We start from the raw sequence: 48,300 nt of genomic DNA, 5'->3' as shown, positions 1-48,300 counted from the left end.
CACCCCCACCACGCCGTCATCGGTGAGCGCGGCCACGGCTCGGCCCGCCAGCTCCGCGTCGCCCAGCAGGCAGGCCGCCCAGCTCGCCACGGCCTCGTCGACCCAGCTGCGCCAGGCGTGCTCGTCCTGCGCACCGGCCACCGCGTCGTCCGCGCCCGAGATCCAGTCCAGCCGGGCGGAGCCACCGGGCCCCGCCACACCGACCAGCGCGGCGTCCATCGGCGTCGGGTGGCGCAGCCGGGCCGCGACCGTCACGGCCTGGCGGGCCTGCGCCTCGCAGAGCGCGGCGGAGAACGCGCCGCCGTACGCCGGATAGGAGCGCGTCAGCCATTGGGTGGTGGCCGCGATGACCGGGGAGAGTTCTGCTTGCACTGCCGAGCCGTCCGAACGGGTCTTCGATGGGTGGGCGGCGACCACCGTAGCCCGCGACGTCCGGCCCGTTCCGTGGCCCGGATCTCCCCGGCGCCGTGGCGTCGGCCACATCCGTGCCGCGACCTCGGGGGGCGCGGTGTCCGCCGAGGTCGCGGGTGCGATCCTTGGCGGTCGACCGCCGACCGCAGACCGCAGACCGCAGACCGCCGTCACCCGGTCCACTGACCACGAAGCCCGAGGAGAACCGCTGAGTACCGCCGTCCTCTCCGAGGCCGTCCCGGTCGCCCTGCTGCTGGGCGTGCTGGTCTTCGCCGTCGTGCGACCCCGGGGTCTGCCGGAGGCCACGGCCGCCGTACCCGCCGCCGCCCTGGCCGTGGCGCTCGGCGCGGTCACGCCGGACGCGGCCTGGACTCAGGTCCGCGGTCTGCTGCCGGTCGTCGGCTTCCTCGCGCTGATCCTGGTGCTGGCGCACCTGTGCGCCCGGGACGGTCTGTTCGAGGCGGCCGGCACGCTGGTGGCCCGCCGGTACGGCAGCAGCCCGCGACGGCTGCTGGCCGGGGTGTTCATGCTGGCCTGCGCGGTCACCGCCGTACTCAGTCTGGACGCCACGGTCGTGCTGCTCACCCCCGTGGTCCTGGCCACCGCCGCCCGGGCCGGCGCCCCGGCGCGTCCGCATCTGTACGCCGTCGCGCACCTGGCCAACTCCGCGTCGCTGCTGCTGCCGGTCTCCAACCTGACGAACCTGCTGGCGTTCACCGCGAGCGGGCTGAGCTTCTCCCGGTTCGCCGTGCTGATGGCGCTGCCGTGGCTGGTCTCGGTCGCCGTCGAGTACGCGGTCTTCCGCCGTTTCTTCCGCGCCGACCTCGCCGTGCCCGCCCCACCGGAAACCGCCTCACACAAGGCGGAGGAGGCGGAGGAGGCGGAGGGGCCCGCCGTCCCCCGTTTCACGCTCGTCGTGCTCGCCCTGACCCTGGCCGGGTTCGCCGTCACCTCACCGTTCGGGGTGGAACCGGCGTGGGCGGCGCTGGGCGGTGTCGTGCTGCTCGGCGGCCGGGCGCTGCTGCGGCGCCGGGCCACCGTCCGGGAGCTGGCCGGTGCCGCGTCCCCGCTGTTCTGCCTGTTCGTGCTGGCGCTCGGCGTCGTGGTGCAGGCCGTGGTGGCGGGCGGCCTTGCCGACGAGCTGGACCGGATGCTGCCCTCGGGGCACTCCCTGCCGGCGCTGCTCGGGGTGGCGGCGGTGGCCGCCGTACTGGCCAACCTGGTCAACAACCTGCCGGCCGTGCTGGCCCTGCTGCCGCTGGCCGCGCCGGCCGGCCCCGGCCCCGTCCTCGCGGTCCTGATCGGCGTGAACCTGGGCCCCAACCTGACCTACGTCGGCTCGCTGGCCACCCTGCTGTGGCGGCGCGTCCTGCACGGGCACGGCATCGCCGCGGACATCGGCCTCTTCACCCGGCTAGGTCTGATCGCCGTACCGGCCACGCTGGTGGCGGCCACGGTGGCGCTGTGGGTGTCACTGCGCGTCGTCGGCGCCTGAGCCACCCCTCCTACGGGGTCACCACGGCGTGGTCGGGAGGGTGGGGCGGCGGACGGCCTCGGCGGCGTCCCGCAGATGGAGGGCGACGGTGATCAGGGCGCGCAGGGCGGAGGGGCGCAGGTTCTGGGCGCTCTCGGCGGCCAGCACCAGCAGACAGCCCGCCGCCTGCTCCACCACGGAGACGGGGATCTCGAAGTCCTCGTCGTCGGCGCCGCGGAAGGCACGCCACGGGGCGGCGGCACCGTCGATGGCCCGCCGCACCGCGTGTTCGAGGTGCTGCGCGGCCTGCTCGCACACGGGCCGCGGCAGGATGATCGTGCGGGGGAACGCTGAACTGGTCATGATCCCACTGGTCCCCCGCTCCCGGGCCGTTCGATCGGCGTGCGCGGCGGTATTCACCGGGTCGGCGGCTACCCGGATCAGGGTGGCCGCCATGGACGCGACGGACGGCGAGGGGCCCGGGGCCGCGGCGGCGCGGCTCGCCGGGCGGGCGGTGGCGGGCGAGCGCCGGCGGTCCGCCGGGCCGGCCGAGGTCGCCCTCGACGACGGGCGGACGGTGGTCAAGCGGGGCGACGACGAGGCCGCGGTCCGGGCGGAGGCCGCCGGGCTGCGCCGGCTGGCGGAGGCCGGGGCGGTCCGGGTCCCCGCGGTGCGCGGCGCGGACCGGCGCCGGCTGGTCACCGGCCTGGTGGCCGAGGGCCCGCCGGACGTCCGGGCCGCCGAGCGGTTCGGGCGGGAGCCGCGCTGCACGCCGCCGGAGCTGCCGCGTTCGGCGCCGCGCCGCCCGGCGGGCCGGAGGGGGGTACGTCGGACGGGCGCCCCTGCGCAACGCCCCCGGCACGGACTGGACCGGCTGGTACGCCGAGCACCGGGTGCTGCCGTATCCGCGCCGCGCGGTCGACGACGGCACCGTGCGTGCCGCGGAGGCCGCTGACGTCGAGCGGGTCTGTGCGCGGCTGCCCGAGCCGGCCGGGCCGCCGGAGCCGCCGGCCCGGCTGCACGGTGATCTGTGGAACGGCAACGTGCTGTGGGGCGCCGACGGCGCGGTCCGGCTCATCGGCCCGGCGGCGCACGGCGGGCACCGGGAGACCGATCTGGCGATGCCGCGCCTCTTCGGCGGCCCGCACCTGGCGGCCGTCCTCGACGCCTACCACGGGGCGGCGCCGCTCGCCGCGGGCCGGCGGGAACGGGCCGGCGTGCACCAGCTGTTCCCGCTGCTGGTGCACGCCGTGCTGTTCGGCCGGGGCTACGCCGAGCAGGCCGTCGCGGTGGCCCGGGCGGCGCCGCGGCGCTGACTCACCGGGTCACGACGTGCCGCTCGTTGGGCACGCAGTGGGTCATGGTGAGGCCCTCGACGTCGCGCGGCGGGTTCTTGCCGAGGTTGGACAGCCGCTTGCGGTCCTCGTCGGTGAGGTCCTGGCTGGCCAGCGGCTCCAGGCCCGCCACGTCCTCGGGCGAGATGCCGAGTCCCTCGCCGACCCGGAGTCCGAGGTCGTTCTCGACCAGCAGGAAGTGCCACACCATGCGCTCCTGCACCGGCCGGTCGCACTGGGAGAGCAGGTTGACGAAGTTCTTCACCAGGTCGTCCCGCTCCCACTGTTCCATCAGGCAGTAGCGCTGGCCGGCCTGGAGGTAGTCGTTGGTGCGCGGGATGCGCTTGCGGGTGACCCGGCCGCGGATCTCCGGCCCCTGCTCGTCGTGGGTGGGGTACTCGGCCTCGCGCAGGCTGCCGTCGGTGATCGACGGTTCGTAGTTGACCGACGGGTTCTCGCCGCCGTCGATGTGGTACGCCATGAAGCCGTCGCGCTGGTTGGTGCGCACGGTGGCGTTCTTGGCCTGGTTGACCGGGAGCTGGAGGTAGTTGGGCCCGACCCGGTAGCGCTGGGTGTCGCTGTACGAGAAGGTCCGGCCGACCAGCATCTTGTCGTCGGAGAAGTCCAGCCCGTCGACGAGGACGCCGGTGCCGAAGGAGATCTGCTCGTTCTCCGCGAAGAAGTTCTCCGGCATCCGGTTCAGCACGATCCGGCCCACCGGTTTGGGCGGGAACTCCTGCTCGGGCCAGGTCTTGGTGTCGTCCAGCGGGTCGAAGTCCAGCTCCGGGTGGTCGTGGTCGTCCATCATCTGGACGAGCAGCTCCCACTCGGGGTAGTCGCCGCGCGCCACCGCCTCGTAGAGGTCCTTGGTGGCGTGGCCGGTGGAGTCCGCCTGTACGTTGGCGGCGTCCTCCTCGGTCATGCTGCGCACGCCCTGCTTGGGCATCCAGTGGTACTTGACGAGCTTGGTCTCGCCGGCCTGGTTGACCCACTTGTAGGTGTTGACGCCGAAGCCCTGCTGGTGGCGGTAGTCGGCCGGGATGCCGCGCGGGCTGAACAGGTTGACCAGCATGTGCATGCACTCCGGGGTCTGCGACATGAAGTCGAAGATGCGCCGGGGCTGCTGCTCGAAGGTGACCGGGTCGGGCTTGAGGGCGTGGATGACGTCCGGGAACTTGATGGCGTCCCGGATGAAGAAGACGCCCAGGTTGTTGCCGACGAGGTCCCAGTTGCCGTCCTCCGTGTAGAACTTCACCGCGAAGCCGCGCGGGTCGCGGGCGGCCTCGGAGGAGTCGCGTCCGCCGATGACGGTGGAGAACCGCAGGGCGATGTCGGTGCGCTTGCCGCGCTCCTGGAACAGCTTGGCCCGGGTGTACCGGTCGATCGGCTCGTCGCCCCAGGCGCCGTACGCCTCGAAGAAGCCGTACGCGGTCACCCCGCGGGCGTGGACGACGCGCTCGGGGATGCGCTCCCGGTCGAAGTGGCTGATCTTCTCCAGGAAGTGGTAGTTCTCCAGCGTGGCGGGCCCGCGGGCGCCGACCGTGCGCTGGTTCTGGTTGTCGTAGACCGGGTGTCCCTGCCGGTTGGTGAGCACCTTCCGGTCGTCGCCGGGAGCGGGACCCTGGCTCGATACGTCGGTCATTTTCCTTCGGCTCCTTCGACTCGTGGCCGCCGCGGGCCGTGCGCGTGACGAAGCGGCGGCCGTCGGCCGGTCGCGTGGACGTCCCGGGTACCCGGCCGCGCGGGGTCGCTCACCTGTGACCTTGACACGGCCCGAAGACCCCCGCGACCGGCCGGACAGGGCCGAACGGCGCATCGTGGACCGGGTCGTACGACCACCTCCGGTCCCCGGCCCACCGCCCGGGGCGGCGACGAGACACTCCGATGGCCGCCTCCGTACGGACCCCGACGGGCCCGGCCACCGCGTCTGTCACGGCGGCCGGACCCGGGGGCGTGCCGTCGTCAGCCCTGGGCGAGCCGGGCGCGCAGCAGTTCCTTGCCCAGTTCGGCGCCCTTGCGGCTGTCCGCCTGGGCCTTGCGGAACAACTCGGCGACCTCGGTGTCCTTGTCCCGCTCGGCGTCCTGGATGTACGTCTCCAGGCGCAGCGCGTTGTTCAGGCACGACTCGACGTACCAGATGAGGTTGTAGTCCTTGTCCTGCGTACCGGTCACGCCGCCGGTCTCCGCTCCGCTGGTCATACGGGCCTCCACTTCACGCGTCGGTTCGGCCAGAGCCTTCTCAGGACCCTCTTCGGTGCGGCCGGGTACCCCTGCCCCGCGGCGGCACACGGCCGACCGCCGGCACCCCCTTACGAAATGTCTCAGCAGGACACATGTCCCACTGGGACATTTTCGGGTGTACCGTGAGACGTATGACGGCAGCGAAGCCCACGGACACCCCCGGCGCGACCGGTGCCCCCGACGACCGGCGCCGGCGCAAGGCGCGGCAGACCAGGGACGCGCTGTCGGCCGCCGCCCGCGACCTGATCCTCGGCCAGGGGACGGCGGCCACGACCGTGGAGGCCATCGCCGAGCGCGCGGACGTCACCCGGCGCACCTTCAGCCGGCACTTCGCGGGCAAGGAGGACGCCGCCCTGGACTTCGTCCGCCGCGACGGCGACCGGATCAACGCACTGCTGCGGTGCCGCCCGGCCGACGAGCCTCCGCTGCTGGCCTACCGCAGGGCGGTGCACGCCTGGCTGACCGACCCGGACGACCCGCCGCGGCAACTGCGCCCGCGGATGCGGCGGCTGCTGGCCCTGGTCGACAGCGAGCCCGCCCTCTTCGGCGCCTACCAGCGCATCCGGGTCGACGCCCAGGAGGAGTCGATCCGCATCGTCGCCGACCGGCTCGGCACGGACCCCGCCCGTGACGTGCGCCCGGCCGCCGTCGTCGACGCCGCCGCCGGAGTCCTGGTCGCCGCACTGCGCGTCTGGGCCCGGACCGGCGACCAGAACTCGGGAGCCGCAGACCTAGCCGCCCTCGTGGAGCGGGCCTACGACGCCCTGACCTCGGAGATCGCGGCCGCGGTCCCCGACAGCACCACGGAAGAGTGAGAACACCATGAACACTGCGGGCACCACCCCCGTCACCGACTACGCGTCCGAGTTCGCCGGCCGCACCGCCCTGGTCACCGGCGCCGCCTCCGGCATCGGCCTGGCCACCGCCCGCCGCCTCGGCGCCGGCGGCGCCAGGGTCGTCGTCGCCGACTACAACGCCGAGGGCGCCGAGAAGGCCGCCGCCGACCTGAAGGCGGAGGGCGTCGAGGCCGCCGCCGTCACCCTCGACGTGACCAGCCCCGAGTCCGTCGAGGCGGCCGTCCGGTTCGCCGTCGACACCTTCGGCTCCCTGGACCTGGCCGTGAACAACGCCGGCATCGGCGGCCCCAGCGCCCCCGTCGGCGAGTACGACATCGATGCCTACAGCCGCGTCGTGCGCACCAACCTGGACGGCGTCTTCTACTCGATGCGCTACGAGCTGCCGGTCATCGAGGCCGCGGGCAAGGGCGGCGCCATCGTCAACGTCGCCTCCATCCTCGGCAAGGTCGGCTTCGCCGGCTCCTCGGCGTACGTCGCCGCCAAGCACGGCGTGGTCGGACTGACCGAGACGGCCGCCGCCGAGTACTCCGCCAAGGGCATCCGGATCAACGCGGTCGGCCCCGGCTTCATCGAGACGCCGCTGCTGAAGACCATGGACCAGGACGCCTACGACGGTCTGGTCGCCCTGCACCCGGCCGGCCGGCTGGGCACCTCCGAAGAGGTCGCCGAGCTGATCGCCTTCCTGCTGTCCGACCGCGCGTCCTTCATCGCGGGCAGCTACCACCTGGTCGACGGCGCCTACACCGCCGTCTGAGTCCCGCCCACGGGGGAGACAACAGAGCGAAGGAGTTCCGACCATGAAGGCTCTGCAGTACCGCACCATCGGGGCACCCCCCGAGGTGGTCACGGTCCCCGACCCGGAACCCGGGCCCGGCCAGGTGCTGTTGAAGGTCACCGCCGCCGGGGTGTGCCACTCCGACATCGCGGTGATGGGCTGGCCCGCCGAAGGCTTCCCGTACGGGCTGCCGCTCACCCTCGGCCACGAGGGCGTCGGCACCGTCGCCGCGCTCGGCGCCGGGGTCACCGGCCTGAGCGAGGGCGACGCGGTCGCCGTCTACGGCCCCTGGGGCTGCGGCGCGTGCGCCAAGTGCGCGGAGGGCAAGGAGAACTACTGCCTGCGCGCCGACGAGCTGGGCATCCACCCGCCGGGGCTCGGCCGCCCCGGGTCGATGGCGGAGTACCTGCTCGTCGACGACCCCCGGCACCTGGTCCCGCTGGACGGCCTCGACCCGGTCGCGGCGGTGCCGCTGACCGACGCCGGGCTGACGCCGTACCACGCCGTCAAGAAGTCCCTGCCGAAGCTCGGACCGGGCTCCACCGCCGTGGTCATCGGCGCCGGCGGTCTCGGGCACGTCGCCATCCAGCTGCTGCGCGCGCTGACCTCCGCCCGGGTCATAGCCCTCGACGTCAGCGAGGACAAGCTGCGCCTGGCCCGTGAGGTCGGCGCCCACGAGACGGTGCGCTCCGACGACAAGGCCGTCGACGCGGTCCGGAAGATCACCGGTCCGGTCGGCGCCCAGGCGGTGTTCGACTTCGTCGGCGTCGCGCCGACCGTCCGGACCGCGGCGGGTGTCGCGGGCGTCGAGGCCGACGTCGCGCTGGTCGGCATCGGCGGGGCGCCGTTCCCGGTCGGGTTCGGCCTGACGCCGTTCGAGGTGTCGGTGTCGGCGCCCTACTGGGGCAGCCGCGGCGAGCTGATGGAGGTGCTGGCACTGGCCCGCGCGGGAGCGGTGTCGGTGCACACCGAGACGTACTCCCTCGACGACGCCCCGCTCGCCTACGAGCGGCTGCACGAGGGCAAGGTCAACGGCCGCGCGGTGATCCTGCCGAACGGCTGACCACCGGGAACACGGAGGCGCGACCGGTCCCCCGTTCCGGTCGTGCCCCCGCGTCGTCCCCCGTGGTGTCCCCCGCGGTGTCCGAACCTAGGGGGCGGCCCGGCCGCTGTGAAGCGTGCCGGTGCCCGCTGTCCGGCCCCGGGGACTCACCCGTGCACAGGTGAGTCCGGATGGTCCGCTTTCGTGCCGCACAGCGCCGGACGTTCGAGGTCGCCCACGGCCAGATGGGCCAGGACGACCTCGTACAGGTCACCGCCGCCGGCCAGCAGCTGCCGCTCCAGGACCGGTTCGGCGCCGCGGACGTGGTCGCGCACGGTCTGCGGGTGCAGGCCCAGCGTCCGCGCGGTCCGCTCCGCGTTGCCGCCGGCCGCGATCCAGGTGCGCAGGGTGCGCCGCAGGTTGCGGGGGTCGGGCTCCAGCCGGCCGAGGAGGTCACCGGCCCAGGCGCGCGGCGCGGGCTCGGTCAGCAGCTCGGTGAGGCAGGTGCGGCCGGGCCGCCCGGCGTCCCGGTCGGCGGGGTGCGGGTCGAAGCCGGCCTCGGCGTTCAGCGCGAGGTGGGCGGTGGCCCGGACGGTCAGGTCGGTGAAGTCCGTGCCGAGCAGCGCGGCGACCCGGTCCATGCGGGCCCGGACGGTGTTGCGGCTGATGCCGAGTATCTTGGCCGCGTTGACGGCGGTGAACTCCAGGCCGAGCCGGGTGGTGGCGAGCAGTTCGGCCCGGGTGTGGTGCGGCAGCCCGTCCAGGGGGCGCAGTGTCCGAGCCGTCCAGCCGCGCAGCGCCGTCGGCTCGATCAGCCGCTCGGGAGAGGTCCGCTCGGCGTACACGGCCGCCCGCTCCGGGCGGATCCGGGCGACGGCCAGGGCGCTGACGGCCTGGCCGTAGGCGGTGGCCGTGCGCACCAGGCTCTGCCGGACACTGCCGCCCAGCAGGACCCCGGGGTGCCGCTGGACCAGGGCCCGCAGTTCGTCGCCGGTGCTCTCACGGGGCGCCACCACGATCACATGGCCGTCCATGGCGGGGCAGCGCACGACGAGGGCGCCTTCCCGGGTGGCGTCCCGGCACTCCCGGGCGAGCCGGTCGCGCCGGTCGGGGTCGGTCTCGACGACGTAGACCCTGGCCGTGTCGGTGTCGAGCAGTCCCGGCCAGAACCCCGCGGCGACCCGGCGCGCGGAGACGATCTCCTCCACCATCAGCAGCTGCAGGATCGCCAGGCGCAGGTCGGAGGTGGCCCGCTCCAGCCGGTACCCCGCCTCGGCCGAGGCGCGGGCGGCCAGCAGCAGGGCGAGCGCCCGCCCGGTGTGCGCGACGATGCTGGAGGCCGTCCGGTCGAAGGGCGCCTCGCGCGCCACCGCGAGCACGGCCGCCGGCTCCGTGCCGCCATGGTCCACGCGGACCAGACGCAGGTGGCGCCCGGCGTCCTCGAAGGCCGCGGAGGCGATCCGGCCGGCGGTGAGGTCCCGCACCAGGTCCTCGTCCGGCTCCACCGGGGCGCCGGCCAGCAGCCGCCCGGTGCCGTCGCGCAGTGACACGGCCGCGTGCAGGGCGCCGGCCAGCCAGTCCACGACACCGCCCACGTCGTCACCGGCCGGTTTCAGACGGCCGAGCAGCTCCTCCGCCCACCGCACGTGCCCGCTGTCCTCGTCCCGGCCCGCCACGTCGTCCCTCTCTTCTCGTCTTCTCGGGTGTTCGGTCTCCCGCCCCATCATCCCGGCCGGACGGCCGGGGCGGGCCGGGCGGGGCGGGGCCGGGGGCTTAAGCTCGGCGGATGGCGAAGTACTTCGACGTGCACCCCGACAACCCCCAGCCGCGCAGCATCGCGCAGGTCGCCGACAGCGTCCGCTCGGGCTCGCTGATCGCCTATCCGACGGACTCCTGCTACGCGCTGGGCTGCCGGCTGGGCAGCCGGGACGGCATCGACCGCATCCGGTCCATCCGCAAGCTGGACGACCGGCACCACTTCACCCTGGTATGCCAGGAATTCGCGCAGCTCGGCCAGTTCGTACGGATCGACAACGATGTGTTCCGGGCGCTGAAGGCGTCCACGCCCGGCAGCTACACCTTCATCCTGCCCGCGACGCGCGAGGTGCCGCGGGTGCTCCAGCACCCCAAGAAGAAGACCGTCGGTGTGCGCATCCCCGACCACGTCGTCACCCAGGCCCTGCTCGCCGAGCTGGGCGAGCCGCTGCTGTCCAGCACGCTGCTGCTGCCCGACGAGGACGAGCCGCTGACCCAGGGCTGGGAGATCAAGGACCGGCTCGACCACGTGGTCGACGCGGTCGTCGACTCGGGGGAGTGCGGCACCGAGCCGACGACGGTCGTCGACTTCTCGGGCGGCGAGCCGGAGATCGTGCGCCGCGGGGCGGGCGACCCGACGCGCTTCGAATGAGCGGGTAAAAGACGGTTCAAGCGCAGGTCACGGGGGCTTGCCGGGCGCGGGGGGCACGTCCGCCCCGGGGACCGGACGTGTCACGATGATCTCCGGTCCGCCCGTGCCGCGGGCGGCCGTGTGCCGACGTCACCGCAGAGAGGCAGCCCAGCCATGACCGCCGTACAGGGAACCGCTGTCGACATCCCCACCGAGGACGGCACCGCCGACGCGTATCTGACGCGTCCCGACGACGGGCGGGCGCATCCCGCGGTCCTGCTCTACATGGACGCCTTCGGGCCGCGCCCGCAGCTGCGGTCCATGGCCGACCGGCTCGCCGGGGCCGGTTACACCGTCCTGGTGCCCAACGTCTTCTACCGGCACGGCCGGGCGCCGGTGGTGGAGCTGCCGGAGTTCATCGACCCGCAGGCGCGGCCGGAGATCTTCCAGCGGCTCGGCCCGATCATGCAGTCGCTCACCCCGGACCTCGCGATGCGGGACGCGCGGGCGTACCTCGACTGGCTGGCCGCGTGCCCGGAGGCGGCCGACGGGCCGGTCGCGCTGACCGGCTACTGCATGGGCGCCCGGCTCGCGCTGTACACGGCGGGCACCTACCCCGACCGGGTGGCCGCCGCGGCCGGCTTCCACGGCGCCGGACTGGCCACCGACGACCCGGACAGCCCGCACCTGCTGGCCGACCGGATCACCGCCGAGGTGTACTTCGCCCACGCCGACCAGGACCACGCCATGCCGCCCGAGCAGCAGGAGCGCCTGGCGGCGGCGCTGACCGGGGCCGGCGTCCGGCACCGCTGCGAGGTCTACGCCGGCGCGGCGCACGGGTACACCCAGGCCGACACCGCCGCGTACGACGAGGCGGCGACCGAACGGCACTGGACGGCCCTGCTGGACCTGCTGAAGCGGACGTTCTGAGGGAGTCGTTCCGGAAGAGGACGTTTCACCTCGCCTCCGGAAACCCTTGCAATTGCACGACCGGGCCCCGTAGAAACCTTCCTGCACCGCATGCCATGACTTCGGGGGGGGTGGCTCATGGAAGGCACGGTCGACGGGTTCCGGTACGGGCTCGTGACGCCGGTGGCGGCCTATCTGATGGCCTGCCTGGGCGGGGCGCTGGGGCTGCGCTGCACGGTGCGGACGCTGCTCAGCCCCCAGTCCTTCAAGGCGGGCTGGCTGGGGCTGGGCGCGGCCTCGATCGGCTGCGGGATCTGGACGATGCACTTCATCGCCATGCTGGGTTTCCGCGTCGAGGAGACCCGGGTCCGCTACGACGTCCCGCTCACCGTGCTCAGCCTCCTGGTGGCGGTCGTCGTGGTCGGCGTCGGCGTGTTCATGGTGGGCTACCGCGGTACCGGGCCCGGCACGCCGGCCCTGGCGGGCCTGGTCACCGGGCTGGGGGTGGCCGCCATGCACTACCTGGGCATGGCCGCGCTGCGGCTCGACGGGGACCTGAGCTACGACGTCCTGACGGTCGGGCTCTCCCTGGTGATCGCCGTGGTGGCGGCGAGCGCGGCGCTGTGGGCGGCGGTCAGCGTCCGGGGCTTCCTGGCGAGTCTGGGGGCCAGCATGGTCATGGGCGTCGCGGTCTCCGGGATGCACTACACGGGGATGGCCGCGGTCGGCGTCCATGTGCACGGCACCTCGGGCGGCACCTGGGACGGCGACTCGCCGGCCTCGCTGCTGCTGCCGATGCTGCTCGGCCCGGCCGTCTTCCTGCTGCTGGCCGGGGTGGTGGTCATGTTCGACCCGCTGCTGGTCCTGGGCGAGGGTGACCGGAACCGCGCTCCGGTGCCGTCCGGACGGGCGGCACCGCACGGCGGGGTGCCGTACGCGTCGGCCGGCTCGCGCCCGGACTCCTCGCCGTCCCGGCGGATTTGACGGCAGGTTTCCCGGCAGAGTCGTCACCGTGCGCGCGAACTCGGCCGTGTCCGGCCGCCGTTGACCGATCATCCCGCCTCCTGCCCGGCCGGCGGGCGTTGTTACGGTGCCGGGATGGCTGATTCCTCACGTGACACCGCGGAAGGCGCCGGCTGGGGTGCCGCGGAGCGCGGCGCGTACCGGCGGCTCATGCCGGAGCGGGTCGAGAAGATCTCCTGGCTGGACCCGCGGATGCTGTGGGCCGCCCGCAACGGCGTACTGGCCTCCTGGTTCGGTGATCCCACGGGCCGTACCCGGGGACGCTGGGTGGCGCAGCGGGCGGCGGCCGGGGCCCCTGCCGACAAGGTGATCCGCCGGGACGACCCCGACCGGTTCTCCTTCCTGGTCATCGGCGACACGGGAGAGGGCGACGATCCGCAGTACGCCGTCGTGCCGGGGCTGCTGCGGGCGGGCGGGGACACCCGGTTCGCCGTGCTCGCCAGTGACGTGATCTATCCGGTGGGCAGCGCCGACGACTACGGCCCCAAGTTCTTCCGCCCCTACCGGGACTACCGGGCACCGATCTACGCGATACCCGGCAACCACGACTGGTACGAGGACCTCGGCGGCTTCATGCGGGTCTTCTGCGGCGACGCCCCGCCGCTGCCGCCGGAGCCGGAACCCCGGCCGCTGACCCGCGCCTGGCTGCGCTCCCTGCTGTGGCACCGGCCGCGCCCGGACGACGGCCGGCACCTGGCGGAGGCGCGGCGGCTGCGGTCGGCGCCCGAGCAGCGGGCCGTCCAGCCGGGACCGTACTGGGCGATCGACGCGGGCCCGGTACGCGTCGTCGGCATCGACACCGGGCTGCTGGGGACCGTCGACGCCGAACAGGGGGCGTGGCTGCGCGAGGTGTCCCGGGGACCGCGGCCGAAGATCCTGGTCACCGGCTCCCCGCTGTACGTCGACGGGGAGCACCACCCGTGCCCCGTCGAGGGCAGCGGCACCGTCGACGACATCGTCCGGGACCCGGCCCATCACTACGTCGCGGCGATCGGCGGTGACATCCACAACTACCAGCGCTATCCGGTCGACGTGGACGGCCGCACGATCCAGTACGTGGTCGCGGGCGGCGGCGGTGCCTTCATGCACGCCACCCACACCATCCCCCGGGTCTCGGTCGGCGGCGTCACCGAGCGGGACTTCCGCTGCTACCCGCTGCGCGGCGACTCCCTCGCCTTCTACAGCGCGCTCTACGGACGCCGCCTGCGGCTGCGCCGCTTCCTCACCCTCACCGAGGCCGAGGCGACCGCCGTGATCGCCGAGCGGCTCGGCATCGGGCCGACCCGCGCCCAGGGGGCCGGGGCGGCGCGGGTCACCCGGCGGGTCCGGCTGGTCGCCGGGCTGCTGGGCACCGGGCGGCGGCCCGAGAAGAGGAAACGATTCCGGCTGCCGGTGCGCAAGATCTACACGCAGCTCTTCTCACCGGGTTCGGCGACGTACAGCCCGCCGTTCTTCAAGTGCTTCCTGCGGCTGGACGTCACCCCGGAGGCGGTGCGGCTGCGCTGCTTCGCCGCCACCGGCAACCGGGCGCAGGAGACCGACCCGCCGGTCGAGGACGAGGTGACGATCCCGCTGGTGTGACGGTCACCAGCGGCCCGGCGCGCTCCCGGTGAGCGGTTCGGAGGGGCGGCCGTCGACGCCCACGGGGATCTCGCCGTGCAGCATCACCCGGTGCATGACCCGGGGGTGGTCCAGGTGGGCGTTGTCGCTGGGCGCCAGGTGGATGGTGGCCCGGTTGTCCCAGAAGGCGACGCTGCCCGGCTCCCAGCGGAACCGGACGGTGTACTCGGGCCGGGTCGCCTGCTCCAGCAGCAGTTGGAGGACCGCCGCGCTCTCCGGGCGGGACAGGCCGGTGATCTGCTCGACGTAGTAGCCGTTGACGTACAGCACCCGCTCCCCCGTCTCCGGGTGGACGCGGACCAGCGGGTGGACGGTGGCGATCTGGTGGTCCAGCAGGCGGCGGAGGTAGGCGTCGTCGCCCGGGCGGGGCTGGTAGCCGACGCCCAGGCGGTGCTCGGCGCGCAGTCCGTCGGCGAACGCGCGCAACGGGGCGGAGAGCCCGGCGTAGGCGGCGGCCAGGTTGGACCAGGTGGTGTCGCCGCCGTACGGCGGTACGGTCTCGGCGCGCAGGATGGTCGCCGCGGGCGGGTCGACGCGGGCGCCGTGGTCGCAGTGCCAGCCGCGCAGCAGGGTGTGCCGGCGCCGGGCGAGCCACTCGTCGTGCTCCATGCCGAACCGGCCGCCCAGCTCCAGCCGGTCGGCGGTCGTCTCGACCTCCGGGACGTCCGGCGGCGACGCCTTGCCGCGCCGGGGCAGGACGACCGGTTCGCCGAACCGGCGGGCCAGGGCGACGTGCGCGGCGTGGTCCAGCCGCTGGTCGCGGAAGAACACCACCTTGTGACGCAGGACGGCGGCCCGCACGGCGGCGACCTGCGCGTCGGTGAGGTCGCCGGCCAGGTCCACGCCGGTGATGTCGGCGCCGATGTGCCCCGCGGCGGGCCGCACCTCGACCCCCGTGTCCCGCTGTGCCGTCCGCTCCGCGCCGCCCCTGTCCGTCGTCATGCCAAAGATCGTGACAGCCCGCGCCGGGTATGGCGAGAGCGCCTCGGGAACTTCCCGGACCGCGACGCCGGGTTGATCACCGCGGCGCCGTCCCGGAGGCTGGAAGCGCCATCCGTTCCGTACGCAGTCGAGAGAAGGTCTCCCGTGAGCAGCATCCCGGCACACACCCTCAACGACGGCACCGCGCTCCCCGCGCTGGGGCTGGGCACCTGGCCGATGGACGACGCCGAGGCGCGGCGGGCGGTCGCCGAGGCACTCGGCCTGGGCTACCGCCTGATCGACACCGCGGCCAACTACCGCAACGAGACCGGAGTCGGCCTCGGCGTGACCGACGCCGGCGTGCCCCGCGAGGAGATCGTCGTCACCACCAAGCTGCCCGGCCGCCACCACGGCTACGAGGAGACCCTCGCCTCCTTCGAGCAGTCCCGCGCCCGGCTCGGCCTGGACTACGTCGACCTGTACCTGATCCACTGGCCGCTGCCCCGCGTCGACCGGTACGTCGACTCCTGGAAGGCCATGATCAAGCTGCGCGAGGAGGGCCTGGTCCGGTCGATCGGCGTCTCCAACTTCACCGCCGGGCACATCGAGCGGTTGGAGAAGGAGACCGGCGTGCTGCCCTCCGTCAACCAGATCGAGCTGCACCCGCTCCTCCCCCAGGACGAACTGCGCGCCTTCCACGAGGGCAAGGGCATCCGCACCGAGAGCTGGAGCCCGCTGGGCCGGGGCAGCGACCTGCTCGACGACCCGGCCGTCGCCGCCGTGGCCGGCGCCCACGGGGTGACCCCCGGTCAGGCGGTGCTGCGCTGGCACCTCCAGCTCGGCGCGGTGCCGGTCCCGAAGTCGGCGGACCCCGGGCGGCAGCGGCAGAACCTCGACGTCTTCGGCTTCGAGCTGGACGCGGACCAGATGCGGGCGATCGCCGACCGTACCCGGCGGCGGATCGGCGGTGACCCGGAGACGCACGAGGAGTTCTGACGCGGTGGAGAGCCGCGCGGTCAGCCCTGGGGGAGCGACTGCTCGGCCCAGATGGTCTTGCCGCCGCCGGTCGGCCGGCTGCCCCAGCGCTGGGTGAGCTGGGCGACCAGCAGCAGCCCCCGGCCGCCCTCGTCGTAGGCGTGCGCCCGGCGCAGGTGCGGTGAGGTGGAACTGGCGTCGGAGACCTCGCAGATGAGGCTGTGGTCGCGGATGAGCCGCAGCTGGATGGGGGGTTCGCCGTAGCGGATGGCGTTGGTGACCAGCTCGCTGACCACGAGTTCGGTGACGAACGCGGTCTCCGCCAGGCCCCAGGCGGCCAGCCGTTCCATGACGGAGGTCCGGGTGGCGGCGACCTGCGCCGGGTCGGGGGTGATGTTCCAGGTGGCGACCTGCTCGGCCCCCAGCGCCCGGGTGCGGGCCAGCAGCAGGGCGATGTCGTCGCGGGGGTCCTCGGGCATCACGGCCTTGAGCACGCTGTCGCACAGCTCGTCCAGCGAGGGCACGGACGCGGTCAGGGCGTGGCAGAGCTCGGCGGTGGCCTGGTCGAGGTCGCGGACGCGGTCCTCGATGAGGCCGTCGGTGTACAGGGCGACGACGGAGCCCTCGGGCAGCTCCAGTTCCGTGGCCTCGAAGGGCAGGCCGCCGACGCCGAGCGGCGGCCCGGCGGTCATGTCGACCAGCCGCGCGCTGCCGTCGGGCAGCAGGACGGCGGGGGCGGGATGCCCCGCGGCGGCCACGGTGAGGCGGCGGCACACGGGGTCGTAGACGGCGTAGAGGCAGGTGGCGCCCAGCTCGGCGGCCTCGTCGCCCTCGCCGCCGGCGGCGAGGTGGCTGACCAGGTCGTCCAGGTGGGTGAGGAGTTCGTCGGGCGGCAGGTCGACGTCGGCGAGGGTGCGGACGGCCGTGCACAGCCGGCCCATGGTCGCCGAGGACGGGATGCCGTGGCCGACGACGTCGCCGACGACCAGGGCGACCCGGCAGCCGGAGAGCGGGATCACGTCGAACCAGTCGCCGCCGATGCCGGCCGCCGACCCGGAGGGCAGGTAGCGGTGGGCCACCTCCACCGCCGCCTGTCCCGGCAGGCCGGTGGGGAGCAGGCTGTGCTGGAGGGCCAGCGCGGTGCCGCGTTCCCGGGCGAAACGGCGGGCGTTGTCCACACAGACGGCCGCCCGGCTGGCGAGTTCCTCGGCCAGGGCCACGTCGTCGCCTACGTACGGCTCCCCGGGCGCGCCGCGGGCGAGCAGCACGACCCCGAGGGTGGTGCCGCGGGCCCGCAGGGGTACCGCCAGGGCCGAGCGCAGGCTCCGGCGCCAGGCGCGGTTGTGCGGGGCCTGCTCGTTGCGCAGCCGGATCCAGCGGTCGAAGTCCGGGTCGCCCGGCCCCCTGAGCACCGCCCGGCCCTCCCGCAGCGCCTGGGCGGCCATCGAGTACGTCGGGTGGACGATCCGTTCGCCCAGATGGGGGGTGGGCCGGGGATAGTTCTCGGTGGCGGAGCGGTGGGCCACCCGGCGCAGCGAGACGTCCGTGGCCGACTCCACGACCGGCTCCTCCGTGCCCAGCACCCAGTCGAGCAGGTCCACGCCGGCGAAGTCGGCCATGTGCGGTACCAGCAGCTCGATCAGTTCCTCGGCGGTGCGGACCACGTCCAGGGTGGTGCCGATGCCCGCCGCGGCCTCGTTCAGCAGGGCCAGCCGCTGCCGCGCCCGGTGCTGCTCGGTGGTCTCCAGCCCGGCCATGGCGACGGCGGCCACCGCGCCGGACGCGTCGCGCACCGGCCACATCTCCACCCGCCAGGCGTGCTCGCCGAGCGGGGAGGAAGCGGGCGTGAGGGTCTCGTAGCGCGCGGGGCGGCCGGTCTCGGCGACCTGCCGCAGGTACTGGTGGAAGCCCGGGCCGTCGGCGTCGATGCCCTCCATGATGTCGGAGAGCCGGCGCCCGAGCAGCTGCTGCTCCGTGGTCCCCAGCAGCCGCAGCGCCGTGTCGTTGGCGCGCAGGTACCGCTGCGCGACATCGTGCACGGACATCGACAGGGACGACTGCTGGAAGGTCTCCCCGGTCAGGGCGAAGGTGCCCTCGCCCGGCCGCTCGGCGGTGACCACGTACCCGCCCGGTGAGCCGTCCGCCGTGAGCAGCGGCAGGGCGCGCAGCGTCAGCGCCACCGCTGAGCCGTCCCGGTGGCGCACCAGGACCGTGCCCGACTGGGCGGACCCGGCACCGGGCTCCGCGTCCTGGGCGAGCAGGTCGCGCGCGTACCGGCCCACGGCCTCCTCGGCCGGGTACCCGGTCAGCCGCCGGGCACCCTCGCTCCACCCCGTCACCAGGCCGTCGGTGTCCACGATCGCCGCAGCGGAGGCGTGCTCCATGCCGTCCAGGATTAACCCTTTACGTCCCGCTATCAACCGCTGCGGATCCGAGAGCGCCGTCCGGGGCGGTCACGGGCGCCGCCGGCCGGTTCCTCAGGAGCGGTGAGCGCGCAGGGCCGCCAGGGCCCGGTCGGCGTGCGCGGCCATGCGCAGTTCGCTGCGGACGACGTCCAGCACCGTACGGTCCTCGGCGATGACGAAGGTGACCCGCCTGGTCGGGGCGAGGGTGAAGCCCCGCCGTACGCCGAACCGCTCGCGGACCGTGCCGTCGGCGTCGGACAGCAGGGGCATGCCGAGCGCGTGCCGGCCGGCGAACTCCCGCTGGCGGTCCACGGGGTCGCCGCTGATGCCGACGGGCCGGGCGCCCACGGCGGCGAACTCGGCGGCGAGGTCGCGGAAGTGGCAGGCCTCGGCGGTGCAGCCGGGGGTGAGCGCGGCCGGGTAGAAGAAGAGCACCACCGGGCCGTCGGCGAGCAGACCGGTCAGGCTGCGCTCGGTGCCGGTCTCGTCCGGCAGCGTGAAGTCGGGGGCGGTGTCGCCGGGCCCCGGGCGCCCGCTCATGCCGCGTCCCGCGCGTTCCGGGCGACACCGCGGGCCCACAGCACCAGCGGCAGTTGCAGGGGCAGCCGTCCGTACGCGGTGGCCTTCTGGGGCGTGGGGCGGTGCCGCCAGTCGACGGCCATCTTGACGTTGGCGGGGAAGACGCCGACGAAGAAGGCCGCGGCGGCCCGGGCGGCGGCGGGCCGGGTGCGCGGCAGGGCGATCCCGGCGGCCAGCGCCAGTTCGACGGCACCGCTGACGTACGTCCAGGCCCGGGGCGTGCCCGGCAGGCCGCGCGGGACGATCTCGTCGAAGCGGCGGGGGTCGGCGAAGTGGGCGGCGCCCGCGGCGGCCAGCAGGCCGGCGAGCAGCAGGGGCGAGCGTTCGGACCGGGACACGGTTCCTCCTCCGGGGGGCCTGGCGCGCGATATTACTCGACGGTAAGCACGGTGGGGGCGGCGGGTCGGGCGGGGTGTCGGCGGTGCCGGTGGCGGGCGGCGGGCGGAGTGCCGACGACGCCAGTCACAAACAGCGAGCCCCGAACGGAGTGCCGACGACGCCAGTCACAGACAGCGAGCCTGACCGTCGTCGCGGTCACCGGGGTGGTCCTCGTACCGGGCTGGGCGGTGTACCTGTTCGTGGCGTTGACCTCGGCGGGGCTGTACGTGCCGTTCTCCCTGCACATCACGCTCGGCGAGGACTTCCCGCCCCGGCGGACGGGCACCGCCAGCGGGGTGACCCTGGGCCTGGCGGTGAGCGCCGGCGGCCTCGCCGCGCCGGCCCTGGGCGCCCTGGCGGACGAGGCGTCCTTGCGGACGGCGCTGCTGCCGCTGATCGCCCTCCCGGCGGTGGGACGGCTCCTGCTCCGCGGGCTGCGGGAGCCGACCGCGGTACGGAGAAAAGGCGAGGTGCGGGGTGCGTGAGGTTTCCCGTGCCGTCGGGGGGCGCACCCCGCACAGACCCTCGCACCCCAGCCCCGCTCAGAGGCGGGCCCCGCGCCGCTCCCCCCGCAGCAGCCACGCCAGGTACGCGCCGCCGGCCACTCCGGTCAGGACGCCGACCGGCAGCAGGGCCGAGCCGGTCGCCCGCTGGGTGGTGAGGTCGGCCGCGGTGAGCAGGAGGGCGCCCATCCAGGCGGCGGGCAGGACGTTGGGGCCCGCGGCGCGCGTCACCCGGCGTGCCAGCTGCGGCGCGGCCATGGCCACGAACGGGATCGGCCCGGCCGCCGCGACCGCCAGCGCCGTCAGCCCCGTGCCGGCGCTCAGCAGCACCAGGCGGCTGCGCTCCGGCGGCACCCCGAGCGCGGCGGCGGTGTCGTCGCCCATCTCCAGCATGGTCAGGCGCCGTGCGTACACCAGGACGACCGGGCCGAGGGCCACGACGCCGAGCGCCGCGATCCATACGTCGCTCCAGTCCCGGGCGTTGAGCGAGCCGATCGTCCAGCTCGCCGCCTGGGCCGCCTTGCCGATGTCGGCGCGCAGGTACAGGAAGCTGGTCACCGCGCCCAGCACCGCGGAGGCGCCGATGCCGACGAGGACCAGCCGGTAGCCGTGCACCCCGCGCTTCCAGGCCAGCAGATAGACGGCGGCGGCGGTGGCGAGGCCGCCGCACACCGCGCCGACGGCGGTCTGCGCCGTGCCCGCGTCCAGGATGATGATGGCGACGAGCGCGCCGGCCGAGGCCCCGTTGCCGAACCCGATGACGTCGGGGCTGCCGAGCGGGTTGCGGGTGAGCGACTGGAACACCGCGCCCGCCATGCCCATCCCGAACCCGACCAGCGCGGCCACCAGCGCGCGCGGCAGTCTGAGGTCGAGCACCACGAACTCGGCGCCCGGCGGGCCGTCGCCGAAGAGGGTGCGCACCACCTCGGCCGGGGACAGCGCGTAGGTCCCGGTGCCGATGGCGAGCACCATCGCGAGCGCCGCCAGCGCGGCCAGCACCGCGCAGACCAGTACCGCCCGGGGGTCGTACCGCACCGACCAGCGCCCCGCGCGCAGCAGTCCGCGCCGCGGGTGGGCCCGGGACACCGTCGCCTCGCCGTCCCGCTTCTTCTCGTGCCGCTGCCCGGCCCGCACGACGCTCACAGCTGGGCCACCTTCCGCTGCCGTACCAGATGGATGAAGAGGAGCCCGCCGAGGAACGCGGTGACGGTGCCGACCTCGATCTCCGACGGCGGCACCACGATCCGGCCGACGACGTCGGAGACGAGCAGCAGCACCGGCGCGAACACCGCGCAGTACGGCATGAGCCAGCGCGGGTCGGGTCCGCAGAAGGCGCGGGCGGCGTGCGGGATCATCAGGCCGATGAAGCCGATCGGCCCGCACACGGCGGTCGCGCCGCCGCACAGCAGGGTGATGGCGACGACGGAGAGCACCCGCACGCGGCGCACCCGGGTGCCGAGGGCCAGCGCGTGGTCCTCGCCGAGCGCGATCGCGCCGAGCGGCCGGGCCAGCGCGAAGGCGAGCAGCGCGCCGGCCGCGAGCAGCGGCGCCACGGTGAGCAGCAGGGACACGTCGCGCTTGGCGAGCGTGCCGACCGACCAGTACCGCATCTCGTCCAGGGTGCTCAGATGCCACAGCGAGAGGCCGTTGACGTAGCCGAACAGGGCCGCGTTGACGGCGGTTCCGGCGAGCGCGAGGCGGACCGGGGTGGCCCAGCGGCCGCCGCCGAGGGCGTTGACGGCGGTGGCGGCGACGGCCGCGCCGGCCAGGGCGAACCACAGGTACCCGGTGAACGAGGTGATGCCCAGGACGCCGATCGCGGTGACCACGGCGGCGGACGCGCCCGCGTTGACGCCGAGCAGGCCGGGGTCGGCGAGCGGGTTGCGGGTCAGGGTCTGCATGACCGCGCCGCCGAGGCCGAGGGCCGCGCCGACCGCGACGCCGATGAGGGTGCGGGGCAGTCTCAAGTCCCGCACGATCGCGTCGTTCTCGGTGCCCGAGGGGCTGAACAGACCGGACCAGACCTGGTCCAGGGGTATCCCCTTGGCGCCGACGGCCAGCGACAGGGCGGCCGCCGCGACCAGCAGCACCAGGCCGAGCAGCAGACCGGCCGGGCGCACCGCGGCCCGGCCGCGCGGGGTGCGGGCGCCGGGCGCCGTGTCCGGCGGGGCGGGGGCCGTCGCGGCGCTCACGGGGCGGCCGCCGTACGGGCGCGGCGGCACCGGGAGTCGGGCACCGTTTTCGGCCGGTGCAGTGCACACATTCCAATGAACATGTGGTTAGCTTAGGCTACCCTTACCGGGGCTGTTGACGATCACGTCGACGGAAACCGACCGTCCCCTGTATACCCCTGACCGCGGTCCACGGAGAACACCGATGACCAGCCTGCCCAGTTCCGCCCCGAGTGATGCCTCCCCGGACATCCGTCCGGTCCGCGTCACCGGTCCGCGCGTGGCACGCCTCCTGGCGGAGGCGGAAGGTGCCGACGCCGCGCGACGCGCCGCGCTGGCCGCCGAGTTCTGGGCAGAGGCGGAACGTTTCGGCACTCCGCTGGTCGAGGAGCTGGACGGCCGGCCCGGCCACCGCGCGGTCACCTTCCTGTGGCGCGGTCACCGCGCCACCCGGCAGGTGCTGTTCCACGGCAACCGCCTCACCGACCGCGACCACCTCGCCGGTTCGCTCCTGGAGCGGGTGCCGGGGACGGACGTGTGGCACCTGGGCCTGCGGCTGCGCGCCGACCACCGCGGCTCCTACCGGCTGGCCGCCGACATCTCGCTGCGGGAGCCCCCGGCCGACCCGGCCGGCCTCCAGCAGCGGCTGCGGTCGCTGTCCGCCCACGCCGCCGCCGACCCGCTCAACGCCCGCCGGATCGCCACCCGTTGGCAGCCGGCCGACGGCTCGGTCTTCGCCCTGCCCGACGCCCCGGCCCAGCCGTGGACCGGACGCCGGGGCACGGTCCCAGCCGGCCGGGTCGAACGCCACCGGGTGACGGCCGCGGAGCCGGTCGACGACCGGGACACCTGGGTGTACCTGCCGCCGGGGCTCGACCGCCACGCCGGGACGCCGCTGCCGGTGGCCGTGGTGTGCGACGGCGACATGTGGTTCGGCCGGCTGGGCTTCGGCGACACCCTCGACGCGATGATCGCCGACGGGGCGCTGCCGCCGCTGGTCGTGGTCGCGCCGGACGCCGTGGACCGCCGGACCCGCTGGCGCGACCTCGGTGCCCGGGAGCCGTTCGTCGCCTTCCTGGCCGACGAGTTGCTGCCCTGGGCGGCCGGCCGCTGGCCGCTCACCACGGACCCGCGGCGGACCGTGGTCGCCGGGCAGAGCCTGGGCGGCATGACCGCCCTGTACGCCGGGTTCCTGCGGCCCGACCGGTTCGGCAACGTCCTCGCCCAGTCCGCCTCCCTGTGGTGGCGGCCCGGACTGCCGTCGCCGGCCGGTCCCAAACCCCTCGTGTCCGGCGACCCCTGGCTCGTCGCCCGGTACCGGTCCGCGCCGCCGCGCCCCGTGACGGTCCATCTGGACGTCGGACTGCACGAGGGCCCCATGGTCGACCACAGCCGCGCCCTGTACGACGCCCTGAGCGCCGCCGGCTGTCCGGTCACCCTCAGCACGTACAACGGCGGCCACGACTACGCCTGCTGGCACGGCGCGCTGGCCGACGGCCTGGTCCGGCTGCTGGGCGCCCGCTGACCCCCAAGACCTCTTTTCCGCCAACTCACCCACGACCGAGGAGTCCTTCTTCCATGTCCCGTGCACGTTCCACCCGCAGAACCGTTCTGACGTCCGCCGCCGCGGTCCTGGCCGGAGCGGTCCTCCTGACCGGCTGCGGGGACGACGACGGCGGCAGCGACACCGCGAGCGGCAAGGAGTCGAGCACCCGTCAGGTCACCGACGCCACGGGCCGCGAGGTCGACGTGCCCGCCGACCCGAAGAAGGTCGTCACGCTGAGCGAGCCCACCCTGGACGCCGCCCTGGCACTCGGCGTGGAGCCGGTCGGCGCCACCGCGGGCCGCGGGCAGAAGGGCGTCTCCACCTACCTGGCCGACAAGGCGGGCAAGGCCCAGGTCGTCGCCACGGTCGCCGAGGCCGACATGGAGAAGGTCGCCGCGCTCCAGCCCGACCTGATCCTGCTCGACGAGACGACCGCCGTGAAGACCCAGGTCTCCAAGCTGGAGTCGATCGCCCCGACGGTGGTCACCGCCAAGCTCAACGAGGACTGGAAGAAGGCCTTCACGGCCACCGCCGACGCCCTCAACAAGGCGTCGGAGGCCGAGAAGATCATCAGCGACTTCGATGCGGACCTGGCCGCCACCAAGAAGAAGCTGGGTGACAACGCGGGCGCGGTGGTCAGCGTGATCCGCTGGCAGAACAGTGCCCCGTCGGCGGTCGGCCGCGGTGTCGGCCACGTCGGCTCGACCATCACCGACCTGGGCCTGGAGCGGCCCGAGGACCAGCAGGGCGTGGGCAGCGGCCACAGCGAGCCGGTCAGCCTGGAGAAGCTCTCCACCATCGACGGCGACTGGCTGGTCTTCGGCACCCTCGGCGACCAGGCCGACGGCGAGAAGGCGTACGCCGAGGCCAGGAAGGTCCCCAACTTCTCCAAGCTGAAGGCCGAGAAGGCGGGTCACGTCGTCGTGGTCCAGGGCTCCGCCTGGAACAGCGCCGGCGGCCCGCTCGCCGCGCAGATCGTCCTGGCCGACCTGACGAAGGCGCTGGCCTCGTGAGCGGCGCGCTGGACGGCCGGCTCGCCCTCGTGACGGGGGCGGGCCGGGGCATCGGCGCGGCGGTGGTCGAGGCGCTGGTCGAGGAGGGCGCCCGGGTCGTCGCCACCGACCTCGCACTCGGCGACGTGGAGACGCTCGCCGGCAAGCTCGGCGAGCGGGTCACCCCCCGGCGGCTCGACGTCACCGACGCCGCCGCCGTGGACACGCTGGTGGACGCGGCCGAGTCCGGGCTCGGGCCGCTGGACATCGCCGTGAACGTGGCCGGCGTCCTGCGCGACGCGCCCGTCACCGAACTCACCGACGAGGACTGGGCGGCGCACTTCGCGGTCAACACCACCGGCGTGTTCCACGTCTCGCGCGCCGTCGCCCGCCGCATGACCGGACGCGGCCGGGGCAGCATCGTCACCGTCGCCTCCAACGCGGGCGGCATCCCCCGCGCCAACTTCGCCGCGTACGCGGCTTCCAAGGCCGCCGCGGTGATGTTCACCAAGTGCCTGGGCCTGGAGGTCGCCCGGCAGGGGGTGCGCTGCAACACGGTCTCGCCCGGCTCGACCATGACCGACATGCAGCGCGCGCTGTGGACCGAGGGCGAGGAAGAGGCCTCGGCGCGGCGCGTCATCGAGGGGGACCTGGCGTCCTACCGCACGGGCATCCCGCTCGGCCGGATCGCCGACCCCTCCGACATCGCCGACGCCGTCGTCTTCCTCGCCTCCGACCGGGCCCGCCACATCACGATGCACGACCTGTACGTCGACGGCGGCGCGACCCTGCGGGCCTGAGCCCCACCCCGGCCCGGCCCGTCCCCAACGGAGTCCCCCACCGGAGTCCTCACGGAGTCCCGGAGTCCCCCACAGGAGACTGTCATGTCCGTTTCCCTGCACGAACCCACCGCCGCCACGCCCGTCTCCCCGGGCACAGCGACCTCCCTGCTCGACGCGTACCGCCCGGCCACCGACCGCTTCCTGGCCACCCCGCACCGGACACTGCTGGGCCGCGGCACCGCCGCCGTGATACCCGACGACGCCCGGCCGCCGGCCGTGCGGGTGCGCGAGGTGCTCGACGGACTGCGCCGCCCGGGAGCCGCGGCGCCGGTCGTCGTCGGCACCCTGCCCTTCGCCCCCGACGGCCCGGCCGCGCTGGCGGTGCCGGACATGGTGCACTGGGCGCCGCCGCTGCGCGAGGACCCGCTGGTCGCGCTGGCCGTCCCGCAGGACGAGGACCGGCCGGACTGGCGGGTCGAGGAGGTCCCCTCCCCCGAGCGGTACGGCCAGGCGGTCGCCGCGGCGGTGGCGCGGATGCGGGCCGGCGAGTTCGACAAGGTCGTCCTCGCCCGCAGCCTGGAGCTGACCTCCGGCCGCGAGCCCGACCTGCCGGCCATGCTGCGCCGGCTGGCCCGCCGCGACCCGGCCGGCTACACCTTCGCGGTGCCCAGCGGTCCCGGCCGCACCCTGATCGGCGCCAGCCCCGAACTGCTGGTCTCCCGGCAGGGCGGCTCGCTCACCGCCAACCCCCTCGCCGGGTCGGCGCCGCGCAGCGAGGACCTCGCCGAGGACGTGCGGCGCGCGGTCGCGCTGCTGGAGTCCGAGAAGGACCTGCACGAGCACGCCGTCGTGGTGGCCGCCGTACGGGAGGCGCTGGCGCCGTTCTGCACCACCCTCGAGGTGCCCGAGCGGCCCACGCTGGTGCGGACCGCCGCCATGTGGCACCTGTCGACCACCGTCACCGGCGAACTGGCCGACCCCGGGGCCACCACCGCCCTGGACCTGGCGTCCGCGCTGCATCCCACCCCGGCGGTGTGCGGCACGCCCACCGAGCTGGCCCGGCAGGTCATCGCCGAGTCGGAGCCCTTCGACCGGGGGGCCTACACCGGCATGGTCGGCTGGCAGGACGCCGACGGCGACGGCGAGTGGGTCGTGACGATCCGCTGCGCCGAGGCCGAGGGCAGGACCCTCAGGCTGTTCGCCGGCGCCGGTGTCGTGGCGGCGTCCACCCCGGAGGCCGAGACGGCGGAGACCGCCGCCAAGTTCCGTACGTTCCTGCACGCCGTTGGAGCTTCGCTGTGACCCTCACCCCCGGTGTGGACTCCCCCACCTGGCCCGCCGAGTTCGCCGAGCGCTACCGCGCCGCCGGCTACTGGCGCGGCGAGACCTTCGGCGGCGTGCTGCGCGAGCGTGCCGCCGCGCACCCCGACCGGACCGCCCTGGTCGACCCGGCCCCCGAGCGCCGCACCTGGACCTACCGGGAGCTGGACGAGCGGGCCGACCGGATGGCCGCCGGGTTCCTGGCGCGCGGCATCCGCAAGGGCGACCGGGTGGTCGTCCAGCTGCCGAACATCGGCGAGTTCGTCGAGGTGGTCTTCGGGCTCTTCCGGATCGGCGCGCTGCCCGTCTACGCGCTGCCCGCGCACCGCGAGACGGAGATCGCCCACTTCTGCTCCTTCACCGAGGCGGTCGCCTACGTCGTCCCGGACCGGCACGCCGGCTTCGACCACCGGGAGCTGGCCTCGGCGATGCTGGAGCAGGTGCCGAGCCTGAAGCACGTGTTCGTGGCCGGCGAGCCCGGTGAGCACACCGCGCTGAGCGAGGTGCCGTGCGAGCCGTCCGGCCCGTTCGACGGGCCCGAGCCGCACGAGCTGGCGTTCCTCCAGCTCTCCGGCGGCACGACGGGTCTGAACAAACTGATCCCGCGCACCCACGACGACTACATGTACTCGCTGTGGGGCTCCAACGAGATCTGCGGGGTGGACGACGCCACCCGGTTCCTGGTGGTGCTGCCCGCCGCGCACAACTTCCCGATGAGCTCGCCGGGCTGGCTCGGCGTGCTGTACGCGGGCGGCACGGTGGTGCTGTCCCCGAAACCCGACCCGGCCACCGCGTTCCCGCTGATCGCGGCCGAGCGGATCACCATGACGGCGCTGGTGCCGCCGCTGGCGCTGGTGTGGACCGACGCCGCTCCGGCTGCCGAGCACGACCTGTCCAGCCTGGAGCTGGCCCTGGTCGGCGGCGCCAAGTACAGCGAGCAGGCCGCCCGCCGCCTGGAGCCCGCGCTCGGCTGCCGGCTGATGCAGGTGTTCGGCATGGCGGAGGGACTGGTCAACTACACCCGGCTGGACGACGACACCGAGACCGTCGTCACCACCCAGGGCCGGCCCATCTCTCCCGACGACGAGATCCGCGTCGTCGACGACGAGGACAACGACGTCCCCGAGGGCGAGCCCGGACACCTGCTGACCCGCGGCCCGTACACCATCCGCGGCTACTGGCGCGCCCCCGACCACAACCGCCGCTCCTTCACCGAGGACGGCTTCTACCGCACCGGCGACCTCGTCCGCCGGCTGCCCAGCGGCCACCTCGTCGTCGTGGGCCGGGCCAAGGACCAGATCAACCGCGGCGGCGAGAAGATCGCCCCCGAAGAGGTCGAGAACATCATCCTCGCCCACCCCGCCGTCCACGACGTGTCCGTGGTCGCGGTACCCGACGAGTACCTCGGCGAGCGCTCCCTCGCCTACGTCATCCTGCGCGAGGACGCCGAGCCGCTGAAGCCGGTGGCCGTCAAGCGGTTCGTCCGTGAGCGCGGCATCGCCGCCTACAAGGTCCCCGACCTCGTCGAGTTCGTCGACGCCTTCCCCCAGACCGGCGTCGGCAAGATCAGCAAGAAGCATCTGCGGTCCGCCGCCGAACAGTCCTGACCGCATCCGAGAGGACTCCCCCATGGCACTTCCCGCCATCGCCCCCTATCCGCTCCCGGCACCGGACGAGCTGCCCGCCAACCGGGTGTCGTGGACCGTGGACCCGGCGCGTGCCGTCCTGCTCGTGCACGACCTGCAACAGCACTTCCTCGGCGCGTTCCCGGCCGGCGAGCAGCCGCTGACCGGCATGCTCGGCAACACGGCCCGCCTCCTCAAGGAGTACCGGCGCCTGGGTGTGCCGGTCGTCTACTCCGCCCAGCGCGGCGGCCAGACCCCCGAGCAGCGCGGTCTCCAGCTGGACTTCTGGGGTCCCGGCGTCGCCGACGACCCGGCGAAACTCGCCACGCCGGACGCGGTGGCCCCGCAGGACGGGGACACGGTGCTGACCAAGTGGAAGTACAGCGCGTTCGTCCGCACCGAACTGGCGGACCTGATGCGGGAGAAGAACCGCGACCAGATCGTCGTCGCCGGCGTGTACGCGCACATCGGCGTGCTGATGACCGCCGCCGACGCCTGGCAGCGCGACATCCAGGCGTTCGTCGTCGCCGACGCCGTGGCCGACTTCTCCCGCGCCGACCACGACATGGCGCTGCGCTACGCGGCCGGCCGCTGCGCGGTCGTGACCACCACCGACACACTGCTCCAGGAGGTCTGAGGCATGGCGCTCACCGTCGAACAGATCCGTACCGACGTCGCCGACTGTCTCGGCGAGGACGTGGCGGACATACCCCTCGACGAGAACCTCGTCGACTACGGCCTGGACTCGGTCCGCATCATGACGCTCCTGGAGCGCTGGCGCCGCGAGCACGCCGTGACCGCCGACTTCGCCGATCTCGCCGAACAGCCCGCCATCGAGGCGTGGGCCCCGCTGCTGGGGGTGGCATGACCGCCCTCGCAGAGGTGAGCGCGCCCGCCGTGCTGCCGCTGACGGCCGCCCAGTCGGGCATGTGGTACGCGCAGGCCCTCGATCCGCGAAGCCCCGCGCAGAACACCGCCGAGTGCCTGGAGATCGACGGACCGCTCGATCCCGCGCTGTTCGCGGAGGCCCTCGGTCGGGTGGCCGCGGAGGCCGAGGCGCTGCGGGTCCGCGTCGAGGACACCCCCGACGGGCCCCGGCAGCACCTCACGGACTCCGTCGAACTGCCGCTGACGGTACGGGAGTCGGACACCCCGGCCGAGGCGGAGGCGTGGATGCGCGCCGACCTGGCCGAACCGTTCGACCTGGCGACGGGGCCGCTGTTCCGGCACGCCCTGTTCCGGGTCGGCGCGGACCGGTGGCTGTGGTACCAGAGCGTCCACCACCTCGTCATGGACGGCTACGGCTACTCGCTGCTGGTGCGCCGCACCGCCGAGGTGTACTCGGCGCTGGCCCGCGGCGAGGAGCCCGCCCCGCGCTCCTTCGGCTCGCTGGCCGACCTGGTCGCGGACGACGCCGCCTACCGGTCCTCGGCCGCCTTCGAGGCCGACCGGGCGCACTGGTCCGAGGCGTTCGGGGACCGCCCGGAGGCGCCCCGGCTGGCCGGGCGCGGCGCGCTGCCGTCCCGTACGTTCCTGCGCCGCACCGCCCACCTCTCCCCGGAGACCACCGAGCGGCTGAAGGACCTGGCCGCCCGGCTGCGCGCCACCTGGCCGGACGTGCTGATCGCCGCGCAGGCCCTGTACACCGCCCGCGCCACCGCCCGTACCGACGTGGTCCTCGGCCTGCCGATGATGGGCCGCATGGGGTCGGTGGCGCTGCGGGTGCCCGGCATGGTGATGAACGTGCTGCCGCTCAGGCTCACCGTCACCCCGGACGCCACCTTCGCGGAACTGGTCCGGCAGGTGGTGCTCGGCATCCGCGAGGTCCGCCGCCACCAGCGCTACCGCTACGAGGACATCCGCCGCGACCTCGGCCTGCTCGGCGAGAGCCGGGGCCTGGTGGGACCGCTGGTCAACGTCATGCCGTTCGACTACGGCGTGGACTTCGCGGGCGCCCCCGCGCGTGCCCGCAACCTGTCCGCGGGCCCGGTGGACGACCTCACCGTCAACATCTACGACCGCGCCGACGGCCGCGGGCTGCGCATCGACCACGACGGCAACCCCGCCCTGTACGAGGACGCCGGCCTCGCCGCGCACCAGGAGCGGTTCCTGCACCTGGTGGACCGGCTGGCCGGCACCGACCCGCAGGAGCCCCTCGCCGTCCACTCCATCGCCACCCCGGCCGAACGGGAGCTGGTCGTCGAGGAGTTCAACCGCACCGAGCGCGCGCTGCCGCCGACCACCCTGATCGGTCCCGTCGAGTCGCAGGCCGCCCGCACCCCGGACGCGACCGCTCTGGTCTTCCGGGACACCACGCTCACCTACGCGGAGCTGAACTCCCGCGCCAACCGGCTGGCCCGCCACCTCCAGTCCCTCGGCGCCCGGCCCGGCACGGTGGTGGCCGTGTCGGTGCCGCGCTCGGTGGAACTGATCGTGTCGCTGCTGGCCGTGCTGAAGGCGGGCGCCGCCTATCTGCCGCTGGACCCGGACTACCCGGCGCAGCGGCTGGCGTACATGCTCGACGACGCCGAACCGGTGTGCGCGGTCACCGACCGCGCCGGCCGCCTCCCCGAGGGCACCCGCACCGCGGCGGTGGTGCTGGACGGGCTCGACCTGTCCGGGTACGCGTGGACCGACCCGGCCCGCGCCCTCACCCCGGCCCACCCGGCGTACGTCATCTACACCTCCGGTTCCACCGGCCGCCCCAAGGGTGTCGTCGTACCGCACCGGGCGATCGACAACCGGCTGCGCTGGATGCAGGCGGAGTACGGGCTGACCGCGGCCGACCGGGTGCTGCAGAAGACGCCGTCGTCGTTCGACGTGTCGGTGTGGGAGTTCTTCTGGCCGCTGCGCGAGGGCGCGGCGCTGGTGGTCGCCGAGCCGGGCGGCCACAAGGACCCGGTGTACCTGACCCGGCTGGTCCGCGAACGCGCGGTCACCACCTGCCACTTCGTGCCGTCGATGCTCCAGGTGTTCCTGGGCGCGCCGGAGGCGGCGGGGTGCGGGGAGGTGCTGCGGCGGGTGTTCTGCAGCGGCGAGGCGCTGCCCCGCGAGACGGCGTCCGCCTTCGCCCGCACGCTGCCGGGCGTGGAGCTGCACAACCTGTACGGGCCGACCGAGGCCGCCGTCGACGTCACGTACCACGCCTGCGACCCGGCGGATTCCGGTCCGGTGCCGATCGGGCGCCCGGTGTGGAACACCCGCCTGCACGTCCTGGACGCCGCCCTCCAGCCCTGCCCGCCCGGGGTGCCGGGCGAGCTGTACCTGGCGGGCGTCCAGCTCGCCGACGGCTATCTGGGCCGCCCCGAGCTGAACGCGACCCGGTTCGTCGCCGACCCGTTCGGCCCGGCGGGCACCCGGATGTACCGCACCGGCGACCTGGCCCGCTGGACGGCCGACGGCGAGGTCGAGTACCTGGGCCGCACCGACCACCAGGTCAAACTGCGCGGACAGCGCATCGAACTGGGCGAGATCGAGGCGGCGCTGGCGGCCCTGCCGGGCGTGGACGCGGCGTGCGCGCTGGTCCGCGACGACCGGCTCGTGGGGTACGTGACCGGCGGCGCGGACCCGGTGGAGGTCCGGGCGGCGCTGGCCCGGGAGCTGCCCGAGCACATGGTCCCGGCGGCCGTGGTCGCGCTGGACGCCTTCCCGCTCTCCCCCAACGGCAAGCTGGACCGCCGTGAGCTGCCCGCCCCGGTCTTCGCCGGCGGCACGGGCGCGCGGCCCTTCGCCTCGGCCCGCGAGGAGGCCCTGACCGGCCTGTTCGCCGAGGTGCTGGAGGCGCGGGGGGTCGGTCCCGACGACGCGTTCTTCGACCTGGGCGGCACCTCGCTGCTGGCGGTGCGCCTGGTCGGGCGCATCCGGGAGGAGTTCGGCGCCGAGCTGACCATCGGCTCGCTGTTCGAGGCGCCGACGCCGGCCGCGCTGGCCGCCCGGCTGGACGCCGCCGCGCCCGCCTCCGACGACGCCCTGGGTGTCGTCCTGCCGCTGCGCGCCGAGGGCGAGGGCACCCCGCTGTTCGGCATCCACCCGGCGGGCGGGCTGGCCTGGTGCTACGCGGGCCTGACCGCGCGGCTTCCCGGGCTGCCCGTGTACGGGCTGCAGGCCCGCGGCCTGACCGGGGACGAGGAACTGCCGCGCACCCTCCAGGAGGAGGCGGAGGACTACGCGGCGCAGATCCGCCGCGTCCAGCCGCACGGCCCGTACCGCCTGGTGGGCTGGTCGGTCGGCGGGGTCCTCGCGCACACCGTGGCCGTCCTGCTCCAGGAGGCCGGCGAGCGGGTCGACCTCCTCGCGCTGCTCGACGCGTTCCCCGCCGAGCAGTGGCGTGAGCGGCCCGCGCCCGAGGAGGGCGACGCGCTCACCGCGGTGCTGCGCATGGCGGGCTTCGACCGCACCGGCGAACGCACCCGCGAGGACGTGCTGGCCACCCTGCGCGCGGCCGGCAGCCCGCTGGCCGGACTCACCGACCGCACCCTGTCCCGGATCGTCGACATCGTCCCCAACCACGCCCGCATGATGCGCGAGCACGAGCACCGGGTCTACGACGGCGACGTGCTGTTCTTCACCGCCGCCGCCCCGCGTGCCGAGGACTGGCTGACCAGGGAGGCGTGGCGGCCGTACGTGACCGGGCGGATCGTCAACCTCGATCTGGACTGCACCCATCCGCAGCTGATGCGGGACCGGTACCTCGACGACGTCGCGGCGGTCCTGACCGCCCGTCTGAAGGAGCTGGACGCATGACCCCCGACGCCATCGGCCCCTTCGACGCCGGGTCCGACGACGGCCACGGCAGCCATCTGGTGCTGGAGAACGCGGGCGGGCTGCGGTCCCTGTGGCCGGCCTGGCGCGCGGTGCCGGCCGGGTGGACGGCCCGCTTCGGTCCGGCCCCGCACGCGGCGTGCCTGAGCCGGGTGGCGGAGGCGGACCGGGAATGAGCACGGCGACGGCGGTGCGTACGGCCGGGCGGCGGGGCGCGTCCCTGTGGGTCGTGCGCGCCCCCGCGCCGGACGCGCCGCCCGACGCCTCCCTGTACGCCGTCCTCGACGCCGCCGAGCGGCGCAGGGCGGCGGCGCTGCGGCGGCCCGCCGAGCGGGCGCTGTACGTCGCCGCGCACGGCGCGCTGCGCCGCCTGCTCGGCGAACGGCTGGGCCTGCCGCCCGCGGGGGTGGCGCTGACCCGGCTGCCCTGCCCGGGCTGCGGCGGGCCGCACGGCCGTCCCGCCGTCGCCGGTCCGGCCGGGGACGCCGTGCACTTCTCCCTCTCGCACACCGCGGGGCTGGCCCTGCTGGCCCTCGCCGCCCGTCCGGTGGGCGTGGATGTCGAGCGGGTGCCCGAGCCGCGCCTGGCCGAGGACGCCGCCCGGTCGCTGCACCGCGCCGAGCGGGCGGAACTGGCGCGGCTGTCCGCCGGGGCCCGTCCCGGCGCCTTCGCCCGCTGCTGGACCCGCAAGGAGGCGTACCTCAAGGCGACCGGCGAGGGCCTGTCCGGGGACGCCCTGCGCGGGCGCTACCTGGGCAGCGGGCCCCGCCCGGCCGGGCTGCCCGGCTGGAGCGTCACCGATGTGGAGGTGCCGGCCGGCTGGGCCGCCGCCTGTGTGGTGCGCGAGCCGGCCCGGGTCAGCGGCCCAGGAGCGCCACGAGGCCGTCGGCCAGTTCCGTGCGCCAGCACAGGTAGTCGTGACCGCCGTTGAACTCCCGGTAGGAGGAGTCGTGGTACCCGAGTTCCCGCAAGGTGTCGCGCAGTCGCCGGGCCGCGGGCAGGGCCACCCACTCCTGCTCGCCGAAGGAGAGCCACAGGCGCACCGGCAGCCGCGGCGCCCCGGCGAGGCTCCGGGTGAGCCACTCGGCGTGCTCTCCGACGGGCCACCAGAACGAGCCCGACTGGACGAGGGCGTTGCCGAAGCGGTGCGGGGCGGCCATGGCGGCGTACGCGGCGGTGAGCCCGCCCAGGCTCTGCCCGGCGACGACGGTCCGTGCCGGGTCGGCGGTGACGGGCAGCCGCCCGGCCGCCCACGGCAGCAGTTCGTCCGTGAGGTGGGCGACGTATCCGGGCCGGCAGCTCAGCTCCGCCCAGCGGGTGGGTTCGTCCACGGCCTCCGGCAGCACGGCGGCCAGCGGCGGGATCCGTCCGTCGGCGATCAGGTTGTCCAGCAGGTGCGCGAGACCGAGGCGGGGCCCCCAGTGCTCGCCGTCCAGCAGGACCAGCACCGGCAGCCCGGCGGACGGCGCCCGCCCGCCGGGGGACGCCGGGGGCGCGTACAGCCAGACCCGCCGCTCCCCGCCCAGCCGGGCGCTGGGCACCCGGTGCTCGGTGACGGTGCCGTGCGCGACGTCCGGCCGGGGCGTCCAGTCGGCCGCGTCGGGAGCGGCCGGGAGTTCGGCGTACGACACCGGCGTACCGCCCCAGCGGCGCGGCAGGGCGCGGTCGTTGAACGGGTCCGGGCGGGGGTCGGTCCGCAGTGCGCGCCAGTAGTCGGGGCCGGTGGCCTCGATCCCTTCGTCGACGTGGAAGTCGTACGTGCCGCGCCAGTCGTGCCGCAGGCGCAGGGTCCAGTGCCATACGTCCGTGCCGGGGACGTGTTCCATGAGGTTGCCCTCGGGATCGCGCGGGTCGCCCAGCTTGTTGGGCAGCACCTCGACGGCCCGGGTGGCCGGGGTGCCGCGCCACAGGAACGTCACCGCCCGGTGCTCGGGGCTGCCCTGGGGATCGGGCCCCACCAGCGGTGTGCCGAGGCGGCGGACGTCCGCCCAGAAATCCTCCGCGCCGTCCGGGCCCGGCAGCGCCCGGACGGGCTCCGCGAGCCGTGGGACGGGGTCCGGCCGGGGCAGGCGGGGCGGCCGGTTCGCCGTGGCTTCGGGCGGGCCGGCGAACACGGTGTGTGCGGATTCCATTTGACTGCTCACGATCTTCATATTAGGTTAGCCTTACCTTACTTGATCGCACGTCGCTTTTCCGCGCCGGCTGTCCGCCGCCCCCAACGTGCCTCCTCTTCAAGCGTCCCTTCGGGGACGTTCGCCTGCCAGGAGCAGCCATCATGACCTCTGACAGATCCGCTTCACCCTCCGGTGCCCGGCTGGGCCGGATGGTGGCCCTGACCGCCGGTGCCACGCTGGGCCTCGGCGCCCTGGTCGCCGTTCCCCTGGCCACGGCCGGTGCCGGCGGCGCGGGCGTCACCGACACGGTGGCGCTGGCCGCCGACTCGACCGCGCCGGCGGTCACCCTGGGCACGACCACGGTGAAAGCCGGCGGCGAGGTGGCGTTCACCGCCACCGGCTTCCCGGCCGGCGGCACGCTGAGCGTCAAACTCGACGACGCGACGCTGCTGGAGCAGTTCACCATCGGCGAGGACGGCAGTGTCTCGGACAAGGTGACGATCCCGGCCGGCACCAGCGTGGGCGGCGGCCACTGGCTGCGCTTCCTGGCACCCCAGACCAGCGTCAAGAGCGAGAGCCTGACCGTCACCGCGGCGGCCACCGCCTCCCCGACGCCGACGCCGACGCCGACCCCGACCCCGACTCCGACGGGGACCACCACGCCGGCCGCCGACCCGAAGGTGAAACTGACCAGCGGCAGCAAGGTCGCCGCGGGCGGCAAGGTCTCCTTCTCCCTCTCCGGGTTCGTCAAGGGCCAGAACGTCACGGTGAAACTGGACGACAGCGAGATCCTCGGCCAGTGGAACGGCGCGGTGAAGGCCGACGGGACCTTCTCCGGCACGGTGACCGTCCCCGGCTCGACCGCCGCCGGGGCGCACTGGCTGCGGTTCCTGGCGCCGGAACCGGCGACCAGCCTGAAGGCGGACCTCACCGTCACGTCGTCCTCGTCCGGCGGTTCGTCCGGCGGCTCGGGCGGCTCCGACGGCTCGGGCGGCTCCACCGGCGGCAGCGGCAGCGGCACGGTCAGCTCCGGTGGCACCACGAGCGGCGGCACGTCCGGGTCGGTCAGCAGTTCCTCCAGCACCTCCGCCACCATCACCGCGGGCTCCCAGGTGGCCGCGGGCGGCAAGGTCTCCTTCCGGGTGACCGGCTTCCCGGCGGGACAGCAGCTGACGGTCAAACTGGACGACAGCAAGATCCTCGGCCAGTGGACCATCGGCTCCGACGGGTCGTACTCCGGCAGCGTGACCGTCCCCTCGGACGCCGCGAAGGGCGCCCACTGGCTGCGCTTCCTCGCCCCGAACCCGCCCACCAGCCTGCGCGCCGACTTCACGGTGACGTCCGGCTCCACCGCCGCCACCTCCGCCGGCTCCTCCTCGGGCAGCTCCGCGACCCCCGTCCCCGCGGCCTCCGGCGCACCGGCCAGCGCGACCAACGACGCCGGCGCCAAGGCCGGGATCACCGCCAGCGAAGTCCAGCCGGGCGGCACGCTGCACTTCGAGGTGACCAAGTTCCCGGCCGGGAAGCAGGTGACGGTCAAACTCGACGACGAGGCCATCCTCGGCCAGTGGAAGACCGACGAGAACGGCTCCTACGAAGGCGACGTGACCGTCCCGGCGGACACCTCCGCGGGCGCCCACTGGCTGCGCTTCCTCGCGCCCGACCCGCCCACGTCGCTGAAGGTGGAGTTCACGGTGAACGCCGCCGCGGCGGGCGGCTCGGGCACGGAAGCCTCCTCCACCACCGCCCCCGAGGCGGCGGCCGAAAACCTGGTGGCCGCGTCCGGCTCCTCCGTCTCCTACGCGACCGTCGCCTGGTCCGCGGCGGCCGCCGCGGCGGGCGGTGCGGCCGGAGCCGCCGCGACCACGCTGATGGTCGTACGCCGCCGCGCCGGGCGGCCCGCGCACGGCGCGTGACGCCGGGCGCCCCGAGCCACCTTTCCGCAGCAACTCCGTCCATCCCCATCACCCCATCAAGGGAGTTTCCCCATCATGTCCTTCACCGGCACCCGCACCCACCGCCGTACCGCGATCGCCTCGGCCGTCGCCGTGGCGGTCGCCGCAGGCAGCGTCCTCACCCTGGCGGGCACCGCGTCGGCGCGCACGAGCGGCTCGACGGTCACCACGGCGAAGCTCACCAAGGGCCTGTACCAGTCGGCCTACTCCGAGCGGAACAACGTGCTGTGGGTCACCGCCGCCGTCGGCCGCCCGCCGGTCACCGAGTCCCACCTGCTGAAGGTCGACCCCGAGACCCTCACGGTCGAGTCGGACATCACCCCGCCGGTCACCGACACCGCCACCGGCGCCGTCGAGGCCGTCTACGGCGTCGCCGTGGACGACGAGCACAACACCGTCTGGACGACCAACACCCGCGACAACACGGTGTCCGTCTACAGCCAGCGCACCGGCGAGCACCTCGCCACCCTCCCCAACGTCAACCACGCCCGCGAGATCGTCGTCGACGAGAAGCACAACACCGTCTGGGCGAGCGCCTACAGCGACGGCGCGCTGGTCGCCTTCGACAGCAAGACCTTCAAGGAGAAGCGGCGCGTCACCGTCGAGGGCGCGGGCCCGGCCGGCCTGGCCGTCAACGAGAAGACCGGCACGGTCTACGCCGCCGACCTGACCAACGACCGGCTGATCGCGGTGGAGCGCGGCTCCGAGACGCCGGCCTTCGTCCCGGCCGGCGACGGCGCGATCTCCGTCTCCCTGTCGAAGAACGGCAAGACCGCCTACACCGCGGACCAGACCGCGGGCACCGTGTCCGTGATCGACCTGAAGAAGGGCGTCGTCACCAAGTCCGTGGCGACCGGCGCGGGCGCCCTGTCGGTGGCCACCGACGAGCGTTCCGGTGACGTCCTGGTCGTCAACCGCACCGCCGCCGACGTCACCCGCGTCGACGTGAAGACGGGCACCGTCGAGGAGACGTTCGCCACCGGCGCCAACCCGAACCACGTGGAGATCGCCGACGGCACCGCCTACGTGGTCGACAAGTCGGGCGCCGGCACGGCCGAGGACACCCTCACCGAGATCCGCCTCTCCCGCTGACGTCCCCTGAGCCCGGCGCCCGTCACGCCCCCGCTACGGTCAGCGGCGGTGCGTGGCGGGCGCCGTCCCCGTTCACGGGCACCCCGACGTTCAGCGGCACCCCGACGGGGCCGACGCCGTTCAGGCGAACCTGCCCGCGGCCGCGCGTGGCGGAGCCCGGACGCGTCGACACCTTCTCCGTGGACCCCGTGGAGCTGCCGCTGATCCCTCCCATGCTGGCCACGCCCGGCACCCTGCCGCCCGCGGCGCAGGACGCGCGCTGGGCGTACGAGACCAAGCAGGACGGCCAGCGGGTGGTGGTCTACCTGCCCGGCGACGGCAGTGTGCTGCTGCGCGCCCGTTCCGGTCTGGAGATCACCGCCGCCTATCCCGAACTGCGGCCCCTGGGCACCGCGCTCGGCACCACCCCCGCCGTGCTGGACGGCGAGGTCCTGGCCCTGGACGCCGAGGGCCGCGCCGACTTCCAGCTGCTCCAGTCCCGGATGGGCCTGGCCCACGCACCGGTCCGGGCGGCGCAGCGCGCGGCCGAGGTCCCGGTCCACCTGGTGCTCTTCGACGTACTCCACCTGGGCAGCCGACCGCTGGTGTCCCTGCCGTACACGCGGCGGCGCGGGGAACTGGAGGGGCTCGGACTCGCCGGGCCGTCCTGGTCGACCCCGGCGGCCCTGGTCGGCCACGGCGAGCAGGCGCTCCGGGCCACCCGCGAGCACGGCCTGGAGGGGCTGGTGTGCAAGCGGCTGGACTCGCGGTACGAGCCGGGCGTGCGCTCCCGGGCCTGGATCAAGATCCGCAACATGCGCAGCGAGGACGTGGTGATCGGCGGCTGGCTGCCCGGCAAGGGCCGGCTGGCCGGGCTGCCCGGCGCGGTCCTGGTCGGCCAGCGCGCCGCCGAACGCCTGCGCTACGTGGGCGGGGTGGGCACCGGCTGGAGCGAGGCCGAGCGCGCGGAGCTGGCCCGGCTGCTGCGGGCCGCCGCCTGTGACGCCTGCCCCTTCGATCCCGTACCGGCGGTGCCGGAGGCCCGCTGGGTGGTGCCCCGGCTGGTGGGCGAGGTCCGCTTCAGCACCCGCACCCGGGAGGGGATGCTGCGCCAGCCGTCCTGGCTGCGGCTGCGGCCCGACCTGGCCCCGGAGGAGTCGGCCGCCGACGTCCCCGACGACCTGGTGTGACACCGGCCCGACTGTTGGGCTGCGCTTCACCACCGGGACGCCTGCGCCTCTTGGCACGGACGGGGAACGACGGCATCCTGAACTCCCTTTCCCCCCACAGCCGTTGGGCTGCGCCCAAGAGGAGGACGCAGTGTCGTCGAGCATGTCCCGGACCCGCCGCCGGAGATGGCTGACCACGGTCGCCGGAGCCATAGCCCTGGTCGTCGCCTTCCCCGCCACCGCCTTCGCCGCCCCGCCCCCCGCGCTCCCCGCCAACGCCGACCCGGCCGAGGCCGCCTACCAGCCCGCCTTCGACTACGACACGGACGGCTGCTACCCCACCCCGGCCATCAGCGCCGACGGAACGGTCAACGGCGGCCTCAGCCCCACCGGCGCCCTCAACGGCAACTGCCGGGACGCCTCCGACCTGGACAACACCAACGGTTACGCGCGCGCCAAGTGCGACGGCGACTGGTGCGCGTACATGTACGGGCTGTACTTCGAGAAGGACCAGGCCCTCGCGGGCAGCAGCATCGGTGGCCACCGGCACGACTGGGAGCACGTCGTGGTGTGGGTGCGGAGCGGCACCGTGGAGTACGTGTCGACCTCCAACCACGGCGCGTTCACCGTGCACGCGCGCTCGGCCGTCCGCTTCGAGGGCACCCACGCGAAGGTCGTCTACCACAAGGACGGCATCAGCACCCACTGCTTCCGGCTGGGCACCGCGAACGACGAGCCGGCGGAGAACCACAAGGGCACCTGGCAGTACCCGACGCTGGTCGGCTGGAACGGCTACCCGTCGGGCGTGCGCGAGAAGCTGAGCGCGTACGACTTCGGCAGCGCCACGTTCGGCCTCAAGGACGCGAGTTTCGCCTCGCACCTGGCCTCGGCGAAGCCCTCCGGCATCACCTTCGACCCCTACGCCTGATCCCGTCCGGCCGCCTCCGGACCGGTACCGGTCCGGAGGCGGCCGGCAACCCCCCGGCCCGGCCGCGCCGCGCCCGGCCGGTGCCGTACGGCGGCCCGGCGCCCGCGCGACGCACTATCGTGGCCGCATGTCCGTGCCCGAACTGATCCGCGTCGTCTCCCGTGACTCACCGATGGCGCTCGCCCAAGTAGCGCGTGTACAGCGCGAGTTGACGGCCCTTCACCCCGGCGTGCGCACCGAGGTGGTGCCGGTGAGGACCACCGGCGACAAGTGGCTCGGCGATCTGTCGGAGGTCGAGGGCAAGGGCGCCTTCACCAAGGAGGTCGACGCCGCGCTGCTGGCGGGCGAGGCCGATCTCGCCGTGCACTGCGTCAAGGACGTGCCCGCCGACCGGCCGCTGCCGGCCGGCACGGTGTTCGCCGCGTTCCTCGCGCGGGACGACATCCGGGACGCCCTGGTCCACCCGGGCGGGCTCACCCTGAACGAACTGCCGGCCGGCACCCGGATCGGCACCTCGTCGGTGCGCCGGGTCGCCCAACTGGCCGCCACCCACCCGCATCTGACGTGCGTGCCGATGCGCGGCAACGCCAACCGGCGGCTGGCGAAGCTGGCCGCCGGCGACGCGGACGCGCTGCTGCTCGCCGTCTCCGGCCTGGAGCGCATCGGCCGCACCGACGTGATCAGCGACGTCCTCTCCCCCGAGACGATGATGCCGCCGATCGGCGCGGGCATCCTGGCGCTGCAGTGCCGGGAGGACGACACCCGGCTGATCGACGCGGTCAGCGGCCTCGGCCACCCGGACACCCACCGGGAGGCCACCGCCGAGCGGATGTTCCTGCACGTGCTCCAGGGACATTGCAACAGCCCGATCGCCGGGTACGCGCGGGTGGACGGCGGCGGCGAACTCTCCCTGCGGGCCTGCGTGTTCACCCCGGACGGCAAGACCCGGCTGAACGCCCACGAATGGGCGGGCCGACTGGACCCGGCCACCCTGGGCACCTCGGTCGCCGTGGCCCTGCTGCGCCAGGGCGCCCGGGAGATCATCGACGGGATCGCCCACTGACCCGGCGGACTCCTCGGACGCCGCGGCCCCCGCGGGTCTCCCGGTGACGGATCAGGCGGTGCCTTCCTCCGCCTGATCCTGCGTCTGCCCGCGCAGGAACGCGCTCACCTGCCGCTCCAGTTCCTCGCGCCCCGCGGACGGGCACGCGCCGCCGGCGCCCTCCGCGAGACCGACGCCGCCGGTCCACAGCCGCCGGCCGGTCCACTCGTCGTCGACCCGCAGCTGCACCTGCACGTCCACCTGTCCCAGGTCGGCCTCCGCGCCGGCCGCGTGGACGACGGCGGTGACCCGGCGCAGCGGATAGACGTCGAAGCCCTCGACGAACTGGGAGTTGCGCCAGTCGATGAAGGCGCCCTCGCCGTCGGGGCCGAGCCGCACGTCGATCTGACCGTCCTCCAGGTGGACGCAGAACCGCCGTTCACTCCGGTTCTCCACGGTCACGCGAAGCCGGAAGTAGGTGAGCCCCTCGGCGGCGTCGTCCCGGCCGCGCGGCGGTTCGCCCGGCTCGACGCGGTGGACGCGGACCCGCAGCCCGGGGTGTTCGTCGTACTCCTGCCAATCCCCGACCACGTTCGGCTCGTACACGCTGCACCCTCTCGACCTCTTGGAGCTGCTTCCTATCTGTGTGCTCAGTGCACTGTCAAATGAGCGGAATGCGCTGTGGCCAGGGAGTTCGCCCCATTTGCTCACGATCAAGCGCTGCCCAGCGAGAACGGCGACCGCGCCGGCCCGACGGCCGGTCCGAGCGTGCCGCACATCACGTTCACCCCTCATTCTTTAGCGGACCTAACCAACTGGGGGACCGCCAGGACCTGCCCGATCGCCGGAGTGACCGTAAAATCACCTGATATGGGTATTTGTTTCGGAATAGGTGTGGCGGGGAATGCCTTGGGAGTGCTTCGAACCGGAGGCACGTCCGTGGGAGCCGGCGCGTCCGGGCCCGACGTGCTCCGGCGCGGTCCGCGCCCCGCCTCCCTCCTCCCGGTGTCCGATCACCAAGAGCCCCCCTGCCGAGGGAGGTGCGCATGATGCGTATCGCCGGCCGAACCACACCGCACCCGCACGACGACGCCCCCGACACCAGCACGGCCTTCGCGCGGCTCGCGGAACTGCCGCCGGGGCCGGAGCGCAAGGCGCTGCGGGACGAGCTGATCCAGGTCTGGCTGCCGATGGCCGAGCGGATCGCGGTCCGCTTCCGGGGCCGCGGCGAGTCCCTGGAGGACCTCTACCAGGTGGCCGCCCTCGGCCTGGTCAAGGCCGTCGACCACTACGACCCCGCCCGCGGCCACGCGTTCGAGGCGTACGCCGTGCCCACCGTGACCGGCGAGATCAAGCGGCACTTCCGGGACCACATGTGGACCCTGCACGTACCGCGGCGGGTCCAGGACCTGCGCAACCGGGTGCGCCGCGCCGCCAAGGAGCTGGCGCAGACGACGCCGGGGCGCGCCCCCACGGTCGAGGAGATCGCCGCGTACGCGCATCTGACCACGGACGAGGTGCGGACCGGCATGGAGGCGCTGGAATGCTTCACCGCGCTGTCGCTGGAGGCGGAGATGCCCGGCACCGACGGCTACGCCCTCGGTGACGCGATCGGCGGCCTCGACCCCGCGTTCGACGTCGTGGTGGACCGGGTGGCCGTCCAGCCCTGCCTGATGGCCCTGCCGGAACGCGAGCGCACCATTCTCTACCTGCGCTTCTTCCGCGGCATGACGCAGAGCTGCATAGCGCAGCAGCTCGGCATCTCCCAGATGCACGTGTCGCGGCTGCTCAGCACCTGCTTCGCCCGGCTCCGCGAGGAGATACTCGCCGAGACCGGCTGACGTCCCCCCGCTACGGCGGCCCGGTGCCCGGTATCTGGGTCGGGCCGTGGCGGTCCAGGGCGTCCTCCAGCGCCGCCCGGATCTCCCGCGGCATCGCGCCGGTACGGCCCCAGACCAGGATCAGCTCCGCCACGTTGCGCAGTTTGATGTTGGTGTGCTGGGAGACCTCCTTGAGCACCAGCCAGCCCTCGTCGGGCGTCACCCGGCCGAGGACGACGACCATCCCGATCGCCTGGTCGACCACGGCGTGCGAGACGACCGCCTCCTTGAGCTGCCGGACCTGTTCCTGCAGCTCGACTATCTGGTCCGGGCCCCCGTCCGTGGACATGGTCACCTCCGGTCGCTGAGACGCATCCATCGTCACCACTGGTCACTCTCCCCGCCACTGGGCCGTCCGGGGTCAACCGGCGTCGTTTCGCTGGTCTCGTAGGGGTACTCGGCGGGCGCACCCGACGGCTGAGGCCGGACACTGGTGGGGAACCGGTGGCTGCCGGTGGACGAGACCAGGACGCGACTGCCATGAACGACGACATGACCTCCCCCACCGGCGCGAGGAACGTGGTTTCCACGCACTCCGTGTACGGGGCCCCCTGCTGGGTGAGTCTCACCAGCCGTGATCTCAAGGCCACCGAGGAGTTCTACTCCGCGGTGCTGGGCTGGCAGTGGAGACCGGCCCGGCTCGGCGACCGCTTCCGGATCGCGCTCGCGGACGGCGCGCCGGCCGCCGGGATCGCCGCGGTCGCCGGCATGTGGCAGATGGCCGTGACCTGGCTGCCGTACTTCGCGGTGGTCAGCGCCGACCAGGCGGCGGGCCGGGTGCAGGAGCGCGGCGGGACCGCCGCGGTGGGCCCGATCTCCTTCCCGCCGGGCCGGGCGGCGCTGCTGGCCGACCGGGACGGGGCCGCCTTCGGGGTCTGGGAGGGCGAGCTGTTCACCGACTGGGAGACCTGGCGCCGCGCCCAGCCGGCCTTCATCCGGCTGCACACCCGCGACGCGTTCGACGCTGCGATCTTCTACGGCGAGGTCCTGGACTGGGCGACCGGGAAGCCCGGCGCCTGCGAGGTCGGCTACGAGGGCGGCGAGGTGGTGCTGCGCAGCGCCGGGGACGTCGTGGCGCGGATCGAGTCGGGCGCCCTGGAGGCGGCGCCCGACCCGGCCGTCCGGCCGCACTGGCAGGTGCACTTCTTCACCACCGACGTCGCGGCCTGTGTCCGGGCCGCGCAGCTGCACGGCGGCAGCGTCCTGGTCGAGGGCGAGGACGAGGCCGTGCTCCGCGACCCGGACGGCGCGCAGTTCACGGTGACCCTGCGCAGCGAGCGCTGACGTCATGCCCGCTCCCGGCCGGTGCGGGACGGCCGGGACAGGAGCACCAGGCTGCGCGGCTCCACGGTGAGCCGGGCGCCGGCCTTGTGCTCCGCCTCGTCGGGGACGCCCTCCGGTCCGGCGGCGGCCGCGGTGTCGATCAGCGTCGTCCAGCGTTCGCCGTAGGCGGCGTCCGGCAGCCGGAAGACCGTCGGTTCCCAGTGGCTGTTGAGCAGCAGCACGAAGGAGTCGTCGGTGACGGGCCGGCCGCAGGGGTCGGGCTCGGCGATGGCGTCGCCGTTGAGGAAGACCCCGACGGCGTGCGCGTCGGGCCGCTGCCAGTCGTCGTCGGTCATCTCCTTGCCGTCGGGCCTGAGCCAGACCAGGTCGGGCAGCGGCTGCCCGGCGTGGGTGACGGTGTCGCCGCGGAAGTAGCGGCGGCGGCGCAGCACCGGGTGGGCGGCGCGCAGGCCGATGACCTGCCGGGCGAAGTCCAGCAGTCCGCGCTGCTCCTCGGTCAGCCGCCAGTCGACCCAGGAGATCTCGTTGTCCTGGCAGTAGGCGTTGTTGTTGCCGCGCTGGGTGCGGCCCAGTTCGTCGCCGTGGCAGAGCATCGGGATGCCCTGCGACAGCATCAGGGTGGCCAGGAAGTTGCGCTGCTGGCGGGCGCGCAGTTCCCGGACGGCCGGGTCCTTCACCGGGCCCTCGGCGCCGCAGTTCCAGGACCGGTTGTGGCTCTCGCCGTCGGCGTTGTCCTCGCCGTTGGCCTCGTTGTGCTTGTCGTTGTACGAGACGAGGTCGCGCAGGGTGAAGCCGTCGTGCGCGGTGACGAAGTTGACGCTGGCGCGGGGGCGGCGCCGGCTGTGCTGGTACAGGTCGGAGGAGCCGGTCAGCCGGGACGCGAACTCGCCCAGCGTGTGGTCCTCGCCGCGCCAGAAGTCCCGTACGGCGTCGCGGTACATGCCGTTCCACTCCGACCACAGCGGCGGGAAGTTGCCCACCTGGTAGCCGCCCTCGCCGACGTCCCAGGGCTCGGCGATCAGCTTGACGCGGCTGATCACCGGGTCCTGCTGGATCAGGTCGAAGAACGCCGAGAGCCGGTCCACCTCGTGGAACTGCCGGGCCAGGGTGGCCGCGAGGTCGAAGCGGAACCCGTCGACGTGCATCTCGGTCACCCAGTACCGCAGCGAGTCCATGATCAGCTGGAGGACGTAGGGGTGGCGCATCAGCAGGCTGTTGCCGGTGCCGGTGGTGTCGTAGTAGTGCTGCCAGTCGCCGTCCACCAAGCGGTAGTACGAGGCGTTGTCGATGCCCCGGAAGGAGAGGGTGGGGCCGTTCTCGTTGCCCTCGGCGGTGTGGTTGTAGACCACGTCGAGGATGACTTCGAGGCCCGCCTCGTGCAGGGTCTTGACCATCGCCTTGAACTCGGTGACCTGCTGGCCGAGGGTGCCGTGGGCGGCGTAGCCGTTGTGCGGCGCGAAGAAGCCGATGGTGTTGTAGCCCCAGTAGTTGGCCAGGCCGCGGGCCTGGAGCACGCCGTCGTGCACGAACTGGTGCACCGGCATCAGCTCCACCGCCGTCACCCCGAGCGAGGTGAGGTGCTCGACGACCGCCGGGTGCGCGAGGCCCGCGTAGGTGCCGCGCAGTTCCGGGGGGACGTCGGGGTGGGTGCGGGTGAGGCCCTTGACGTGGGCCTCGTAGATCACGGTGTCGGCGTAGGGCCGCCTCGGCGGGCGGTCGTCGCCCCAGTCGAAGAACGGGTCGGTCACCACGCCGAGCATGGTGTGCCCGGCGCTGTCGGCCGGGTCCGGGCGGCCCCCTCCCCGCTCCAGCAGGGAGGGGTGGTCGTCGATCTGCCCGTCGACCGCGCGGGCGTACGGGTCGAGGAGCAGCTTCGCCGGGTTGCAGCGGTGGCCCACGGCCGGGGCCCAGGGCCCGTGCACGCGGTAGCCGTAGCGCTGCCCGGGTCCGACGCCGGGCAGGTAGCAGTGCCAGACGAAACCGTCGACCTCGGGCAGGGGAACGCTGCTGTGGGTGCCGTCCTCGTCGACGAGGACCAGGTCGACGCGTTCGGCGACCTCGCTGAACAGGGCGAAGTTGGTGCCCTGTCCGTCGAAGACGGCGCCCAGCGGGTAGGGGTGCCCGCTCCAGACGGGCGCCCCCTTCCAGTCCGGCCGCACCGCGGTCACCGGGCCTCCTCCAGGACGCCGTTGCCGCCCGCGGCGCCCGGCGCGGCCAGCCGGGCGACCGGCAGGATCTCGCGCGGGACCTCCAGGCCCTCCTGGGTGATGGGCTTCGGCGCGGTCGCGACCAGCGGGACGCGTTCGCCGGCCCGGGCGCGCTGGGAAAACCAGATGACCTTGGCCCCGGTGTCGGTGGCGCAGCAGCCCCAGCCGTCGCTGGTCGCGGCGAGGTGCTCCAGGCAGGTGCGCAGGTCGAGGTCGGGACGCAGGGCGTGGTCGTTGCCGGCCACGGCCGTGATGAGGTGCTGGCCGTTCCACCACAGCTCTATCGACGTGTTCTTGTCGCTCGCGTGCTCGTCGATCGCCCGCAGCAGCATCTCGGTGCCGCGGCAGACGGGTTCCACGAGGTTCTCCAGGTTCCAGAACCGGAGGTGAGCGGCCAGGATGCGCCTGACCTGTCCGACCCGTTCCGGGCTCACTTCCACGTCGAGGTGGTAGTAGCAGGGCACTGCGGTCTTCATCGTCGTCGGCTCCTCACCGCGAGGCTCCCGCTCCTTCTCGTCCCGACGGGACGAGCCCCGAGCACGAAGCGTGAGCACGTATCGCTTCTGAGTCACTCCAGAGTGGAAGCAGTAGTCCATTCGTGCAACACGAGACCGTCGTTGAAGATCCAACAAGACGCTGCGTCGCTGTCCGTGCACCATGTGTGAAGAACTCGATCGCCCGTAACGACGACCGTGCCCCCGCGCGCGGTCGCCGCCCGAGGGTCGGGAACGCGTCCATCGAGTCCCGGAAGGGAACGGCACCATGCTGCTACCTGCGAAAGCCGAGGTCGACCGGCAGCTGCGGCGTTACCGGGCCCGGGAACGGATGATGCTCGCCTCCCCCGCCGACCGGACGGCGCGGGCGGTCTTCGAGGACGCCGGTTACACCCTGTGCGTGCTGATGGGGAAGCGCTGTGCGCGGGAGGCCGCGGACGCCGCCGAACGGTACCTGGCCGGCCTGGTCACCCATGCGCAGGAGCGGGACGAGCGGCCCCGGGCGGCCGGACGGAAGGCGCCGGTCGTGGACCGGCGGGCCCCGGCGGGGAGCGCGGTCCCCTCCGGCGCGGCGTGACCCCGGTCCGGGCCCCGGCCCGGCTTCAGCAACGGCGGAGGTGAGAACCGATGAGCACGACCCCTCGGATCGGGCGTATTCCGGTGCGTGATGTCCACCCGGTGGTGGAGGGCGGCAGGCGTCCGGCGAAGGCGGTGGCGGGTGAGACGTTCGAGGTGAGTGCCACCGTGTTCCGGGAGGGACACGACGCGGTCGCCGCCAATGTCGTGCTGGAGGATCCCGAGGGCCGCCCCGGCCCGTGGACGCCGATGCGGGAACTGGCCCCCGGCACCGACCGCTGGGGCGCGGAGGTCACGCCGACCGCGCCGGGGCGCTGGACCTACCGGGTGGAGGCGTGGAGCGATCCGCTGGCCACCTGGCGCCACCACGCGCGCGTCAAGATCCCGGCGGACATCGACACCGGTCTGGTCCTGGAGGAGGGCGCGGAGCTGTACGAGTGGGCGGCGGCGGGGGTGCCCGACCGGGCCGGCCGGTCCGTCGTCCGGGCCGCCGCGGCGACGCTGCGGGACGACACACTGCCGGTGCCCACCCGGCTGGCGGCGGCGCTGA

At 74.1% G+C, this 48,300-nt stretch carries 44 protein-coding genes and 2 pseudogenes; 30 read left to right on the top strand and 16 right to left on the bottom strand.

Annotation, left to right across the window (positions count from 1 at the left end; all coding sequences use genetic code 11):
* Positions 1-372 (bottom strand): hypothetical protein (locus J7I94_RS15150; protein ID WP_215167603.1); only part of this gene is annotated, 372 nt, incomplete at its 3' end.
* Between the two features lie 247 nt (positions 373-619).
* Here J7I94_RS15150 and J7I94_RS15145 point away from each other — a divergent pair.
* A complete protein-coding gene (locus J7I94_RS15145) occupies positions 620-1,906 on the top strand; it encodes an SLC13 family permease (RefSeq protein ID WP_251075188.1) in 1,287 nt (428 codons plus the stop codon).
* 18 nt (positions 1,907-1,924) lie between these two features.
* Here J7I94_RS15145 and J7I94_RS15140 read toward each other — a convergent pair whose 3' ends face one another.
* Positions 1,925-2,248, bottom strand: coding sequence for a hypothetical protein (locus tag J7I94_RS15140; protein WP_215167601.1), 324 nt, complete (start codon positions 2,246-2,248; stop codon positions 1,925-1,927).
* A 91-nt stretch (positions 2,249-2,339) separates the two neighbouring features.
* Between J7I94_RS15140 and J7I94_RS15135 the strand changes: the two are divergent.
* Positions 2,340-3,201, top strand: a pseudogene (locus J7I94_RS15135) (fructosamine kinase family protein).
* 1 nt (position 3,202) lies between these two features.
* Here J7I94_RS15135 and J7I94_RS15130 read toward each other — a convergent pair.
* Complete coding sequence (locus J7I94_RS15130; protein WP_215167600.1) at positions 3,203-4,861, bottom strand: catalase; 1,659 nt, start codon at positions 4,859-4,861, stop codon at positions 3,203-3,205.
* A gap of 320 nt (positions 4,862-5,181) precedes the next feature.
* A complete protein-coding gene (locus J7I94_RS15125) occupies positions 5,182-5,418 on the bottom strand; it encodes a hypothetical protein (RefSeq protein WP_215167599.1) in 237 nt (78 codons plus the stop codon).
* 173 nt (positions 5,419-5,591) lie between these two features.
* Between J7I94_RS15125 and J7I94_RS15120 the strand changes: the two genes are divergently transcribed.
* From J7I94_RS15120 to J7I94_RS15110, 3 genes are read left to right on the top strand one after another with little or no spacing between them, the layout of a single operon-like run.
* Entirely contained in the window at positions 5,592-6,275 is a 684-nt protein-coding gene (locus J7I94_RS15120; RefSeq protein WP_215167598.1) for a TetR/AcrR family transcriptional regulator, read from the top strand.
* A gap of 7 nt (positions 6,276-6,282) precedes the next feature.
* Positions 6,283-7,071, top strand: coding sequence for an SDR family NAD(P)-dependent oxidoreductase (locus tag J7I94_RS15115; protein ID WP_215167597.1), 789 nt, complete (start codon positions 6,283-6,285; stop codon positions 7,069-7,071).
* Positions 7,072-7,114: 43 nt separating this feature from the next.
* Positions 7,115-8,155 (top strand): NAD(P)-dependent alcohol dehydrogenase, encoded by a 1,041-nt coding sequence (locus J7I94_RS15110; protein ID WP_215167596.1) that lies wholly within the window; start codon positions 7,115-7,117, stop codon positions 8,153-8,155.
* A 146-nt stretch (positions 8,156-8,301) separates the two neighbouring features.
* Here J7I94_RS15110 and J7I94_RS15105 read toward each other — a convergent pair whose 3' ends face one another.
* On the bottom strand, positions 8,302-9,810 hold the full coding sequence (locus J7I94_RS15105; RefSeq protein WP_374198388.1) for a helix-turn-helix domain-containing protein: 1,509 nt from the start codon (positions 9,808-9,810) through the stop codon (positions 8,302-8,304).
* Positions 9,811-9,920: 110 nt separating this feature from the next.
* Here J7I94_RS15105 and J7I94_RS15100 point away from each other — a divergent pair, with 110 nt between their 5' ends.
* The 4 genes from J7I94_RS15100 to J7I94_RS15085 all read left to right on the top strand — a co-directional run bounded on the left by J7I94_RS15100 (position 9,921) and on the right by J7I94_RS15085 (position 14,033).
* Positions 9,921-10,541 carry an L-threonylcarbamoyladenylate synthase gene (locus J7I94_RS15100; protein WP_215167594.1) on the top strand — a complete coding sequence of 207 codons (621 nt, stop codon included), beginning with the start codon at positions 9,921-9,923 and terminating at the stop codon, positions 10,539-10,541.
* A gap of 153 nt (positions 10,542-10,694) precedes the next feature.
* A complete protein-coding gene (locus J7I94_RS15095; RefSeq protein WP_215167593.1) occupies positions 10,695-11,450 on the top strand; it encodes a dienelactone hydrolase family protein in 756 nt (251 codons plus the stop codon).
* Between the two features lie 117 nt (positions 11,451-11,567).
* Positions 11,568-12,413: an MHYT domain-containing protein gene (locus J7I94_RS15090; protein ID WP_215167592.1), complete on the top strand. Its 846-nt coding sequence runs from the start codon at positions 11,568-11,570 to the stop codon at positions 12,411-12,413.
* A gap of 114 nt (positions 12,414-12,527) precedes the next feature.
* On the top strand, positions 12,528-14,033 hold the full coding sequence (locus J7I94_RS15085; RefSeq protein WP_215167591.1) for a metallophosphoesterase: 1,506 nt from the start codon (positions 12,528-12,530) through the stop codon (positions 14,031-14,033).
* Positions 14,034-14,036: 3 nt separating this feature from the next.
* Here the strand turns inward: J7I94_RS15085 and J7I94_RS15080 are convergent, their stop codons facing one another.
* Positions 14,037-15,014: a TauD/TfdA family dioxygenase gene (locus tag J7I94_RS15080; protein ID WP_215167590.1), complete on the bottom strand. Its 978-nt coding sequence runs from the start codon at positions 15,012-15,014 to the stop codon at positions 14,037-14,039.
* Positions 15,015-15,158: 144 nt separating this feature from the next.
* Between J7I94_RS15080 and J7I94_RS15075 the strand changes: the two genes are divergently transcribed.
* Positions 15,159-15,989, top strand: coding sequence for an aldo/keto reductase (locus J7I94_RS15075; RefSeq protein WP_215167589.1), 831 nt, complete (start codon positions 15,159-15,161; stop codon positions 15,987-15,989).
* Positions 15,990-16,009: 20 nt separating this feature from the next.
* Here the strand turns inward: J7I94_RS15075 and J7I94_RS15070 are convergent, their stop codons facing one another.
* The 3 genes from J7I94_RS15070 to J7I94_RS15060 form a co-directional block, all read right to left on the bottom strand.
* A complete protein-coding gene (locus J7I94_RS15070; protein ID WP_215167588.1) occupies positions 16,010-18,352 on the bottom strand; it encodes a SpoIIE family protein phosphatase in 2,343 nt (780 codons plus the stop codon).
* Positions 18,353-18,445: 93 nt separating this feature from the next.
* Positions 18,446-18,913, bottom strand: a complete 468-nt coding sequence (locus tag J7I94_RS15065; protein ID WP_215167587.1) for a peroxiredoxin — start codon at positions 18,911-18,913, stop codon at positions 18,446-18,448.
* Positions 18,910-19,290 carry a DoxX family protein gene (locus J7I94_RS15060; RefSeq protein WP_215167586.1) on the bottom strand — a complete coding sequence of 127 codons (381 nt, stop codon included), beginning with the start codon at positions 19,288-19,290 and terminating at the stop codon, positions 18,910-18,912. Before J7I94_RS15060 ends, J7I94_RS15065 begins: the two co-directional genes overlap by 4 nt.
* A gap of 180 nt (positions 19,291-19,470) precedes the next feature.
* Between J7I94_RS15060 and J7I94_RS15055 the strand changes: the two are divergent.
* Positions 19,471-19,815: pseudogene (locus tag J7I94_RS15055) on the top strand (MFS transporter); the annotation flags it as partial.
* 57 nt (positions 19,816-19,872) lie between these two features.
* Here J7I94_RS15055 and J7I94_RS15050 read toward each other — a convergent pair.
* Positions 19,873-20,967, bottom strand: a complete 1,095-nt coding sequence (locus J7I94_RS15050; protein WP_374198389.1) for a FecCD family ABC transporter permease — start codon at positions 20,965-20,967, stop codon at positions 19,873-19,875.
* A 5-nt stretch (positions 20,968-20,972) separates the two neighbouring features.
* A complete protein-coding gene (locus J7I94_RS15045) occupies positions 20,973-22,025 on the bottom strand; it encodes a FecCD family ABC transporter permease (RefSeq protein WP_374198387.1) in 1,053 nt (350 codons plus the stop codon).
* 184 nt (positions 22,026-22,209) lie between these two features.
* On the opposite strand from J7I94_RS15045, the gene fes (J7I94_RS15040) reads away from it, so the two are divergent.
* From fes (J7I94_RS15040) to J7I94_RS14995, 10 genes are all read left to right on the top strand, one after another.
* Positions 22,210-23,529: an enterochelin esterase gene (fes, locus tag J7I94_RS15040; RefSeq protein WP_215167585.1), complete on the top strand. Its 1,320-nt coding sequence runs from the start codon at positions 22,210-22,212 to the stop codon at positions 23,527-23,529.
* 53 nt (positions 23,530-23,582) lie between these two features.
* The gene (locus tag J7I94_RS15035; RefSeq protein WP_215167584.1) at positions 23,583-24,563 is read left to right on the top strand and encodes an ABC transporter substrate-binding protein; all 981 of its coding nucleotides are present in this window, start codon (positions 23,583-23,585) and stop codon (positions 24,561-24,563) included.
* Positions 24,560-25,342: a 2,3-dihydro-2,3-dihydroxybenzoate dehydrogenase gene (locus tag J7I94_RS15030; RefSeq protein ID WP_215167583.1), complete on the top strand. Its 783-nt coding sequence runs from the start codon at positions 24,560-24,562 to the stop codon at positions 25,340-25,342. Before J7I94_RS15035 ends, J7I94_RS15030 begins: the two co-directional genes overlap by 4 nt.
* An 84-nt stretch (positions 25,343-25,426) precedes the next feature.
* Positions 25,427-26,626 carry an isochorismate synthase gene (locus J7I94_RS15025; protein WP_215167582.1) on the top strand — a complete coding sequence of 400 codons (1,200 nt, stop codon included), beginning with the start codon at positions 25,427-25,429 and terminating at the stop codon, positions 26,624-26,626.
* A complete protein-coding gene (locus J7I94_RS15020; protein ID WP_215167581.1) occupies positions 26,623-28,251 on the top strand; it encodes a (2,3-dihydroxybenzoyl)adenylate synthase in 1,629 nt (542 codons plus the stop codon). Before J7I94_RS15025 ends, J7I94_RS15020 begins: the two co-directional genes overlap by 4 nt.
* A 22-nt stretch (positions 28,252-28,273) precedes the next feature.
* Positions 28,274-28,906, top strand: coding sequence for an isochorismatase family protein (locus tag J7I94_RS15015; RefSeq protein WP_215167580.1), 633 nt, complete (start codon positions 28,274-28,276; stop codon positions 28,904-28,906).
* A 3-nt stretch (positions 28,907-28,909) separates the two neighbouring features.
* Positions 28,910-29,137 (top strand): phosphopantetheine-binding protein, encoded by a 228-nt coding sequence (locus tag J7I94_RS15010; protein WP_215167579.1) that lies wholly within the window; start codon positions 28,910-28,912, stop codon positions 29,135-29,137.
* Positions 29,134-33,012, top strand: coding sequence for a non-ribosomal peptide synthetase (locus tag J7I94_RS15005; RefSeq protein ID WP_215167578.1), 3,879 nt, complete (start codon positions 29,134-29,136; stop codon positions 33,010-33,012). Before J7I94_RS15010 ends, J7I94_RS15005 begins: the two co-directional genes overlap by 4 nt.
* Positions 33,009-33,206, top strand: a complete 198-nt coding sequence (locus J7I94_RS15000; RefSeq protein ID WP_215167577.1) for an MbtH family NRPS accessory protein — start codon at positions 33,009-33,011, stop codon at positions 33,204-33,206. The genes J7I94_RS15005 and J7I94_RS15000 overlap by 4 nt, the downstream gene beginning before the upstream one ends.
* A complete protein-coding gene (locus J7I94_RS14995) occupies positions 33,203-33,961 on the top strand; it encodes a 4'-phosphopantetheinyl transferase superfamily protein (RefSeq protein ID WP_215167576.1) in 759 nt (252 codons plus the stop codon). The genes J7I94_RS15000 and J7I94_RS14995 overlap by 4 nt, the downstream gene beginning before the upstream one ends.
* Here the strand turns inward: J7I94_RS14995 and fes (J7I94_RS14990) are convergent.
* Positions 33,888-35,162: an enterochelin esterase gene (fes, locus tag J7I94_RS14990; protein WP_215167575.1), complete on the bottom strand. Its 1,275-nt coding sequence runs from the start codon at positions 35,160-35,162 to the stop codon at positions 33,888-33,890. The two genes, J7I94_RS14995 and fes (J7I94_RS14990), sit on opposite strands and share 74 nt — an antisense overlap.
* Before the next feature lie 143 nt (positions 35,163-35,305).
* On the opposite strand from fes (J7I94_RS14990), the gene J7I94_RS14985 reads away from it, so the two are divergent.
* The 5 genes from J7I94_RS14985 (at position 35,306) to hemC (ending at position 41,330) form a co-directional block, all read left to right on the top strand.
* Complete coding sequence (locus tag J7I94_RS14985) at positions 35,306-37,060, top strand: hypothetical protein (RefSeq protein WP_215167574.1); 1,755 nt, start codon at positions 35,306-35,308, stop codon at positions 37,058-37,060.
* A 75-nt stretch (positions 37,061-37,135) separates the two neighbouring features.
* Complete coding sequence (locus J7I94_RS14980) at positions 37,136-38,191, top strand: YncE family protein (RefSeq protein WP_215167573.1); 1,056 nt, start codon at positions 37,136-37,138, stop codon at positions 38,189-38,191.
* Between the two features lie 188 nt (positions 38,192-38,379).
* Positions 38,380-39,360 (top strand): ATP-dependent DNA ligase, encoded by a 981-nt coding sequence (locus J7I94_RS14975; RefSeq protein ID WP_215167605.1) that lies wholly within the window; start codon positions 38,380-38,382, stop codon positions 39,358-39,360.
* A gap of 130 nt (positions 39,361-39,490) precedes the next feature.
* The gene (locus J7I94_RS14970) at positions 39,491-40,267 is read left to right on the top strand and encodes an NPP1 family protein (protein ID WP_215167572.1); all 777 of its coding nucleotides are present in this window, start codon (positions 39,491-39,493) and stop codon (positions 40,265-40,267) included.
* A 127-nt stretch (positions 40,268-40,394) separates the two neighbouring features.
* A complete protein-coding gene (gene hemC / locus J7I94_RS14965) occupies positions 40,395-41,330 on the top strand; it encodes a hydroxymethylbilane synthase (protein ID WP_215167571.1) in 936 nt (311 codons plus the stop codon).
* A 51-nt stretch (positions 41,331-41,381) separates the two neighbouring features.
* Here the strand turns inward: hemC and J7I94_RS14960 are convergent, their stop codons facing one another.
* Entirely contained in the window at positions 41,382-41,915 is a 534-nt protein-coding gene (locus tag J7I94_RS14960; RefSeq protein ID WP_215167570.1) for a hypothetical protein, read from the bottom strand.
* A 443-nt stretch (positions 41,916-42,358) separates the two neighbouring features.
* On the opposite strand from J7I94_RS14960, the gene J7I94_RS14955 reads away from it, so the two are divergent.
* The gene (locus J7I94_RS14955; RefSeq protein WP_215167604.1) at positions 42,359-43,150 is read left to right on the top strand and encodes an RNA polymerase sigma factor SigF; all 792 of its coding nucleotides are present in this window, start codon (positions 42,359-42,361) and stop codon (positions 43,148-43,150) included.
* Positions 43,151-43,160: 10 nt separating this feature from the next.
* On the opposite strand, the gene J7I94_RS14950 is transcribed toward J7I94_RS14955, so the two are convergent.
* A complete protein-coding gene (locus tag J7I94_RS14950; RefSeq protein ID WP_215167569.1) occupies positions 43,161-43,478 on the bottom strand; it encodes an ANTAR domain-containing protein in 318 nt (105 codons plus the stop codon).
* A gap of 191 nt (positions 43,479-43,669) precedes the next feature.
* Here J7I94_RS14950 and J7I94_RS14945 point away from each other — a divergent pair, with 191 nt between their 5' ends.
* Positions 43,670-44,473, top strand: coding sequence for a VOC family protein (locus tag J7I94_RS14945; RefSeq protein ID WP_215167568.1), 804 nt, complete (start codon positions 43,670-43,672; stop codon positions 44,471-44,473).
* A 2-nt stretch (positions 44,474-44,475) separates the two neighbouring features.
* Here J7I94_RS14945 and glgX read toward each other — a convergent pair whose 3' ends face one another.
* Both glgX and J7I94_RS14935 read right to left on the bottom strand, forming a co-directional pair.
* Positions 44,476-46,641 (bottom strand): glycogen debranching protein GlgX, encoded by a 2,166-nt coding sequence (gene glgX, locus J7I94_RS14940; RefSeq protein WP_215167567.1) that lies wholly within the window; start codon positions 46,639-46,641, stop codon positions 44,476-44,478.
* A complete protein-coding gene (locus J7I94_RS14935; RefSeq protein WP_215167566.1) occupies positions 46,638-47,156 on the bottom strand; it encodes a pep a2 in 519 nt (172 codons plus the stop codon). Before J7I94_RS14935 ends, glgX begins: the two co-directional genes overlap by 4 nt.
* A gap of 286 nt (positions 47,157-47,442) precedes the next feature.
* Between J7I94_RS14935 and J7I94_RS14930 the strand changes: the two genes are divergently transcribed.
* Both J7I94_RS14930 and J7I94_RS14925 read left to right on the top strand, forming a co-directional pair.
* Positions 47,443-47,751 (top strand): DUF5133 domain-containing protein, encoded by a 309-nt coding sequence (locus tag J7I94_RS14930; RefSeq protein ID WP_215167565.1) that lies wholly within the window; start codon positions 47,443-47,445, stop codon positions 47,749-47,751.
* Positions 47,752-47,801: 50 nt separating this feature from the next.
* Positions 47,802-48,300 (top strand): maltotransferase domain-containing protein (locus J7I94_RS14925; protein WP_215167564.1); only part of this gene is annotated, 499 nt, incomplete at its 3' end.

The sequence above is a fragment of the Streptomyces sp. ISL-12 genome (assembly GCF_018614415.1).
Classification (GTDB): Bacteria; Actinomycetota; Actinomycetes; order Streptomycetales; family Streptomycetaceae; genus Streptomyces.
Note: the sequence above shows the minus strand (reverse complement) of the source record. Positions and strands in the feature narration are given on the sequence as shown.

What these genes read in the sequence shown, in the direction of transcription:
- J7I94_RS15140 (WP_215167601.1), bottom strand. Translation starts at nt 2,248, where the DNA reads ATGACCAGTTCAGCGTTCCCCCGCACGATCATCCTGCCGCGGCCCGTG.
- J7I94_RS15130 (WP_215167600.1), bottom strand. Translation starts at nt 4,861, where the DNA reads ATGACCGACGTATCGAGCCAGGGTCCCGCTCCCGGCGACGACCGGAAG.
- J7I94_RS15125 (WP_215167599.1), bottom strand. Translation starts at nt 5,418, where the DNA reads ATGACCAGCGGAGCGGAGACCGGCGGCGTGACCGGTACGCAGGACAAG.
- J7I94_RS15120 (WP_215167598.1), top strand. Translation starts at nt 5,592, where the DNA reads ATGACGGCAGCGAAGCCCACGGACACCCCCGGCGCGACCGGTGCCCCC.
- J7I94_RS15115 (WP_215167597.1), top strand. Translation starts at nt 6,283, where the DNA reads ATGAACACTGCGGGCACCACCCCCGTCACCGACTACGCGTCCGAGTTC.
- J7I94_RS15110 (WP_215167596.1), top strand. Translation starts at nt 7,115, where the DNA reads ATGAAGGCTCTGCAGTACCGCACCATCGGGGCACCCCCCGAGGTGGTC.
- J7I94_RS15100 (WP_215167594.1), top strand. Translation starts at nt 9,921, where the DNA reads ATGGCGAAGTACTTCGACGTGCACCCCGACAACCCCCAGCCGCGCAGC.
- J7I94_RS15095 (WP_215167593.1), top strand. Translation starts at nt 10,695, where the DNA reads ATGACCGCCGTACAGGGAACCGCTGTCGACATCCCCACCGAGGACGGC.
- J7I94_RS15090 (WP_215167592.1), top strand. Translation starts at nt 11,568, where the DNA reads ATGGAAGGCACGGTCGACGGGTTCCGGTACGGGCTCGTGACGCCGGTG.
- J7I94_RS15085 (WP_215167591.1), top strand. Translation starts at nt 12,528, where the DNA reads ATGGCTGATTCCTCACGTGACACCGCGGAAGGCGCCGGCTGGGGTGCC.
- J7I94_RS15080 (WP_215167590.1), bottom strand. Translation starts at nt 15,014, where the DNA reads ATGACGACGGACAGGGGCGGCGCGGAGCGGACGGCACAGCGGGACACG.
- J7I94_RS15070 (WP_215167588.1), bottom strand. Translation starts at nt 18,352, where the DNA reads ATGGAGCACGCCTCCGCTGCGGCGATCGTGGACACCGACGGCCTGGTG.
- J7I94_RS15065 (WP_215167587.1), bottom strand. Translation starts at nt 18,913, where the DNA reads ATGAGCGGGCGCCCGGGGCCCGGCGACACCGCCCCCGACTTCACGCTG.
- fes (WP_215167585.1), top strand. Translation starts at nt 22,210, where the DNA reads ATGACCAGCCTGCCCAGTTCCGCCCCGAGTGATGCCTCCCCGGACATC.
- J7I94_RS15035 (WP_215167584.1), top strand. Translation starts at nt 23,583, where the DNA reads ATGTCCCGTGCACGTTCCACCCGCAGAACCGTTCTGACGTCCGCCGCC.
- J7I94_RS15025 (WP_215167582.1), top strand. Translation starts at nt 25,427, where the DNA reads ATGTCCGTTTCCCTGCACGAACCCACCGCCGCCACGCCCGTCTCCCCG.
- J7I94_RS15015 (WP_215167580.1), top strand. Translation starts at nt 28,274, where the DNA reads ATGGCACTTCCCGCCATCGCCCCCTATCCGCTCCCGGCACCGGACGAG.
- J7I94_RS15010 (WP_215167579.1), top strand. Translation starts at nt 28,910, where the DNA reads ATGGCGCTCACCGTCGAACAGATCCGTACCGACGTCGCCGACTGTCTC.
- J7I94_RS15005 (WP_215167578.1), top strand. Translation starts at nt 29,134, where the DNA reads ATGACCGCCCTCGCAGAGGTGAGCGCGCCCGCCGTGCTGCCGCTGACG.
- J7I94_RS15000 (WP_215167577.1), top strand. Translation starts at nt 33,009, where the DNA reads ATGACCCCCGACGCCATCGGCCCCTTCGACGCCGGGTCCGACGACGGC.
- J7I94_RS14995 (WP_215167576.1), top strand. Translation starts at nt 33,203, where the DNA reads ATGAGCACGGCGACGGCGGTGCGTACGGCCGGGCGGCGGGGCGCGTCC.
- fes (WP_215167575.1), bottom strand. Translation starts at nt 35,162, where the DNA reads ATGGAATCCGCACACACCGTGTTCGCCGGCCCGCCCGAAGCCACGGCG.
- J7I94_RS14985 (WP_215167574.1), top strand. Translation starts at nt 35,306, where the DNA reads ATGACCTCTGACAGATCCGCTTCACCCTCCGGTGCCCGGCTGGGCCGG.
- J7I94_RS14980 (WP_215167573.1), top strand. Translation starts at nt 37,136, where the DNA reads ATGTCCTTCACCGGCACCCGCACCCACCGCCGTACCGCGATCGCCTCG.
- hemC (WP_215167571.1), top strand. Translation starts at nt 40,395, where the DNA reads ATGTCCGTGCCCGAACTGATCCGCGTCGTCTCCCGTGACTCACCGATG.
- J7I94_RS14955 (WP_215167604.1), top strand. Translation starts at nt 42,359, where the DNA reads ATGCGTATCGCCGGCCGAACCACACCGCACCCGCACGACGACGCCCCC.
- J7I94_RS14950 (WP_215167569.1), bottom strand. Translation starts at nt 43,478, where the DNA reads ATGTCCACGGACGGGGGCCCGGACCAGATAGTCGAGCTGCAGGAACAG.
- J7I94_RS14945 (WP_215167568.1), top strand. Translation starts at nt 43,670, where the DNA reads ATGAACGACGACATGACCTCCCCCACCGGCGCGAGGAACGTGGTTTCC.
- J7I94_RS14935 (WP_215167566.1), bottom strand. Translation starts at nt 47,156, where the DNA reads ATGAAGACCGCAGTGCCCTGCTACTACCACCTCGACGTGGAAGTGAGC.
- J7I94_RS14930 (WP_215167565.1), top strand. Translation starts at nt 47,443, where the DNA reads ATGCTGCTACCTGCGAAAGCCGAGGTCGACCGGCAGCTGCGGCGTTAC.